The sequence below is a fragment of the Serratia sp. BNK-17 genome (genome assembly GCF_048684935.1).
GTDB classification, from domain to species: Bacteria; Pseudomonadota; Gammaproteobacteria; order Enterobacterales; family Enterobacteriaceae; genus Serratia; species Serratia nematodiphila.
On record NZ_JBLQTR010000001.1, the window covers coordinates 620230 to 675739 of the forward strand.

General features: G+C 61.2%; 56 protein-coding genes and 1 pseudogene (1 of these 57 cut by a window edge). 17 read left to right on the plus strand and 40 right to left on the minus strand.

The genetic code is table 11. The features are described 5' to 3' along the window. Positions 1–42 precede the first annotated feature (42 nt). Both ACMGF7_RS03075 and ACMGF7_RS03080 read left to right on the plus strand, forming a co-directional pair. Entirely contained in the window at positions 43–1299 is a 1257-nt protein-coding gene (locus ACMGF7_RS03075) for a mechanosensitive ion channel family protein (RefSeq protein ID WP_004940416.1), read from the plus strand. Positions 1300–1431: 132 nt separating this feature from the next. Continuing rightward, positions 1432–1695, plus strand: coding sequence for a hypothetical protein (locus ACMGF7_RS03080; protein ID WP_049242823.1), 264 nt, complete (start codon positions 1432–1434; stop codon positions 1693–1695). Between the two features lie 32 nt (positions 1696–1727). On the opposite strand, the gene proY is transcribed toward ACMGF7_RS03080, so the two are convergent. From proY to phoB, 5 genes are all read right to left on the minus strand, one after another. Next, on the minus strand, positions 1728–3134 hold the full coding sequence (proY, locus tag ACMGF7_RS03085) for a proline-specific permease ProY (RefSeq protein WP_004940425.1): 1407 nt from the start codon (positions 3132–3134) through the stop codon (positions 1728–1730). 73 nt (positions 3135–3207) lie between these two features. Then, complete coding sequence (gene brnQ / locus ACMGF7_RS03090; RefSeq protein ID WP_015376824.1) at positions 3208–4524, minus strand: branched-chain amino acid transport system II carrier protein; 1317 nt, start codon at positions 4522–4524, stop codon at positions 3208–3210. A gap of 485 nt (positions 4525–5009) precedes the next feature. Continuing rightward, on the minus strand, positions 5010–5972 hold the full coding sequence (locus ACMGF7_RS03095) for a PstS family phosphate ABC transporter substrate-binding protein (protein ID WP_197842933.1): 963 nt from the start codon (positions 5970–5972) through the stop codon (positions 5010–5012). Between the two features lie 14 nt (positions 5973–5986). Then, positions 5987–7303, minus strand: coding sequence for a phosphate regulon sensor histidine kinase PhoR (phoR, locus tag ACMGF7_RS03100; RefSeq protein WP_197842934.1), 1317 nt, complete (start codon positions 7301–7303; stop codon positions 5987–5989). 24 nt (positions 7304–7327) lie between these two features. Beyond that, entirely contained in the window at positions 7328–8017 is a 690-nt protein-coding gene (phoB, locus tag ACMGF7_RS03105) for a phosphate response regulator transcription factor PhoB (RefSeq protein ID WP_004940438.1), read from the minus strand. 215 nt (positions 8018–8232) lie between these two features. Between phoB and sbcD the strand changes: the two are divergent. The 3 genes and pseudogenes from sbcD to licT all read left to right on the plus strand — a co-directional run bounded on the left by sbcD (position 8233) and on the right by licT (position 13793). Further along, positions 8233–9464: pseudogene (gene sbcD, locus ACMGF7_RS03110) on the plus strand (exonuclease subunit SbcD). Further along, positions 9461–12712 carry an exonuclease subunit SbcC gene (sbcC, locus tag ACMGF7_RS03115; protein WP_420286351.1) on the plus strand — a complete coding sequence of 1084 codons (3252 nt, stop codon included), beginning with the start codon at positions 9461–9463 and terminating at the stop codon, positions 12710–12712. Before sbcD ends, sbcC begins: the two are co-directional and overlap by 4 nt. A gap of 232 nt (positions 12713–12944) precedes the next feature. Continuing rightward, positions 12945–13793 (plus strand): BglG family transcription antiterminator LicT, encoded by an 849-nt coding sequence (licT, locus tag ACMGF7_RS03120; RefSeq protein WP_004940446.1) that lies wholly within the window; start codon positions 12945–12947, stop codon positions 13791–13793. Here the strand turns inward: licT and ACMGF7_RS03125 are convergent. The 3 genes from ACMGF7_RS03125 to mak form a co-directional block, all read right to left on the minus strand. Next, on the minus strand, positions 13790–14176 hold the full coding sequence (locus ACMGF7_RS03125; RefSeq protein ID WP_015376820.1) for a type II toxin-antitoxin system VapC family toxin: 387 nt from the start codon (positions 14174–14176) through the stop codon (positions 13790–13792). The two genes, licT and ACMGF7_RS03125, sit on opposite strands and share 4 nt — an antisense overlap. Further along, on the minus strand, positions 14173–14406 hold the full coding sequence (locus ACMGF7_RS03130) for a type II toxin-antitoxin system Phd/YefM family antitoxin (RefSeq protein WP_004940455.1): 234 nt from the start codon (positions 14404–14406) through the stop codon (positions 14173–14175). Before ACMGF7_RS03130 ends, ACMGF7_RS03125 begins: the two co-directional genes overlap by 4 nt. A 102-nt stretch (positions 14407–14508) precedes the next feature. Then, on the minus strand, positions 14509–15423 hold the full coding sequence (mak, locus tag ACMGF7_RS03135) for a fructokinase (protein WP_049242876.1): 915 nt from the start codon (positions 15421–15423) through the stop codon (positions 14509–14511). A gap of 217 nt (positions 15424–15640) precedes the next feature. Between mak and rdgC the strand changes: the two genes are divergently transcribed. Then, the gene (gene rdgC / locus ACMGF7_RS03140) at positions 15641–16552 is read left to right on the plus strand and encodes a recombination-associated protein RdgC (RefSeq protein ID WP_004940461.1); all 912 of its coding nucleotides are present in this window, start codon (positions 15641–15643) and stop codon (positions 16550–16552) included. 65 nt (positions 16553–16617) lie between these two features. On the opposite strand, the gene ppnP is transcribed toward rdgC, so the two are convergent. The 10 genes from ppnP to ACMGF7_RS03190 form a co-directional block, all read right to left on the minus strand. Beyond that, entirely contained in the window at positions 16618–16908 is a 291-nt protein-coding gene (gene ppnP / locus ACMGF7_RS03145) for a pyrimidine/purine nucleoside phosphorylase (RefSeq protein ID WP_004940463.1), read from the minus strand. Between the two features lie 151 nt (positions 16909–17059). After that, the gene (locus tag ACMGF7_RS03150; RefSeq protein ID WP_049242830.1) at positions 17060–17851 is read right to left on the minus strand and encodes an energy transducer TonB; all 792 of its coding nucleotides are present in this window, start codon (positions 17849–17851) and stop codon (positions 17060–17062) included. Positions 17852–17853: 2 nt separating this feature from the next. Further along, positions 17854–19185, minus strand: a complete 1332-nt coding sequence (locus ACMGF7_RS03155; protein ID WP_019454230.1) for an HlyD family type I secretion periplasmic adaptor subunit — start codon at positions 19183–19185, stop codon at positions 17854–17856. Beyond that, entirely contained in the window at positions 19182–20966 is a 1785-nt protein-coding gene (locus ACMGF7_RS03160) for a type I secretion system permease/ATPase (protein WP_197800101.1), read from the minus strand. The genes ACMGF7_RS03155 and ACMGF7_RS03160 overlap by 4 nt, the downstream gene beginning before the upstream one ends. Before the next feature lie 72 nt (positions 20967–21038). Further along, complete coding sequence (locus ACMGF7_RS03165; protein ID WP_004940479.1) at positions 21039–21605, minus strand: heme acquisition protein HasA; 567 nt, start codon at positions 21603–21605, stop codon at positions 21039–21041. A 78-nt stretch (positions 21606–21683) separates the two neighbouring features. Continuing rightward, positions 21684–24371, minus strand: coding sequence for a TonB-dependent receptor (locus ACMGF7_RS03170; RefSeq protein ID WP_049242832.1), 2688 nt, complete (start codon positions 24369–24371; stop codon positions 21684–21686). A 156-nt stretch (positions 24372–24527) separates the two neighbouring features. After that, positions 24528–25481 (minus strand): FecR family protein, encoded by a 954-nt coding sequence (locus tag ACMGF7_RS03175; protein WP_197763872.1) that lies wholly within the window; start codon positions 25479–25481, stop codon positions 24528–24530. 76 nt (positions 25482–25557) lie between these two features. Further along, a complete protein-coding gene (locus ACMGF7_RS03180; protein ID WP_019454234.1) occupies positions 25558–26058 on the minus strand; it encodes an RNA polymerase sigma factor in 501 nt (166 codons plus the stop codon). Positions 26059–26202: 144 nt separating this feature from the next. Next, positions 26203–26403, minus strand: coding sequence for a YaiA family protein (locus ACMGF7_RS03185; protein WP_004940491.1), 201 nt, complete (start codon positions 26401–26403; stop codon positions 26203–26205). Positions 26404–26450: 47 nt separating this feature from the next. Continuing rightward, positions 26451–26855, minus strand: a complete 405-nt coding sequence (locus ACMGF7_RS03190; RefSeq protein ID WP_164095454.1) for a nuclear transport factor 2 family protein — start codon at positions 26853–26855, stop codon at positions 26451–26453. A gap of 98 nt (positions 26856–26953) precedes the next feature. Between ACMGF7_RS03190 and ACMGF7_RS03195 the strand changes: the two genes are divergently transcribed. Then, positions 26954–27694 carry a helix-turn-helix domain-containing protein gene (locus ACMGF7_RS03195; RefSeq protein ID WP_197763870.1) on the plus strand — a complete coding sequence of 247 codons (741 nt, stop codon included), beginning with the start codon at positions 26954–26956 and terminating at the stop codon, positions 27692–27694. Positions 27695–27730: 36 nt separating this feature from the next. On the opposite strand, the gene aroL is transcribed toward ACMGF7_RS03195, so the two are convergent. From aroL to ACMGF7_RS03215, 4 genes are all read right to left on the minus strand, one after another. Beyond that, entirely contained in the window at positions 27731–28255 is a 525-nt protein-coding gene (gene aroL / locus ACMGF7_RS03200; protein ID WP_004940499.1) for a shikimate kinase AroL, read from the minus strand. Between the two features lie 108 nt (positions 28256–28363). Next, a complete protein-coding gene (locus ACMGF7_RS03205; RefSeq protein WP_004940503.1) occupies positions 28364–28882 on the minus strand; it encodes a GNAT family N-acetyltransferase in 519 nt (172 codons plus the stop codon). A 53-nt stretch (positions 28883–28935) separates the two neighbouring features. After that, complete coding sequence (locus ACMGF7_RS03210; protein WP_049242836.1) at positions 28936–31059, minus strand: TonB-dependent siderophore receptor; 2124 nt, start codon at positions 31057–31059, stop codon at positions 28936–28938. Beyond that, on the minus strand, positions 31052–32167 hold the full coding sequence (locus tag ACMGF7_RS03215) for an ABC transporter substrate-binding protein (protein WP_049242838.1): 1116 nt from the start codon (positions 32165–32167) through the stop codon (positions 31052–31054). The genes ACMGF7_RS03210 and ACMGF7_RS03215 overlap by 8 nt, the downstream gene beginning before the upstream one ends. Positions 32168–32386: 219 nt before the next feature. Here ACMGF7_RS03215 and ACMGF7_RS03220 point away from each other — a divergent pair, with 219 nt between their 5' ends. Continuing rightward, on the plus strand, positions 32387–32848 hold the full coding sequence (locus tag ACMGF7_RS03220) for a GNAT family N-acetyltransferase (protein WP_021504707.1): 462 nt from the start codon (positions 32387–32389) through the stop codon (positions 32846–32848). On the opposite strand, the gene ACMGF7_RS03225 is transcribed toward ACMGF7_RS03220, so the two are convergent. Both ACMGF7_RS03225 and ACMGF7_RS03230 read right to left on the minus strand, forming a co-directional pair. Next, the gene (locus tag ACMGF7_RS03225) at positions 32849–33406 is read right to left on the minus strand and encodes a class I SAM-dependent methyltransferase (RefSeq protein ID WP_015376804.1); all 558 of its coding nucleotides are present in this window, start codon (positions 33404–33406) and stop codon (positions 32849–32851) included. Between the two features lie 241 nt (positions 33407–33647). Then, positions 33648–33932: a YdgH/BhsA/McbA-like domain containing protein gene (locus tag ACMGF7_RS03230; RefSeq protein WP_004940519.1), complete on the minus strand. Its 285-nt coding sequence runs from the start codon at positions 33930–33932 to the stop codon at positions 33648–33650. A 309-nt stretch (positions 33933–34241) separates the two neighbouring features. Between ACMGF7_RS03230 and ACMGF7_RS03235 the strand changes: the two genes are divergently transcribed. Continuing rightward, complete coding sequence (locus ACMGF7_RS03235) at positions 34242–35417, plus strand: low temperature requirement protein A (protein WP_033634036.1); 1176 nt, start codon at positions 34242–34244, stop codon at positions 35415–35417. Positions 35418–35615: 198 nt separating this feature from the next. Here ACMGF7_RS03235 and ACMGF7_RS03240 read toward each other — a convergent pair whose 3' ends face one another. Beyond that, entirely contained in the window at positions 35616–36977 is a 1362-nt protein-coding gene (locus tag ACMGF7_RS03240) for an esterase-like activity of phytase family protein (RefSeq protein ID WP_015376802.1), read from the minus strand. Between the two features lie 426 nt (positions 36978–37403). Between ACMGF7_RS03240 and aqpZ the strand changes: the two genes are divergently transcribed. Next, entirely contained in the window at positions 37404–38099 is a 696-nt protein-coding gene (gene aqpZ / locus ACMGF7_RS03245) for an aquaporin Z (RefSeq protein WP_004940529.1), read from the plus strand. A gap of 57 nt (positions 38100–38156) precedes the next feature. On the opposite strand, the gene ACMGF7_RS03250 is transcribed toward aqpZ, so the two are convergent. Further along, positions 38157–38927 (minus strand): class I SAM-dependent methyltransferase, encoded by a 771-nt coding sequence (locus ACMGF7_RS03250; protein WP_197763867.1) that lies wholly within the window; start codon positions 38925–38927, stop codon positions 38157–38159. A gap of 117 nt (positions 38928–39044) precedes the next feature. Here ACMGF7_RS03250 and ACMGF7_RS03255 point away from each other — a divergent pair, with 117 nt between their 5' ends. The 3 genes from ACMGF7_RS03255 (at position 39045) to ACMGF7_RS03265 (ending at position 41340) form a co-directional block, all read left to right on the plus strand. Beyond that, positions 39045–39848 (plus strand): helix-turn-helix transcriptional regulator, encoded by an 804-nt coding sequence (locus ACMGF7_RS03255; protein WP_033641179.1) that lies wholly within the window; start codon positions 39045–39047, stop codon positions 39846–39848. A 107-nt stretch (positions 39849–39955) separates the two neighbouring features. Further along, positions 39956–40696 (plus strand): DUF2076 domain-containing protein, encoded by a 741-nt coding sequence (locus ACMGF7_RS03260; RefSeq protein ID WP_049242839.1) that lies wholly within the window; start codon positions 39956–39958, stop codon positions 40694–40696. Positions 40697–40791: 95 nt separating this feature from the next. Then, on the plus strand, positions 40792–41340 hold the full coding sequence (locus ACMGF7_RS03265) for a GNAT family N-acetyltransferase (RefSeq protein WP_420286352.1): 549 nt from the start codon (positions 40792–40794) through the stop codon (positions 41338–41340). Here the strand turns inward: ACMGF7_RS03265 and ACMGF7_RS03270 are convergent. The 5 genes from ACMGF7_RS03270 to ACMGF7_RS03290 form a co-directional block, all read right to left on the minus strand. Next, positions 41331–41582 carry a hypothetical protein gene (locus ACMGF7_RS03270; protein ID WP_004928468.1) on the minus strand — a complete coding sequence of 84 codons (252 nt, stop codon included), beginning with the start codon at positions 41580–41582 and terminating at the stop codon, positions 41331–41333. The two genes, ACMGF7_RS03265 and ACMGF7_RS03270, sit on opposite strands and share 10 nt — an antisense overlap. An 86-nt stretch (positions 41583–41668) precedes the next feature. Next, on the minus strand, positions 41669–42121 hold the full coding sequence (locus tag ACMGF7_RS03275; protein ID WP_420286353.1) for a thiol-disulfide oxidoreductase DCC family protein: 453 nt from the start codon (positions 42119–42121) through the stop codon (positions 41669–41671). A gap of 75 nt (positions 42122–42196) precedes the next feature. Then, positions 42197–42526 carry a hypothetical protein gene (locus ACMGF7_RS03280; protein WP_004928474.1) on the minus strand — a complete coding sequence of 110 codons (330 nt, stop codon included), beginning with the start codon at positions 42524–42526 and terminating at the stop codon, positions 42197–42199. Between the two features lie 154 nt (positions 42527–42680). After that, positions 42681–43307 (minus strand): isochorismate family cysteine hydrolase YcaC, encoded by a 627-nt coding sequence (ycaC, locus tag ACMGF7_RS03285; protein ID WP_004928476.1) that lies wholly within the window; start codon positions 43305–43307, stop codon positions 42681–42683. 118 nt (positions 43308–43425) lie between these two features. Beyond that, complete coding sequence (locus ACMGF7_RS03290) at positions 43426–44307, minus strand: pirin family protein (protein ID WP_015376795.1); 882 nt, start codon at positions 44305–44307, stop codon at positions 43426–43428. 125 nt (positions 44308–44432) lie between these two features. Here ACMGF7_RS03290 and ACMGF7_RS03295 point away from each other — a divergent pair, with 125 nt between their 5' ends. Then, positions 44433–45341: a LysR family transcriptional regulator gene (locus ACMGF7_RS03295; RefSeq protein WP_033634044.1), complete on the plus strand. Its 909-nt coding sequence runs from the start codon at positions 44433–44435 to the stop codon at positions 45339–45341. Here the strand turns inward: ACMGF7_RS03295 and ACMGF7_RS03300 are convergent, their stop codons facing one another. Together ACMGF7_RS03300 and ACMGF7_RS03305 are read right to left on the minus strand one after the other, a co-directional pair. Beyond that, positions 45342–45725 (minus strand): VOC family protein, encoded by a 384-nt coding sequence (locus ACMGF7_RS03300; protein WP_015376793.1) that lies wholly within the window; start codon positions 45723–45725, stop codon positions 45342–45344. It abuts the gene before it with no gap. A gap of 2 nt (positions 45726–45727) precedes the next feature. After that, the gene (locus ACMGF7_RS03305; RefSeq protein WP_016928923.1) at positions 45728–46510 is read right to left on the minus strand and encodes a DeoR/GlpR family DNA-binding transcription regulator; all 783 of its coding nucleotides are present in this window, start codon (positions 46508–46510) and stop codon (positions 45728–45730) included. Positions 46511–46682: 172 nt separating this feature from the next. Between ACMGF7_RS03305 and ACMGF7_RS03310 the strand changes: the two genes are divergently transcribed. Next, positions 46683–47300 (plus strand): hypothetical protein, encoded by a 618-nt coding sequence (locus ACMGF7_RS03310; protein ID WP_015376791.1) that lies wholly within the window; start codon positions 46683–46685, stop codon positions 47298–47300. Positions 47301–47336: 36 nt separating this feature from the next. Here the strand turns inward: ACMGF7_RS03310 and ACMGF7_RS03315 are convergent, their stop codons facing one another. The 4 genes from ACMGF7_RS03315 to ACMGF7_RS03330 all read right to left on the minus strand — a co-directional run bounded on the left by ACMGF7_RS03315 (position 47337) and on the right by ACMGF7_RS03330 (position 49493). Beyond that, complete coding sequence (locus ACMGF7_RS03315; RefSeq protein WP_004940597.1) at positions 47337–47600, minus strand: DUF333 domain-containing protein; 264 nt, start codon at positions 47598–47600, stop codon at positions 47337–47339. A gap of 51 nt (positions 47601–47651) precedes the next feature. Continuing rightward, positions 47652–48140, minus strand: a complete 489-nt coding sequence (locus ACMGF7_RS03320; RefSeq protein ID WP_015376789.1) for a DUF2501 domain-containing protein — start codon at positions 48138–48140, stop codon at positions 47652–47654. 126 nt (positions 48141–48266) lie between these two features. Continuing rightward, entirely contained in the window at positions 48267–48857 is a 591-nt protein-coding gene (gene pagP / locus ACMGF7_RS03325; protein ID WP_031300033.1) for a lipid IV(A) palmitoyltransferase PagP, read from the minus strand. Between the two features lie 207 nt (positions 48858–49064). Next, positions 49065–49493 (minus strand): universal stress protein, encoded by a 429-nt coding sequence (locus ACMGF7_RS03330; protein WP_004940605.1) that lies wholly within the window; start codon positions 49491–49493, stop codon positions 49065–49067. Between the two features lie 675 nt (positions 49494–50168). On the opposite strand from ACMGF7_RS03330, the gene ACMGF7_RS03335 reads away from it, so the two are divergent. Continuing rightward, a complete protein-coding gene (locus ACMGF7_RS03335; RefSeq protein ID WP_049242844.1) occupies positions 50169–51848 on the plus strand; it encodes an alpha-keto acid decarboxylase family protein in 1680 nt (559 codons plus the stop codon). Positions 51849–51903: 55 nt separating this feature from the next. On the opposite strand, the gene ACMGF7_RS03340 is transcribed toward ACMGF7_RS03335, so the two are convergent. Next, positions 51904–53007: a DUF1615 domain-containing protein gene (locus ACMGF7_RS03340; protein WP_420286354.1), complete on the minus strand. Its 1104-nt coding sequence runs from the start codon at positions 53005–53007 to the stop codon at positions 51904–51906. A gap of 178 nt (positions 53008–53185) precedes the next feature. Between ACMGF7_RS03340 and tehB the strand changes: the two genes are divergently transcribed. Continuing rightward, positions 53186–54049: an SAM-dependent methyltransferase TehB gene (gene tehB, locus ACMGF7_RS03345; protein ID WP_049242848.1), complete on the plus strand. Its 864-nt coding sequence runs from the start codon at positions 53186–53188 to the stop codon at positions 54047–54049. Here the strand turns inward: tehB and ACMGF7_RS03350 are convergent. Together ACMGF7_RS03350 and ada are read right to left on the minus strand one after the other, a co-directional pair. Next, positions 54044–54757, minus strand: a complete 714-nt coding sequence (locus ACMGF7_RS03350) for a 2OG-Fe(II) oxygenase (protein WP_164095449.1) — start codon at positions 54755–54757, stop codon at positions 54044–54046. The genes tehB and ACMGF7_RS03350 overlap by 6 nt on opposite strands. Then, positions 54754–55510: the 3' portion of a bifunctional DNA-binding transcriptional regulator/O6-methylguanine-DNA methyltransferase Ada gene (gene ada / locus ACMGF7_RS03355; RefSeq protein ID WP_049242853.1), read on the minus strand. 299 nt of this gene lie beyond the right edge of the window; only the last 757 of its 1056 coding nucleotides appear in the window; the start codon falls outside the window, past its right edge — the gene reads right to left on this strand; its stop codon occupies positions 54754–54756. The genes ACMGF7_RS03350 and ada overlap by 4 nt, the downstream gene beginning before the upstream one ends.

The window sequence follows — 55510 nt, forward strand, 5'->3', positions numbered from 1 at the left end:
AAGTTTACAGGATATTTTTTGCGCATTTTTTAAGGAGCGGTAATGCAACAACAGATAACGCGCTGGCTGGAACAGTTTGGTTTGGAATTCGGCGGAGTGATGTCGCTGTTGATGGTATTGGGGTTGATTGTTCTGATCTCGGTAGCGATCCACCTGGTGCTGCACCGGGTGGTGTTGGCTGCTCTTCAGCGCCGTGGCCAGCAGTCGCAACGCGTTTGGCAACAGGCCATCACCCAATACAAACTGTTCCAGCGCGTGGCGCTGCTGCTGCAAGGGGTGATCATCAGCATCCAGGCGACGCTGTGGCTGCAGAGCGGCAGCCAGACCCAGGCGGTGATCGTCACCGCCGCGCAGGTATGGATCCTCGCCTTCACCCTGCTGTCGCTGTTCTCGCTGCTGGATACGCTGCTGGCGCTGCTGCGCCAAAGCCCGATTTCCAATCAGCTGCCGCTGCGCGGCATTTTCCAGGGCCTGAAACTGGTGGCGGCGATCCTGATCGGCATCATGATCGTCTCATTGCTGATGGGCAAATCGCCGCTGTTGCTGCTCAGCGGCCTGGGCGCCATGACCGCGGTCTTGATGTTGGTGTTCAAGGATCCGATCCTCGGGCTGGTGGCCGGCATTCAGCTCTCCGCCAACGATATGCTCAAGATCGGCGACTGGCTGGAAATGCCGAAATACGGCGCCGACGGCGCGGTCACCGACATCGGCCTGACCACGGTCAAAGTGCGCAACTGGGACAACACCGTCACCACCATCCCCACCTACGCGCTGATCTCCGACTCATTCAAGAACTGGCGTTCGATGTCGGAATCCGGCGGGCGCCGCATCAAGCGCAGCCTGAATATCGACACCGGCAGCGTGCACTTCCTGTCGGAAGAGGAACAGCGCCGCCTGCAGCGCAACCCGCTGCTGCACAGCTATCTGAATAACAAAACCCAGGAGCTGAGCCAGCACAACCAGGAGATCGCCGTCGATCTGGCCTCGCCGCTCAACGGCCGCCGTCTCACCAACCTCGGCACGCTGCGCGCCTATCTGGAAGCCTACCTGCGCGCTCATCCGCGTATTCACCAGAACATGACGCTGATGGTGCGCCAGCTGGCGCCGACGCCGGAGGGCCTGCCGCTGGAAATCTACGCCTTCACCAACACCACGGTCTGGGCGGAGTATGAAAGCATTCAGGCGGATATTTTCGACCATATCCTGGCGGTGATCGACGAGTTCGGCCTGCGCGTGCATCAGACGCCGACCGGCAACGACCTGCGCGGCATGCTGCGACAAAGCGCGAACGCTTCCTGACGTCGGCTGACGTAACTGTGTCTGCTGGTAATTATTCGCTTTCAATTGCCAGCAGATATCTCCATCCCCTTCTTTTCCCCGGTGAAAACGGCGTTAATGCGCCATCACCTTCACCACCGAGAGGGAAAGCTCTTGCTGAAACGGTTACGTCATCGGCTGTTCACCCTGATGGCCACGCTGCTGTTTATCGGCTGCCTGCACAGCGCATCGCTGGATGAAAGCCGCATGCCCCGCAATCTGCAACCTTCGCTGAGCGCCCTTAGCAGCAATCTGCAGGACATTCGCGAAGTGCTGGCACGCTGCGCCGGCGAGGAAGAGGAGGAACGCCTGAACGACGGCGGTATGCGCATCGAAGCGCGCGCCGCCGGGGATGAGGAAGTGGAAGATAACCCCTAAAAAAACACCGGCCTCAGCCGGTGTTTTTCCATTTAGTCTTGCTGCGTCGCCAGCAGCGCGCGTTTTTTCTGGCGGTTGACCTTGAACCAGTACCCCGCCAGCAGCAACACCACCCAGACCAGGCCGGCGTACAGCGAGACGCGCGTGGTCGGGAAATAGCCGATCAGGCCGATGATGAATACCAGGAACACGATCGCCACCACCGAGGTGAACACCCCGCCGCGCAGCGGGAACGCCAGCTGCTTCACCTGCTCTTTGCTCAGGCTGCGGCGGAAGGCGATTTGGGAGAACAGGATCATGATCCACACCCACACGGTGGCGAAGGTCGCCAGGGAGGCGATCACCAGGAACACGCTCTCTGGCATGATGTAGTTGAGGTACACCGCCAGCAACAGCGCCAGCATCATCACCACTACCGTCACCCAGGGAATGCCGCGTTTCGACACCTTGCTGAACATCTTCGGCGCGTGCCCCTGTTCGGCCATGCCGTGCAGCATGCGACCGACGCCGAACACGTCGCTGTTGATCGCCGACAGCGAAGCGGTGATCACCACGAAGTTGAGGATGCCTGCCGCCACGGTGATGCCCATATGCTGGAAGGTCAGCACGAACGGGCTGCCGTTGGTGCCCACCTGGTTCCACGGGTAGATCGACATGATGACAAACAGCGTACCGACGTAGAACACCAGAATGCGCCACGGCACCGAGTTGATGGCTTTGGGAATCGATTTTTTCGGATCTTTGGCTTCGCCGGCGGTGATGCCGATGATTTCAATGCCGCCGTAAGCGAACATCACCAGCTGCAGCGACAGGATCATGCCGATAACGCCGTTGCTGAAGAAGCCGCCGTTCGACCACAGGTTATGAATGCCGGTCGGTTGCCCGCCGTTGCCGATACCCCAGATGATGATGCCGATGCCGGCCGCGATCATGATGATGATGGTGGCGACCTTGAAGAACGAGAACCAGAACTCCAGCTCGCCGAATACCTTGACGCTCATCAGGTTGATGGCGCCGATGATCAGCACCACGCTCAGCACCCAGATCCAGTGCGGCACTTCCGGGAACCAGACGCCCATATAGATGCCGAAGGCGGTCACGTCGGCGATGGCGACAATCAGGATTTCAAAGCAGTAAGTCCAGCCGGTGATGTAACCCGCCATCGGGCCGAGGTAGTCCTGCGCGTAGCGGGAAAATGAGCTGGCCTGCGGGTTATTGACCGACATCTCTCCCAGTGCGCGCATGATGATGAAGGCCACGATGCCGCCGATCAGGTAAGCCAGCAGCACGCTCGGGCCGGCCATTTTGATGGCGTCCGCCGAGCCGTAGAACAACCCGGTGCCGATGGCCGACCCCAGCGCCATAAAGCGAATATGGCGCGTACTGAGGCCGCGTTTCAGCTTATTGTCGGAGGCGGTGGTGGGTGACTGTTGTTGCATGAAGATGACCCATAGTTTTAAACGTAAAAAAGCCACGGACATGTCCGTGGCCCTGGATTAAGCCGGGGGATTATCAGTGCGCGGTCACTTGGGAACGCGTGCACACCCGATCATAAATCGCGACCAGCACCAGCATCAGCAGCGAAGGCGGCAACCATGCCAACCCCTGCTCCGCCAGCGGCAGGTGAGTGGTCCAGGCCGGCAGCAGCTGCTGGAAGCTGGACGCTTTCACCGCGTCAAGGATACCAAACAACAGGCTGACAAGCATCACCGGCGCGATGATACGCGGCGCGCTGTGCCACCAACGCAGGGTGAAGCTCAGCACCACCAGCACGATGCACGGCGGGTAAATCGCGGTCAGCACCGGAATGGAGATCTGGATCAGGTGGCTCAGGCCGAGGTTGGACACCACCATCGAGAACAGGCCCAGAATAAACACCAGCGTCTTGTACGAGAACGGCAGGTATTGCGCGAAGAACTCGGCGCAGGCGCAGGTCAGGCCTACCGCGGTCACCATGCAGGCGATGAAGATCAGCGCCGCCAGGAAGAAGCTGCCCAGGCCGCCGAAGGTGTTCTGAACGTAAGCGTGCAGGATCACCGCGCCGTTGGTGGCGTCAGGCACCAGCGCGCCGCTGCCGGAACCCAGCTTGAACAGGCTCAGGTACACCAGCGTCAGGCCCACGCCGGCGATCAAACCGGCCAGAATGGTGTAACGGGTCAACAGGCCGGCGTCTTTCACGCCGCGCGAGCGCGCCGCGTTGACGATAACGATGCCGAACACCAGCGCGCCCAGCGTATCCATGGTCAGATAGCCGTTAACGAAGCCGGAGGAGAAAGGCACGCTCTGATAAGCCGTCGTCGCCGGAATCGGCGCGCCGGCAGGCCACAGCAGCGCGGCGATGCCCAGTACGGCCAGCGCGACGATCTTCAGCGGCGCCAGCACGTGGCCGACGGTATCGAGCAGGCGGCCCGGATACAGAGAGATGCCGATCACCAGCGCGAAATACACCAGGCTGTAGATGAACAGCGGCATGGCGCCGTCGCCGGTCAGCGGGGCGATGCCCACTTCGAAGGACACAGTGGCGGTGCGCGGCGTGGCGAACAGCGGGCCGACGGCCAGGTAGCAGACAGTCGCCAGCAGCAGGCCGGCGCCGCGGCCGATCGGCGAACTGAGGGCGTCGATGCCGCCGCCGACGCGCGCCAGCGCGATGACGGTGATGACCGGCAGGCCCACGGCGGTGATCAGGAAGCCCAGCGCCGCAGTCCAGACGTGTTCACCGGACTGCAAGCCGACCATCGGCGGGAAGATGATGTTCCCGGCCCCAACGAATAAGGCAAAGGTCATAAAGCCCAATGCCAGGATATCTTTTGACGTTAAACGATGACTCATACGATGTCGTGTTGCCTGTTCAAATGAAAAAAATTGTCCGATAGCGTGGTGGCGAAACGCCCCACCCGGTTGCCGGCATGCCCGATCGTCGCCGCGCCAAATAAGCACCCTAAACGCAGTCGATCCGGCGTTTATGTCCCTATTCGAAAGTGGCCGCTCATGAAGATGGGCAAAATTTTAGGAGTTATAAAAATGGAGGTTTAATCCGACAACGAAGGCTAAGGTAAACGTTTATAGCGCTTCAAGGCAAGACGCACGGCGAAAAGCAGAGCTATCGACCATATAAACTTTAGCCACCAGTCGATCATATTGGCTATCAATAAATATACACTACATGATTTGTATCATTTTTGAACAATGAATTCACGAAACGTGAAGCATATATCACTTTACCGCGCGAAAACGCCAATAAATGCCCGATTTTCGCGTGGCATAAGCTCCGTTTTGCCGTGAAAAAAGGCGAAAATTACGCCGCTTTTTGTCGCTTATTGCATCATGGCCGGCGCGAGCGGTGGCAACCCGAGCGCCTGGCGGGTCTTCTGCAGCGCGGCCGGCGGCAGTGGCAGATAGCCGTCGTGATTGACCAGGCTTTGCCCTGGTGTCGACAGCACGCGATCGAGAAACGCGGCGGTCAGCGGCTCCAGCGGTTGATGGGGGGCTTTATTGATATAGATATACAGATAGCGCGACAGCGGGTAGCGATCGTTGCGCACGTTGGCGGCGGTAGGCGCGACATAGTCTTCTCCCGACTCCGCCAGCGGCAGCAGCCGCACGCCGCTGGCGCGAAAACCGATGCTGGCGTAGCCGATGCCGTTGAGCGAACCGGCCACCGCCTGCACTACCGAGGCCGAACCGGGCAGCTCATTGACGCGCGGCATGAAATCGCCGCCGCACAGCGCGCGCAGTTTGAAATAGCCGTAGGTGCCGGACGCCGAGTTGCGGCCGAAGCGTTGCAGCGAGCGCGTCGCCCAGTCGCCGCGCAGCCCCAGCTCGCCCCAGCGCGTCAGCGGCTGGCTTTCGCCGCAGCGCCGGGTGGCGGAGAAAATGCGGTCGAGCTGCTGCAGGTTGAGGCCGCGCAGCGGATTGTCCTGATGCACCAACACCACCAGCGCATCCACCGCTACCGGCACCGCCAGCGGCGCATAGCCGTAACGGTGTTCGAACGCCGAAACCTCGGCCGCCTTCATCGGCCGGCTCATCGGGCCCAGCTGCGCGGCGCCCGCCGCCAACGCGGTCGGCGCGGTCGACGAACCGGCGGCCTGGATCTGCAGGTTGACGTTGGGATAATGCTGGCTGAAATCCTGCGCCCACAGCGCCATCAGATTCGCCAGCGTGTCGGAACCGACGCTGGACAGGTTGCCCGCCAACATGCCGTCAGGCTGCGCCAGCGCGCCGCGTCCGGCCAGCAGCGCCAGGCAAAGCAACAGCCCTCGGGTTATTCGGGTCATACCGGTGTCTCGCGTTAATTTTTCACCGCATTCTCTGATAAAGCGGCCGGAACAATCAACCGGTTGGGCAAGGTAAAGATAAAGCGGGTGCCGATCCCTGGTTCGCTGAGGATCTCCAGCCGCGCGTCGTGATGGCTGAGCGCGTGTTTGACGATCGCCAGCCCCAGCCCGCTGCCGCCGGTCTGGCGCGAGCGGGCCTTGTCGACGCGGTAGAAACGCTCGGTCAGGCGCGGCAGGTGCTCGGCGGCGATGCCAGGCCCGTTGTCGCTGACCTGGAACTGCGCGCCATGCGCCGTCTGCTGCCAGCTGACTTCGATATGGGTGCCCTTCGGCGTGTGGTTGACCGCGTTGTACACCAGGTTAGACACCGCGCTGCGCAACTGGTCTTCATTGCCGAACACGTTGAGCTGTTCGTTCACCCGGAAAGCGATCTCGTGATTGCCGCCGCTCAGCGATTGCGCCTCGCGCTGCAACACCCGCAGCATCAGCGGAATATCCACCCGCTCGTTCATGTCGACATTGGGCGCCGCCTCGATGCGCGACAGCGTCAGCAGTTGCTTGACCAGCCCGTCCATCCGGCGGGTCTGCTCTTGCATGGTGCTCAGCGCCTTGCTGCGCAGCGAGCCGTCCTGCTCTTCGTCGCCCATCATTTCCAGGTAGCCCTGCAGCACCGTCAACGGCGTGCGCAGCTCATGGCTGACGTTGGCGAAGAAGTTGCGCCGCGCGCCCTCCAACTGACGCATCTGGGTGACGTCGCGCGCCACCATCAGCAATTGCCCTTCGGAATAGGGCATCACGCGGAATTCGACGTAGTGTTCGTTGTTCAGCTGCAGCGTCAGCGGGCGCGAAAACTCCTGCTGTTGCAGATAGTGGCTGAATTCCGGATAACGCAGCAGGTTAAGGATGTGCTGACCGTTGTCTTCCGGCCAGCGAAAGCCGAGCAGATGCTGCGCCAGCCCGTTGCACCAGAAGATATTGCCTTCGACGGTGGTCATCACCACCGCGTCAGGCAGTGATTCGGCCCCGCTGCGAAAGCGCTTGATCAGCAGCGCCAGCTCGCGCCGGCGGCGGCGGTTGCGCTGCTGCATCTGATACAGGCCATAGAACAGCGGCTCCCAGCTCCAGCGGCCGGGCGGCGGCGTCATGCTGCGGTCGATCCACAGCCAATGGGAGAGTTTGAGCTGGTTGTAGAAATTCCACACCAGCGCAGCCAGCGCAGAGGCCAGCAGGAACCAGGGCAGATAACCGAAAATCAGCCCCAGCAGTAAGGCGGGCAGACAGAAAAGAGCCAGCTCCAAAGCCAGCCTCTTCCACGACAGACGTTCTAACACGGCATATTCTCCAGCGCGGCGCGATCAGTAGCGCGTTGAGAACCGGTAGCCGGTGCCCCGAACGGTTTGAACCATTTTATCATGCCCACTGGTTTCTAACGCCTTGCGGAGCCGACGGATATGCACGTCAACGGTACGGTCTTCCACATAAACGTTAGTGCCCCAGACGTGATTAAGCAACTGCTCGCGGCTATAAACCCGCTCCGGGTGGGTCATAAAGAAGTGCAGCAGCTTGAACTCGGTCGGCCCCATGTCCAGCGCCTGATCGTTCGCCATTACGCGGTGGGAGGACGGATCCAGGCTCAACCCTTGCATTTCAATCACTTCTTCCACCGCCATCGGCGAAATGCGGCGCATGACCGCTTTGATGCGCGCCACCAGCTCCTTGGGCGAGAACGGCTTGGTGATGTAATCATCCGCCCCCACTTCCAGGCCGCGCACCCGGTCTTCTTCTTCGCCGCGCGCGGTCAACATCATCACCGGGATATCGCGGGTCAGCGCTTCGCGCTTCATATGTTTGATAAACTGAATGCCGGAACCGCCGGGCAACATCCAGTCAAGCAACACCAAATCAGGGAACGGCTCAGACAGACGCGTCACGGCGCTGTCATAATCTTCGGCTTCCAACGGTTGGTAACCATTCTGTTCCAACACAAAGCACACCATCTCACGGATCGGCGCTTCGTCTTCCACCACCAGTATGCGTCTTGCCATCGTCAATCCTGCCAATGTGTTAGCGACTTTTCGGGCGCCATTATGCGTCAGTTTTGTGACACTTTTATGAAAAAAACCGGCTGTTATAGGCAGTAAGCATAGCGATTATTTCCCGCAGTAACGAAAAATCATCCGGTTGTCATCATCATTGCGCCGGGACAGCCGCCGCCGCCGCCTTTATAATCATCGCCATTATCTTTACATCCGGGAGTGTCATGCGCCTGATCCACACCTCTGACTGGCACCTTGGCCAGTACTTTTTCACCAAAAGCCGCGCCGCCGAGCACCAGGCTTTTCTGAACTGGCTGATCGAACAGGTAGATCAGCAGCAGGTGGATGCGCTGATCGTCGCCGGAGATCTGTTCGATACCGGCTCGCCGCCCAGCTATGCCCGCGAGCTGTACAACCGCTTCGTGGTGGAACTGCAGCGCACCGGCTGCCAGCTGGTGGTGCTGGGCGGCAACCACGATTCGGTCGCGACGCTGAACGAATCGCGTGAACTGCTTTCCTGCCTGAACACCACGGTGATCGCCAGCGCGCAGGGCGCCCCGGAACAGCAGATCGTGGTGCTTAACCAACGCGACGGCCAGCCGGGCGCGGTGCTGTGCGCCATCCCGTTCCTGCGGCCGCGCGATCTGCTCACCAGCCGCGCCGGCGAATCCGGCGCGCAGAAACAACAGGCGTTGCAGGAAGCCATCGCCGAACATTATCAAACGCTGTATCAGGCGGCCTGCGAGCGCCGCGACCAGTTGGGCCTGCCGCTGCCGATCGTCGCCACCGGCCACCTGACCACCGTCGGCGTTACCACCTCCGACTCGGTGCGCGACATCTATATCGGCACCCTCGACGCCTTCCCGGCGCAGGCCTTCCCCCCGCCGACTATATCGCGCTGGGCCACATTCACCGCGCGCAGAACGTCGCCAAATCGGAGCATATTCGCTATAGCGGCTCGCCGATCCCGCTGAGCTTCGATGAGCTGGGCAAAGCCAAAAGCGTCTTCCTGGTGGATTTCGCCGACGGCGCTTTGCAGCGGGTAGAAACGTTAACGATCCCGCAGTTTCAGCCCATGCAACTGATCAAAGGCGATCTGGCCGAGATCGAACGGCAGCTGCGGCAATTTGCCGATTATGCCGGCGAGCTGCCGGTGTGGCTGGATATCGAAGTGGCGACGCAGGACTACCTCAGCGATATCCAACGCCGCATCCAGCTGATGGCGGATGCGCTGCCGGTGGAAGTGGTGCTGCTGCGGCGCAGTAAAGAGCAGCGCCGCCAGGCGATCGCGCAGCAGGATAAGGAAACGCTCAACGAGCTGAGCGTCAACGAGGTGTTCGAACGGCGCCTGGCGCAGGAGGCCGACATGCCCGAAGCGCGCCAACGGCGGATGCACCAACTGTTCCGCCAGGTGGTCGAGGCGGTGCAACACAACGCCGAGGAGACGAATTCATGAAGATCCTCAGCCTGCGGTTAAAAAACCTCAACTCGCTGCAGGGCGAATGGAAAATTGACTTCACCGCCGAGCCGTTCGCCAGCAACGGTCTGTTCGCCATTACCGGCCCGACCGGCGCGGGCAAAACCACCCTGCTGGACGCCATTTGCCTGGCGCTGTACCACCAGACGCCGCGTCTCAACGTCACGCCAAGCCAGAATGAACTGATGACCCGCCACACCGCCGAATCGCTGGCGGAGGTCGAGTTCGAGGTCAAGGGCATCGGCTATCGCGCCTTCTGGAGCCAGCGCCGCGCCAAAAACGCGCCGGACGGCAATCTGCAGGCGCCGAAGGTCGAACTGGCGCGCCGCGAGGACGGCAAGATCCTGGCGGACAAAGTGCGCGACAAGCTGGAGATCACCGCCGCCATCACCGGGCTGGACTTCGGCCGCTTCACCAAGTCGATGATGCTGTCTCAGGGGCAGTTCGCCGCGTTCCTCAACGCCGACGCCAACGATCGCGCCGAGCTGTTGGAAGAGCTGACCGGCACCGAAATCTACGGGCGGTTGTCCGAACAGGTGTTCGAGTCGCACAAGCAGGCCAAAACCGACCTGGATGCGTTGCACCAACGCGCCAGCGGCATCGAACTGCTAAACGACGAGCTGCGCCAGTCTCTGACCGAACAGCTGGCGGCGCTGAGCGGGCAGGAAAGCGCTCTCGGCGAGCAAACCCGGCAACAGCAACAGGCGCTGAGCTGGCTGCAGCAATGGCAACGCCTCCGGCAACAGCAAAGCGAGGGGCAATTGCGGCTGGACACCGCCCAGCGCGAGCAGACGGAGGCCGCCCCGCAGCTGCAGCGGCTGGCGCTCAGCGAACCGGCCGAGAAATTGCGGCCGCTGCGCGGTGAACGCGATCGCTGCCGCGCCGAGCTGCAGACGATACAACAGCAGGCAGCCCAGCTGACGCAACAGCAGGAACAGCAGTCGGCGCAGCTGGCGCCGCTGCAGCAGGCGGTGGAGAAAACCCGCCAGGCGCAGCAAGCGCATGCCGAACACATGCGGCAACAGCAACAGTTGATCGATGACCAGGTGGCGCCGCTTGACCATCAAATAGCCCAACTGCAGTCGACACAGGCCGAACGTAGACAGGCCGGCGATGCCGCCGCGCAGCAATGCGCCCAGCAGCAGACCGCGCTGGAGCAGCTCACCGTCCAGCGCAGCCAACTGACGACGCAGACCGCACAGCATCAGCAGCAGTTGAACACGCTGACCCAAGCGCTGGCCGTTCAACAGCAACAGCAGCAAGCGCTGGAGGCGCAAACGCCGCTGGCCCCGCTGCGCCAGCGCCTGAGTGCCCTGGCAGATCTGCGCCCGACGCGCCAGCAGCTGTTTACTCTATCCTCTTTATCGCAGCAAATCGTTAAACGGCTGGAACAACAGCGGCAAGAGCTAAACAGCGGTCAACATGAACTTACCCAGTTGGAACCGCAGCTAGAACTCATCCGTCAGCGATTTAAGCAGCAGAAAGCCCACCAGGCCGATGTTGAAAAAACCTATGCGCTGGAACAACGGATCGTGGGTCTGGAGGCCGAGCGCGCCCGTTTGCAACCCGGCGCCCCCTGCCCGCTGTGCGGCTCATGCGAGCACCCGGCGGTAGAACAATACCAAGAGGTAAAACTGTCAGAAACCGCGCAACGTCTGGAGCAAATGAAAGTCCAGACCGAAGCATTGCAAAAACAAGGCGTCGAGCTGCGAGCCCGTTACGACAACCTGCAACAGCAATTGCAGCGTCAGCAGCAAACCATCGCGCAGGATGAACAACAGCTGGCCGGCCAACAGCAGCAGTGGCGGCAGCTCAGCGCGCCGCTGGCGTTCGACTTTACGCTGGCGGATGGCGAGCAACTCAGCGCCTGGCTGAACGGCTGCGACGACGAAGAACGGCGCGGGCAACAGGCGCTGCAGCAGCATGAACAGGCGGCGCAGGCGGTACAGCAGGCGAAGGATGCGCTCATCGCTCTGCAAACGCAGCAGCAGCAGACGCAGCAACAGCTGGCGTTGCTCGAAGAACGCTTTACGCTGCTGCAGAAAGCCCACGCCGACAGCCTGCAACAGCAGCAAGAGTTGCAACAACGCTGGCAAGAAGGCGAGAAGACCCTTGCCGAACGACGCGCGCAGCGGCTGGCGCTGTTCGGCGAACAACAGGTCGCCGAGGTGCGCGAACAGCTGCGCGCCAAACAAACCGCCTGTGAACAGGCCAGTTTGCAGGCCGCCGAGCAGTGGCAAAAGGCGCAGGAACTGCGCGAGCGCCTGGCCGGCCAGCAGGCCGGGCTGCAACAACAACACACCCAGATGCAGGAGCGGCTGCAGCAGGCGCAGCAGCAGTGGCAGCAGGCGCTGGCCGACAGCGAATTCGCCGATGAAACCGCCTTCGCCGCCGCGCTGCTGGACGATGTCCTGCGCCGCGAATTGCAGCAGCGCAAAGAGCAGTTGCAACAGCGGCAGGTAGAGGCCACCGCCCTGCTGACACAGGCGACGCAAACGCTGGAGCAGCACCGGCAGAACCGCCCTGAAGGGCTGGATGAAGCCAACGCGGATCTCGATGCGTTCACCCAATCGCTGGCCGAGCTGGCGCAGCAGTTGAAGGCGCTGCAGCTGCGCCAGGGCGAACTGCGCAACCAGCTGGCAAGCGACGCCGAACGCCGTCTCAATCAGCAGGCGCTGTTCGAGCAGATCGCCCGCAGCCAGCAAGACTACGACGACTGGAGCTACCTCAACCAACTGATCGGCTCAAAAGAAGGCGACAAGTTCCGCCGCTTCGCTCAGGGGCTGACGCTCGATCATCTGGTTTACCTGGCCAACAACCAGCTCGGCCGGCTGCACGGGCGCTACCTGCTGCAGCGCAAGACCAGCGACGCGCTGGAGCTGCAGGTGGTGGACACCTGGCAGGCGGACGCGCTGCGCGATACCCGCACCCTGTCCGGCGGCGAGAGTTTCCTGGTCAGCCTGGCGCTGGCGCTGGCGTTGTCCGATCTGGTCAGCCACAAAACCAGCATCGACTCGCTGTTCCTCGACGAAGGTTTCGGCACGCTGGATGCCGAAACCCTCGATACCGCGCTGGACGCGCTGGACAGTCTGAACGCCTCCGGCAAAACCATCGGCGTGATCAGTCACGTCGAGGCGATGAAAGAGCGCATTCCGGTGCAGATCAAAGTGAAAAAGGTCAACGAGCTCGGCGTCAGCCGGTTGGAGGCGCACTTCAGGCTGGAATGATCCCGCTGCGCGCGGCGCAGAAGTGTGACCGCGGCGGCACTCCGCAGTGAAAAGCGTTGAGCTGCGGCGGGCACGGGTTATTATGCCAACATAATAGGATTGTTACTGTATCCCCTCCGCCGCTCAGGGCCGCAGGGCAGAAACATAAAATACAGGCAAAACCTGACGCCCGGGATCGCTTCCGGGCGTCAGGTTTTTTCGTTTTCAGGATGCTGAAACACCGGGAAAAACCATGAAAATCGCTAAAATACTCAATAATAACGTGGTGATTACGCTGGACGACCGTCAGGAAGAGACGGTGGTGATGGGAAAAGGAATCGGCTTTAAAAAGAAGCCCGGCGATACGCTGGACGAAAGCCTGATCGAAAAGGTGTTCACCCATAACGGCGGTGAAATCGCCGAGCGCTATAAAGAGCTGCTCGCCGAGATCCCATTGGCCTGCGTCACCACTGCCGACAGGATCATCACCCTCGCCCGTGAACGCCTGCCGGGCAAGTTGCATAACATCGTCTACATCACACTCACCGATCACATCCATTTCGCCCTGCAGCGCCATGCGCAAGGGCTGGATATCAAAAATGCGCTGCTGTGGGAGATTAAAAAACTCTACCCGGCCGAATTCGCCGTCGGGCTGGAGGCGCTGGCTCTGATCGCCCAGCGGCTGGATACCGCGCTGCCGGAAGACGAAGCCGGATTTATTGCCCTGCATCTGGTCAACGCCCAGCTTAACGACGAGATGCACAACACGCTGCACATTACCCGCGTGATGCAAGAGATCCTCAACCTGGTCAAATACCATTTCCGCTTTGATTACAACGAGGAATCCCTGAGCTACCACCGGTTCGTCACCCACTTGAAATTTTTCGCCCAGCGCCTGCTGGGGAAAAACTACGTCGACAGCGACGACGACTCGCTGTATCAGGTGGTGAAAGAGAAGTACCGCGAGTCATTCGCCTGCGCCGGCAAGATCAACCGCCACATCGAAAAGCACTATCAGCACCAGCTCACCACGGAAGAGATGATGTTCCTGACCATTCATATCGAACGGGTGCGCAGCGAAAGCGAGGAAAAGCCGGTTTAACGGCGGGCGTCCGCCACCCGCACGCCGTACTGCGGAAACACCGCGTCGGCGGAAATCAGCGTCAGCCCCTCGGCCTGCGCCTGCGCGATCAGCATGCGATCGAAAGGATCCTGATGGTGTGGCGGCAGCTGCCCGGCCTGTTGGCAATGAAAGGCGTCCATCGGCAGCGACAGAAAATCTTCGGCCTCGATGATCGCAAAGATGTCTTCCGGCAGCGCCAGCTTGCCCAGCGCCTGCTTGATCGAGATCTCCCAAATGCTGGCCGCGCTGACGTACACCGCATTGCCCGGATCGGCGATCTGCCTTTTGGCGTTGGCGCCCAGGCAGGCGTCATCGATCAGCCACCACAGCAACGCGTGGGTATCCAGCAGCAGGCGCTTCATTCATCGCCCTCAAACAGCGCCGCAATGGCCGCATCCCCGGCGTTGAAATCCGCCGGCACGGTGAACCTGCCCTTGGCGGCGCCGGGGCGACGCGCTTCCCCCTTGATGGCGACCAGCTGTACGTACGGCTTCCCTGCTTTTGCAATAATCACGGTTTCTCCCTCCGCGGCTCTGTCCGCCAGTTGGCTCAGATTGGATTTGGCTTCGTGCATATTGGCCTGAATCGGCATACGCGTCCTCCTTAGCTAAGTTAGCTAAAGCATAAAGCGCCGTCCAGTTTTTGTACAGTGAAGGGTTTAAAGCGCGAGCAGCCTCGCGCTTTGTTGCAACGCTTAGCGCTGCTGTTGCGGCCACAGCCAGGCCGCACCGCGCACGCCGCTGGAATCGCCGTGAACCGCCTTGCGGATCGGCGTTTCACACTCGCCGCCGAACACCCAGCCTTTCACCAGTTGCGGCACCGTGCGATACAGACGATCCACGTTGCTCATGCCGCCGCCGAGCACTACCACGTCCGGATCCAGCATGTTGATCACGTGCGCCAGCGATTTCGCCAATCGCATTTCGTAGCGGCCAATCGCCTGCTCCGCCAACGCATCGCCCCGCTCGCTCAACGCCATGATCTCATGCCCTTGCAGCGCATTGCCGCTCAGGCGCGCATAGTCGGTGGCGAAACCGGTGCCGGAAACAAAGGTTTCGATGCAACCCGGCTTGCCGCAGTAGCACGGCACGTCGCGGGCGTAGCGCAGCTCATCGTCATCCTGCCACGGCAGCGGATTGTGGCCCCATTCGCCGGCGATGCCGTTGCCGCCGGAATGCGCCTGGCCGTTCAGCGCCACGCCGGCGCCGCAGCCGGTGCCGATGATGACCGCAAACACGGTTTTCGCGCCGGCGCCGGCGCCATCGGTGGCTTCCGACACCGCCAGGCAGTTGGCGTCGTTGGCGATGCGCACTTCGCGCGCCAGCAGCGCCGACAGATCCTTATCCAGCGGCTGGCCGTTGAGCCACACCGAGTTGGCGTTCTTTACTCGCCCGGTAAACGGCGACAGCGTGCCGGGAATGCCGATCCCGACCGATCCTCGTTCGCCGGTATGATCCTCCGCCAGTTTCACCAGCCCGGCGATCGCCGCCAGGGTTTGCCGGTAGTCATGGCGCGGCGTGGCGATGCGATGGCGAAACAGCTCCCGCCCGTCATTCGCCAACGCGATCACTTCAATTTTCGTTCCACCCAAGTCGATGCCAATGCGCACGTATTTTTTCTCCTCGATGCCGCGCAGCGTTGTCACAGCCTAATGTAAGCGCGCGAATGAATCACCTGTTTCCCATTCTCCGTCCCGTCCTTTCCCGATGCGCAAAGCGACGCAATTCGGAGAGAATGGGGCGATTTTTCAGCGTCAATTCGTTATCATGCCGCCCTGCTTTTGACGAATCAGCGTGCCGAACGCACGCCCAGCCAGGGATAACATTATGCTGTGGTTTAAGAATTTGATGGTTTACCGTTTGAGCCGCGAAGTGGCGTTAAACGCGGATGAAATGGAAAAACAACTCAGCGCGTTCGCCTTCACGCCGTGCGGCAGCCAGGACATGGCGAAGACCGGCTGGGTCTCCCCGATGGGCTCGCACAGCGATGCGCTGACGCACGCGGTCAACGGCCAGATCGTCATCTGCGCGCGCAAGGAAGAGAAAATCCTGCCGTCGCCGGTGATCAAGCAAGAGCTGCAGGCCAAGATTGAGCGCCTGGAGGCGGAGCAACACCGCAAACTGAAGAAAACCGAGAAGGACGCGCTGAAGGATGAAGTGCTGCACAGCCTGCTGCCGCGCGCGTTCAGCCGCTTCAACCAGACCTTCATGTGGATAGACACCGTCAACGATCTGATCATGGTCGACGCCGCCAGCGCCAAACGCGCCGAAGACACGCTGGCGCTGCTGCGTAAAAGCCTCGGCTCGCTGCCTGTGGTGCCGCTGACCATGGAAAGCCCGATCGAACTGACGCTGACCGAATGGGTGCGTTCCGGCGAGATGCCGGCCGGCTTCGCCATTCAGGATGAAGCGGAATTGAAAGCGATTCTGGAAGAAGGCGGCGTAATCCGCTGCAAGAAGCAGAATCTGATCAGCGACGAAATCGCGGTGCACATCGAAGCCGGCAAGCTGGTGACCAAGCTGGCGGTGGACTGGCAAGAGCGCATCCAGCTGATGCTGTCGGACGACGGCTCGCTCAAGCGCCTGAAGTTCGCCGACACGCTGCGCGAACAGAACGACGACATCGATCGCGACGACTTCGCCCAGCGCTTTGACGCCGACTTTATCCTGATGACCAGCGAGCTGGCGGCGTTGATCAAAAACACCATCGAAGCGCTCGGCGGCGAAGCCCAGCGTTAATCTCGCCTCAGAAATGACCAGGGCCCAGCATCCGCTGAGCCCTGCGTTCCCCTAGCGAACAAAATTTATTTGCTCAGGTAGCGGCACAGATAGGCGGTGGCGTCGGCCACCTGCAGGTTGAACTCGCTGTGCCCCGGCACGAAGAACTTCTCGCCCGGCGTAAACACTTGCCAGTCCGGCGCTCCCGGCAGCAGCACTTTCAGCGCCCCGGTGATCACTGTCATTTCTTCCGGCTGCGCGGTGGAGAAGGTGTATTCGCCCTCTTCCATCACACCCACGCTGGTAAGACCGATGCTGCTACTGTCAAAACCGATAGACTTCACTTTTCCGGCAAAATACTCATTCACTTTCAGCATAGACTGGCACCCGCGTAATCATCTTGATGGAAAATCCATATTGGGGGATTGCGGTTGATCTGTCACTGGTTTTTCGCGCGAAATGCGATCGCGGCGCAGAGGCAAAGGTTTCCGTGCGTCACGCTCAGGCCATCGCCATGAAACAACCGCGTCAAAAACCCGCGCCGCGCAAACTGAAATCGATCGGCAGCGTCAATTCCACCGTGCCGTTGACGTAGGCGTCCGACGGCGGCGTGGGCAGCGGCGAAGCGCGTTTGACCAGCGCCTGGATTTCGCGATCCAGCGACGGCAGCCCGGCGCTGCTGACCAGCGTCACCGCCAGCACGTGGCCCTGTCTGTCCAGCGTGAAACGCACCTGCCCGACGCCCTGGCGCTTCAGCCGCAATGCGTCTTTAGGATAACGCTTAAAACGATTCAGGCGGCCGCTGATGCGGCTGCGCCAGTTGTCTTCCCCCGCCTGAACATAGGGCGTCAGGCGAGTTTGCGGCGCGGCCGTTTTATCCGCGTGGCCCGGCGGCGGCGCGCCGGCGTTGTGATCCTGAACCCTCGGCGGCGCGATGGTTCTCTCCTGCGGCGGCGTGCGGGGCAGATTGTTTTTTTTCACCGGCTTAGGCGGTTTTTTCTGTTTCGGCGGCACGGCGATGTTCGGCTGCGCGGCGTCGGGCACTTTCACTAGCGGTAACGGCTCCGGTGGCGCCGGCGGTTCAACCTGAGGCGGCGGCGTCCTTTGTCCCGGCGGTTGTTTCGCCTCGGCCGGGGCCTGCGGTGCGGCGGCCATCAGCACCATCACCGCCGGTGGCGGTACCCACGGTGGCTCGGCCTTGTCTCGCCAGGGCCAAAACAGCGCTGCAACCAGCAGATGCAGCGCCAGCACCAACACCAGACAACGGCGCCAGGGCATGGTGGCACCGGGCGCGGCGAAAGGCAGCGGCGAAACCGACATGCTCACTCTTCCGTCAGCGCCAAATGGAGGCGATCGGTCAGCGGTTTGAACAGATAGTTCATCATCGAACGCTCACCGGTGCGGATGAAGCCTTCGACCGGCATCCCCGGGCGGATCTCCAACCCGCTCAAGCGTCGCAATCCTTCTTCGCTGACCTTGGCGCGCACGCTGTAATAAGGCGCGCCGCTTTTCTCGTCGGTCAGGCGATCGGCCCCGACCAGCGTCACTTCGCCTTCGACGCGCGGCGTGGTGCTTTGGTTGAACGCCGAGAACAACAGCTCGACCGGCAACCCCACCTGCACTTTATCGATCAACTCGACCGGGATGCGCGCTTCTACCTGCAGCCCGCGATCGCTGGGCACGATCTCCATCAGTTGCTGACCGGCGCCGATCACGCCGCCTTCGGTGAACACGCTCAACCCCACCACGGTGCCCGCCACCGGCGCTTTCACCTGCGTATGCCCCAAATCGGCCTCCGCCTTGGCCAGGCGGTTATCCAGCTCGTCCAGCTTCATCCGTACCTCGGCCAATTGGCTGCTGACCTCTTTTTGATACTCCTCCCGCCGCTGGATCGCCCGCAGTTTCAGCTCCAGGATCTGGCGCCCCAGACGGCCGATATTGCCGCTGTCCTCGGACGCCTGGCCATCGATCTGCGCATGCTGCCCCTCTAGATCCAGCAGCCGATTGCGCGCCACATACCCTTGCGCCGCCAGCTTGCGCATGCCGCCCAGTTGCTCCTGCAGCATGGCCTTTTGCCGCTGTTTGCTGGCGTAAGACTGCCGAACCCCTTCCAACATCGCCTGCGATCCGGCGATGCTTTCCGCGATCGCCGCCAGCTCGCTCTGCAGTGCCGCACGGCGGCTGGTGAACAGCTGCTGTTGCAGCAGCATCAGTGACATCACTTCCGGCTCTTCTCGCCGCGCTTGCAGCGATGGCGGGAAAGCGATCGCTTGCAGGCCGTCGCGCTCGGCTTGCAGCCGCGCCTGCTGTGCGGCATTGCTCAACTGCTGGCTGCGCAGCGCATCGCGCTGGGTGCGGCTGTCGACGGTATCCATCAACAACAGCACCTGCCCGGCGCTGACCCGGTCGCCCTCATGCACCTGAATCTGCGACACCACGCCGCCGCTCGGGTGCTGCACCGCCTTGCGATTGCCCGCCACCACCACGCTGCCGGAAACCGGCACGCCTTTGTCCAGCGGCGCCAACAGCCCCCACAGCAGGAAACCGCCAAACCCCAGCACCACCAGCCAGCCTCCCAGCCGCAGGTAGCGACCTTCGTCGAACTGCCGGGAAAGGGTGTCGATATCGCCGGGAATCACACTCTGATTGCTCATACTTTTCGTTCACCGCTGGCCGTTTTGGCGAAGTTGGCGTAATTGACGTTGAAGCCGCCGTTGCTGCGCCCGGCATTGGCCGATGCAGCGGCAGCGGCGGGCGCAAAACCAGGCAGTTTTTTCAGGATGGCGTCGCTGGGGCCGAAGTGCTGTACCTGGCCGGCGCTCAGCACCAGCAATTTGTCGGTGGCCGCCAGGATCGCCGGTTTGTGGGTCACCAACACGATGGTGGTGCCACGCGCCTTCAGCGCTTCGATCGCCTGCTGCAGCGCCCCTTCCCCTTCGCGATCGAGGTTGGCGTTCGGTTCGTCCAGCACCACCAGCGCCGGAGATCCATACAGCGCGCGCGCCAGCGCCACCCGCTGACGTTGGCCGCCGGACAGGCCGCTGCCGCCTTCACCCAGCTCGGTCTCATAGCCTTTCGGTAAATGCAGGATCAGCTGATGCACGCCGGCCAGCGCCGCCGCGGCCACCACCTTCTCGGCGTCGACCTGCCCAAAGCGAGCGATGTTGTCCGTCAGGGTGCCGGCGAACAGCTGGATATCCTGCGGCAAGTAACCGATATGCGGCCCGAGTTGTTGCTTGTCCCACTGCTGAATGTCTGCACCGTCCAGCCGCACGTCGCCGCTGAGCGGCGTCAGCGCGCCAACCAGTTGGCGCATTAGGAGGGTTTTGCCGGAGCCGGACGCGCCAATCACGCCCAGCACCTCGCCGGCCTCCAGACGAAAACTGACGCCGTGCAACACCGGCGCCGTGCCGCCTGGCGCACTGGCGGTCAGCTGATTCACGGCCAATGTACCGCCGGGCGCCGGCAGCGGCAGACTCGGCATTCGTGGCGGGTTAGCGGCCAGCATCACCTCCAGCCGCTGCAGGGACTGGCGCGCCGATGACCACTGCTTCCAGGCACCGATCAGCTGATCGATCGGCCCCAGCACCCTGCCGATCAGGATCGATCCGGCGATCATCATGCCCGGCGTAATGTCGCCGTTGACCGCCAGCAGCGCGCCGCAGCCCAACATCAGCGACTGCAGCGCCAGCCGCACGGTTTTCGACCAGGCAGTGACCGCGGCGATTTTCTCGCTGGCGCGGTTCTGCAGCAGCAGGAACTGCTGATGCTGCCGCAGCCAGCGCAGGCGCAAGTCGGTCAACATGCCCATGGCGGCGATAGCTTCGGCATTGCGCAGGTTGCCGTTGGCCTGTTGCGTGGCGCTCAGCGCGACGCGGCCGGCCTCCGCCAGCGGCGCCTGCGACACCCGCTGGTTGAGCCAGGCCAGCAGCACCAGCACGATCACCCCGGCGCTGGCCAACGCGCCAAGCCAGGGATGGAGCAGAAAAACCACCAGCAGATAAACCGGGAACCAGGGGGCATCGAAAAAGGCGAACAGCGCATTGCCGGTGGCGAACTGGCGCAGGTTGGTCAGATCGTTCAGCGCCTGCCCCGCCAGCGGGTTGCCGGTTTTCAGGTTGGTTTCGAAGGCGGCGTCGTAGACCCGCTGATTGAGGCGCATATCCATCTGGGCGCCAAGGCGGATCACCACCTGGCTGCGCACCCACTCCAGCAGGCCCATAAACAGATAAAGGCCGACCACCATCAGGGTCAGCATCGCCAGCGTCATGCGGTTGCCCGACGGCAACACGCGATCGTAGACCTGCAGCATGTACAGCGCCGGGGCCAGCATCAGCAGGTTGATCACTGCGGTAAACAGCGCAATGCCCCAAAATCCGCGCCGGTATGCGCCCAGCACGCTCATCACTTCTCCGCGCCTGACGGCGTTTTTCATGGCGTTTTCCATCGGCTAAAAACGAGAAAACGCCCGCCGGGGCACGCGGCGCCGGCGGGCAAACGGCCGCGATCAGGCCGCCAGCAATTCCGGGCTGTCGGCGTGCTGCACGCCCACCGCCGTCGCCGCCGCCACCTGATCGAAGGTGGAGTTGACGCTCAGACCGTAGTCGTCGAGGATGCCGTTCAGCGCGGTTTCCAGCGCGCCGGTATCGCCGGACATCAGGCCGTACACCACCTGGTGTACCACGCCATCGTGGCCCTGCGCCTGCAGGCTGCTGAGATTCAGGCCGCCGAAGCTGACGTCAGGCACCTGGATGTTGTACGGCGTAGAGCCGCCGCCGTTCAGGCCGTCGCCGAACGACAGGGAATCCAGTTGACCGTACAGGGTGTGCGCCGGTGCGTTGAACAGGGTGTAGGTCAGGTTGCCGCCCGCCACGAACGAGGTGATGTTATTGGCGGTGCTGGTCACGGCATATTGGCTGCCGGACAGGCTGCCGCCGTAGAAACCGCCGCTGTTGGAGTCGGTGACATTACCGTTGGTGTGGTTGATATCGCCAAACGACGACGCCCACTCGTTCAGATAGTTATGGATGCTGTAGCTGCCGAAACTGCTGTCATAATTGACTGAAAATGCCATTTCTCTATCTCCATTGATGAACGGCGCCCCTTGCGAGGCGACCTCTGTGCTCAACGATGAGCAACGCCCTTTTACTGCTTAAAAACGGTACTCCACCCCGCCCTGCACGCTGCGGCCGCGCCCCAGAGTATTGGCCAGCGTCTCGCCGTAGCTGACGACGTAGGCGCGGTTGGTCAGGTTCTCCACCGAGCCGCGCAGCGTCAGGCTGTCGGTCAGTTTGTAGCTGGCGTACAGATCGAACAGGGTGTATTTCGGCCAGTCGGCCAGATACGGGTAGTTGGACGGCACCGAGCTGTCCTGATAGCCCGGCGCGAAGCGCACGGTCACCCCGGCGTCCAGCTTGCGATCGAAAGCGCGGCCGCCCAGCGTCACCGAGCCGCGATCGCCCGGCAGGTAAGCGGCGGTGCCGAACTGCGAGCCGCCGTCGCAGGACACGGCGTCATTCGCCGTCGGATCCTGCTCCGCGTAGAAGTTGCCCGGCCGGGAGTTGGCGCCGTAACGCAGGCGATTGCCCAGCCAGGCGTTCCTGGAGCAAAACTCGTTTTTACCGATCATGTGGGTGTAGGTCAGGTCGGCGTAAAACACCCCGGCGTCATAGTTGAGCTGGTACTCCAGCCCGCGGAAACGGGTTTTCGACAGATTGTTGACGTAGGCGGCGTTGCCGATGCTCGGCTGCACCAGCCCCGGCTTGTCGCGGTTAATCGCCAGGTTGATGTAGTTATCCACTTTGGTGTCGAAATAAGCCACCTTGGCTGCCAATCGATCGCCCTCAAACCACAGATCCGGCTGCTGCACGTTGAACCCCACTTCCCAGGCGCGCGAGCGCTCGGCCTGCAGGAAGGGGTTGGGATATTGCGTAGAGGTGCTGTGAGCGCTGCCGTTGGTCAGCGTTTCGGTGATCGCCGGCGGCCGCCAGGATTTGCCGTAGGTGGTATACAGCTCCAGCCACTCCACGCCGGGACGCACCGCCAGCGCCAGCGTCGGCGACAGCTTGCCCTGATCGCGATCGACGTTCCACTCCTGCTGCGTGGTGGTCGCCAGACAGTTGCGCAGCCGCAGCTGTTTGCAGGGATTCTCCGCCGTATAAGGGAAGTCGGCGTAGCTCAGACCGGTCTGGCCGCGCAGGCGATAGCGGTCGTAACGCAGCCCGCCTTCCAGCGTCAGCCAGCCGTCGTAGTCGTAGGTCAGGTTGGCGAACAGGCTGCCGACCGAGCGGTTGCCGGCCGGTGTTACCCCTTCCATGCCCTGACGGGAAGAGTCGCTGGTGGCCTTGTCGTAATAGAACTCCAGCCCGTAGTTGGCGCGGAAGTCATGCCCCGGTGCCAGGCTGAAACGCGAGGTGTTTTGCGCCTGTGCGCCATAGGTGCGCAGGCGAGTGCGCGTCGCGTAGCCGTTGTTCAGCAGCGTGCTGGTGCTGTAGGTATCGCTGTCGTCCTGAGTATCGACGTAATACAGCTTGGCCTGAAAATCGAGCCAGTCGACGCCTTCCGGCGCCAGGCTATAGTCGAACGCCGCGTTGCGCGCCATCACGTCGCTGTAGCCGGTGCGCTTCCAGCCCAGTTCATAGGGCGGCCGGGTGCCCAGGTTGGTCAGCGTGCCGGCGATCGGCGACGCAGTTTGGGTCTGCAGATAACTCAGCTGCAGGCGCTGGTTGGCGGGCAGGTTCCAGCCCACCTTGGCCAGTCGCGAGTGCATGCGGTAATCAGTGTCGGGGATTTTGTTGTTCTTGATGCTCTCGGCGTAGCGATCGTAATTGCCGGTGTCGTTATTGATACGAATGTTGCCGATGTCGCCCTTATTGCCGGGCCAATAGTCGCCGAGGTGGCGTTCGCTGGCGGCCAGCAGGATATCGCCGGTTTCGTTGCCCAATGCCAGTATGCCGCTGCCGATGAAGTGGGTGCCGTTATCGCCGGTGCTGGCGTGCAGCTTGCCGCCCAGCTCTTTGCCCGGCGCCAGGAAATCGCTCGCGCTGACGGTATTGAACGTCGCGATGCCGCCAAGCGTGCCAGCGCTGCCCATGCCACCGGTGGTGCCCTTGTCGATGGTTACGCCGGACAGCAGCTCGGAATCGATATACATGGTGCCGTTACGCTGGCCATGACCGCTCTTTTGAAAATTCTGCCGCATGCCATCGATATTCATGTTCACCCGGCCATAGTCTTGTATGCCGCGGATGTTGACCGACAGCGCCGGATCTTGCTGGCTGACGCTGGAATAGGTGCCCGTGGTCTGTTCCAGAATATCGGCCGTGTGCCGCGCCGGGCGGTTGTCCATCTGTTCGCGGCTGATGACGCTGACCGAGCGCGGTTCGTCGTAAACCCAGTCGTTGACGCTCATGCCGCCGGCCCCCAGCACCGTCAGGCTATCCAGCGCCAGCGCGCCGCCATCGCCGTTCGCCGCCGGCAGCCGGCTCAATACGATCTGCCCCTGTGGCTGCAGGCGGAAAGCCACCGGATTGCCGCCGATCAAGCGCCGCAGGCCCTGTTCAACGCTCATGCTGCCGTTCAACGCCGCCGCCTGCATGCCGTCGAGCTTCACCTCGTCGAAAAACACCTGCATGCCGGCCTGTTCGGCGAAGCGCAGCATGGCGCTCTGCAGAGGCTGCGCTTCAATGTTGAAATTCTTTTGCTGTGCGGCCTGCGCGCCGCTCGCTTCAGCCTGCGCGGCGATCGCCACAACAGGCTGAGTCAGCACCATCGCCGCCAACGCAGCGCGTACCGCCGTGGCCAAGCGGCCGGCCGGCGTGGTTCCCTTGTGAATAAACATGCGTGTGTGTTCCACCCGAAAGAATGCCAAACCAAGTGATAATGGAAATCAATCTCGTTTAAACATAAGGACGTTCCGGAGGGTGAAAACCCGTAAAGATTTTTTACAGAAAGTGAAAATAGCGGCGAAACGGGCGTCCCGGCCCACCTGCGCCGCTCAGTAAAGCAGCGTGATGCCGGGGAGATTCAGTTGGCGGGCGGCGAGTTCCTGACGAATGGCGCTGACACCGTCGTCGAGTTTATTGAGCGCGAACACGCCGCTGACCGTGCGCGCTCTCAGCGCAGGGGTGACAGCCACGATGCGCGTCTCGCGATAGCGGTTGAGCTGCGCGAGCGCCTGCGTCAGCGGTTGGCGGTCGATCACCAGCCAGCCGCGCCGCCAGGCATCATCGCCGGCCGTTTGCCGCGTCAGCCACAGCAGGCCGCTGCGGTAATGCGCCGCCTGGCGTTGCGCGACCACCAGCGAGCGCTCGCCGCGCTCGAGCGTCACCCGCACGCTGTGCTGATGCACGCTGACGTCGACGCCCTGCCCGGTGCGCGCCACGCTGAACTCGGTGCCCAGCGCCTGGGTGACGCCGTTTTCCGCCTCTACCCTGAACGGGCGCTTTTCCGGCCCGTTCACCGGTGCGACGATAAAATAGGCGGCGCCGCTCAGCAGCCGCACCTTGCGTTCGTTGGCGGAATAGGCCAGCGCGATCGCGCTGCCGCTGTCCAGCGCCACCCGGCTGCCGTCCGGCAACGTGACTTCGCGCACCTCGCCGCGAACGGTTTGATAATCCGCCTGCATGCCGATCCATATATCCGGCCCGCGATAAACGCCGAAGGAAACGGCGATCGCCACCGCCGCCGCCATCGCCCAGCGGGCTCCTCTACGGCGAAATGGCGTTTTCAGCGCCGCTACCTGCGGCTGCAGCGCCTGTCGCTGTTCTGGCGGCAGTTGCCCCAGCGTCGCCCACAGCAAGCGAGCCTGATGCAGCGCCGCCGGATGCTGCGGATCATCGGCCAGCCAGGCCTCCAACGCTCGCCGCTGGTCGGCGGCCAGCGCCCCTTCGGCCAGGCGCACGGCCCAGGCGGCCGCCTGTTGCCGCGACTGCGCGGTTAGCGGATTCATGATGGCATAGACCCCTGTTTTTTCTGGTTATAGGTTAAGACGTCTGAAGGCGCATAAACCCGTAAAAAAATTGTCATTATTGATCGTCCATCAACGTCATCAGCCGCTCCAGCGCGCTGGCCAGATGCTTCTCCACCGTACTGAGCGATACGCTCAGCTGAGCCGCCACCTGCGCCTGGGTCAGCCCGTCGAGCCGGTTGAGCCGGAAAATCTGCTGCGTGCGCGGCGGCATGCCCGCCAGCGCCTGTTGCAACAGCTGCAGCATTTGGCTGTCAATCGCCAGCTGCTCGAGCGCCGGTTCGCCGGAGGGATACTGCGCCAGAATGTCATCCTCTACCGCATCAGTCTGTCGCCGCTGCTGTTGCCGAAGATGGTCAAGCATCAGATTCTTGGCGGTTTTATACAGGTAAGCCTCGATATCGAGAATATTGCCCTGCGGGTATTGCTCGGTGAGGCGGGTAAAACTTTCCTGCGCCAAATCCGCGGCCAGCTGAGGGTCGCGCAGTTTGGCGTTCAAGTAGGCTTGCAGCGGCCGCATATGGCGCAGAAACAGCGCCTGCAACTCGGAATTGGACATCTCTTTTCCCAGAAGTGAAACACCCAATAGGGGCGATAAAAATCACATAAATGATTATCATTATCAATATTGTTCTGGGAAATATGTGCTAAGGCGGGGATAAACAGGAAACCGGCCTGACGCCGGTTTCCGCTGGGCTGCAGGTCAGAGCTCTAACGCCTCGTCTTCATAGCGATGCTTGGCGTCGAGCGCTTCCTGCTCGGTTTCATGTTCACTGAGCAACGTATTCGGCTCAATATCGTCGGTGCGCACCTCAAAGCGGCGCAGATGCAGGTTCGGGTCGCCTCGAAACACCTCTACGACGCGGGCACTCCGTGGATAAGCAGGTTGATCATTTTCGCGCATGCCGTTCTCCCGTGTGTTTCACACAGTAGCAAGTATAGCAGCCGCCCTCATTCCGACACGCGCGAGCCAAGATCGCGATCGCCGGGAGCGCCCGCCAACAGCTCGGTCAGTTCTTCGCAGGCGCAAATGCGGCCTTCACGCACGGTGAAGTGCGCCAGCACCCGCACGCGGCTGCAGGTGCCGTCGCGCTTTTCCACCTCGACCAGATGGTGGGTCAGCACCGCCTCGCCCTGCTCCGCCGCCGCGATCACGCTCAGCGTCATGCGGCGGGTTTGCCGCTTCAGCAGCGCCATATGCTGCTCAAACTGCTCGAAGTGCAGCACCTTGCCATCCACCTGCTGGCGGTAGTCCGCGCTGAAGCGGGCGGCGAGCAGGGCCGGCCGATGCTCCGGGTTGGCGACGATCTGCCGCAGCGTATCGAGCACCAGATTCAATGGGGTAAGTTGAGTCATCACGTTTCTCCGAATAGGGTGAATGGCGATCCTATCTCGGTCGGGTGATGGCATAATAACCGCATCAGGACTTTCAATAACGTTAAACGGCCAATACGATGCAGATCCGCAGCCAACGTCTTCAGCATGAAAAAAAGCACCTGACGCCCTGGCATCAGCACCAAGGCGGCCAGATCTATCTCTTGACGCGCGGCATGCTGGCGCTGGAACTGCCCGGCCGGCAATGGGCGATCACCGGCGGCACGCTGGGCTGGCTGCCGCCGGGGTGCGCCCATCAGGCGCTGGCCTGCGGCGATGTGGCGGGCTGGAGTCTGTATCTGCCAGTGGAAAGCGCGCCGGAGATGCCGCCGCAGCCGCAGCTGTTCACGGCCTCTGCGCTGTTGCAAGCGCTGGTGGAACGCATCGCGCAGTTCCCTGCCGGCCCGCTGAGTGCGCCGCAACGGCGGCTGCTGCAGGTGCTGCTGGACGAAATGCACGCGGCGAGCGGCGCCCCTTTGCAACTGCCGCTGCCGCAGGACGCCCGGTTGCTGAACATCGCCCGCGCGCTGCTGAACGATCCCGCCAGCCTGCGCAGCCAGCGCGACTGGGCCGTCTGGGCCGGGCTCAGCCCGCGCACCCTGAGCCGCCGCTTTCAGCAGGAAACCGGCATCGGCTTCGCGCTGTGGCGCCAGCAGGCGCGGGTATTGCGTTCACTGGAGGGGTTATCACGCGGCGAAGCGGTTGGCGAGGTGGCCGACGCCTGCGGCTATGATAACGTCAGCGCCTACATCGCCGCCTTTCGCCGCCGCTTCGGCGTCACGCCCGGGGCATACTTTGCGGCCGCTCGGCAAACGGAATAGAAAAACGGGCGCACAGCGCCCGAAGAGAAGAAAAGGTTATTTCACCGTCTCACGCGGCAGCACCGCGAGGATTTGTTCCACCACCCGCTGCGGATCGGCGGCGCCGTCCATCACGTAATGTGCGGCATCCTGATACAGCGCTTCCCGCGCGGCCAGCACCTCGCGCATCTCTTCGGCGATCGGCCTGCCGGTGAGCGTCGGGCGCTGCGCATCTTCCGGGTACTCTTCCAACCGCTGCGCCAACACGCTGGCCGGCGCGCGCAGGTAGATAACGGTGCCATGCTGGCGCATAAACTGACGATTCTCTTCCGCCAGGATCGCGCCGCCGCCGGTGGCAACTATAGTTGACGGCTTAGTCACGGTTTGCAACGCGACGGTCTCACGGCGGCGGAACCCCAGCCAACCCTCGCGCTCGACCATTTCCGCCACGCTCATCTGCGCCGCCTGCTGCATAAACAGATCGGTATCGACGAATTGATAGCCCAACGCCAGCGCCAATGCGCGGCCTACCGTGGTCTTGCCGGCTCCGCGAGCGCCTATCATGAACAGGGTTTGTGTCATTACGGGTTGTCCCTTATGCGGTGACTGAGTGCATTGCATACCAAAATGCCGAGCGGGTGCGATGGCGTGGTGGCAGCATCATACCCTGCCCGCTCTGTATTTCAATATTTACGATAGTGTAAATTCCATGGCACAGCGACTGCCGACGGCAAAGCCGTGCGCCAGATCCTCATCCAGATGCCGCCGCAAGGCGGCCGTGAGCTGCGCGCCCTCAAGAGGCCGGAATCCCAGCCGCCGGTAGTAAGGCGCATTCCACGGCACCTCAATGAAGGTGGTGAGCGTCAGGCGGCCGGCCCCCTGCCGTTTGGCTTCTTCCGCCACCGCGCCGATCAGGCGGCGGCCGACGCCCTGCCGCTGCCAGGTGCCGGCGACCGACAATTCGGCAATGTGCCAATCTTCCCCCTGAGCCAGCACGGCGATGAAACCGGCGCACTCGCCGTTGTCGCTTTCCGCCAGCCATTCACGGCGCTCGGCGATAAACGCGGCATGCTGCTGCGGGGCCATCACCTCGCCTTCGGCAATAAAGCGCCATTCCGGCTGTTGGCGAAACAACTGCGCCGCCGAGCGTTCAACCGCCATCAGATGCGCGATATCCCGCTGCTGCGCCAAACGAATCTGCAGGCTCATGGGTTCTCCTTAACGTTGGGGCGGTTATTTAAGCAAATTTCACCGCCCGTGGCTTAGAAATCGACACTGCCGCGCAGCACCACCTCACGCGGTTCCCCCACCGCCACGCGCAAATTGCCGCCGCTGGACGGGTAGTAGGTTTTATCGAACAGGTTCTTCACGTTCAGCTGCCATTTCACCCGATAGCCGTTGATCGGCATGGTGTAAGCGGCGAACGCATCGGCAACTGTGTAGTTATCCAGGTAGAAACTGTTGGCAGCGTCACCCGGGCGGCGCCCTACGTAGCGCGCACCGGCGCCAATGCGCACCTCATCGCCGCTGTAGAGACCCGGGCTGCCCAGGTTCTGGGTCAGGAACAGCGAGGCGGTGTGGCGCGCCACGTTGGTCATCTCTTTGCCCTTGTTGTCCGGATCGTCCACCACCCGTGCGTCGGTATACGCATAGGAACCGATCAGGCTCAGCGAGTCGGTGAGATTACCGGCCACGTCCAGCTCCACGCCCTGCGAACGCACGCGTCCGGCGGTGCGCGTCACGGTTTCGCCCGCCACCAGCTCACTGACCATCACGTTGCGCTTGGTGATGTCGAACAGCGCCAACGTGCCGGTAACACCGTTCGGCAGCGCCAGCTTGCCGCCGACTTCCCACGACTTGCCCTGCTCCGGCGGCAGCGAATCAATCTGAGTGGCGATGGAAGAGTTCGGCTTGAACGACTCGGTATAGCTGCTGTACAGCGACACGTAAGGCGTCAGCTTGTAGACCACCCCGGCGCGCGGCACCAGCTTGCCGTCCGAGCTGTCGGTATTGGTCTGGAACGGCCGCCCCTTGCCGGCATAGACGTCGAAAGCGTCGTAGCGCAGCCCGCCCATCACCAGCCATTTATCGGTTAGCTGGATGGAATCCTGCATAAACCAGCCGTAGCTGGTGAGATTTTCCCGCTGGTCGCTGTCTTTGGCGCTGACCGCCGTCGACGGCGGCATCAGGCCGTATACCGGATGATAAATATTGAAATCGCTGTTCTTTTTACCGCGGATCATGTCGCCGCGGTAGGTACGGTTATCTTCAAAATCAAAGCCGAACAGCATCTGGTGGTTGATGCTGCCCCAGTCCACGTCACCATTGAACGTCAGCTGCACCGCGTTGGCGTGGCTGACGGCATGGGCGGTCGAGTCGGCCTGGCGGCTCAATGCGCCGCTCTCCGGGTCCAGCGCCGTGGCGCGCGCCTGGTTGTCGCTGTAGCTGTTGCGGCTGTAGGCGTAGGTCAGCGAGCTTTTCCAGCGCTCATTGAGCGTTTGATCGATCTGCAGGGTGACGCTGTCCTGATCGCCGCGGGTGGCGTTATAAGCCTCGTCGAAACGGCGATCGCGCGGCGTATTCACCGGTTTGCCGGTGCGCGAATCGATAATGGTGCCGCGATCGAACGGCACCAGATATTCCATATGTTCATAGGCCAACCGCACGGTGGTGTTCTCGCCGTACCACATCAGCGAGGGCGCGATCACCGTCTGGCGATTGCGGCCAAAGTTGCGCCAGTAATCGGTTTCATCGTGATCGACGATCATCCGATAGGCAAACCCCGACGTGCCGAGCGGCCCGGTAACGTCGAGCTGGCCACCGCCGCCGTTGAAACTGCTGCCCCAGCCCTCCACGTGGGTATGCTGCTGCAGCTGGGGCTTTTTGGTGATCATGTTGATCATCCCGCCCGGCTCGCCCATGCCGTACAGCATCGAGGCCGGCCCCTTGAGCACCTCCACCCGCTCGGTGGTCGGCGTAAAGTTGCGCGCCTGCACCGAGCGCACGCCGTCGCGCAGAATGGAGCCGTCGCGGTTGTCGCCGAAGCCGCGTTTCATTACCGCGTCCTGGGTGCCCCCCAGCGTGTTGGCCTGGGTTATGCCGCTGACGTTGTACAGCGCTTCGTCCAGGCTGCTGACCGCCTGATCGGTAATCACCTGTTGCGGCACCACGTCGATCGCCTGCGGCACGTTCAGCAGGTTGGTTTCGCTGCGGGTACCGGTAACGCTGGTCAACGGCTGATAGCTCTGCACGCCGTCGGCGTCTTTGCGGCCGACCACCACCAGGCTCTCTTCCTGCGGCGCGGCTTTTTCCGCCGCCCACGCCGGCGATGTCGCGCAGGCAGCCAAAGGCAATGCGCACCACCAGCCGCGCTTGTTGTTATTCATTATCTAACTGACTCCAATAGGTCCCTGAAAAAGGTAACGGCAAAAACTGCTGATACAGCTGTTGGAAGGTCTGCTGCGGGTTGATGTCGGCGAACAGATCCGGGTAAAACGCTTTGGCGAACATCTCGACCAACACGACATGGTACGGGCTGAGGTAAAAGTTGTGCCAGACGCTCCAGGCGCGGTGGTTTTTCACCGCCTGCAGGCTGGCCAGCATCGGCTGTTTGGCGATCAGTTGGCGGAAGCTGTCGGCGGCCTCCTGTGGGCTGACCTGCGGCCCGAGGCGCAGATCGGACAGCCGTTTGCCCTGCGGCCCAGCCATGCCGGTGGCGAGGTACACGTCGGGATTGGCGCTCAGAATGGTTTCCGGGTTCAGCTCGCCATACACCCCTTTGACGCTGGCGTTGGCGATGTTGTCGCCGCCGGCGAAGGTCAGCAGATCGCCGAGGTTGCCGTGCGCGGCGGTGGTGCAACAGGTGTCGCGCCGCCCCAGATGCAGGTGCAGCATCACCTTGGGCTTCGGCCCCTGATAGCCCGCCAGCCGTTGCCGGATCACCGTCATATGCTGCTGATAAAACGCGATGAACTGCTCGGCGCGTTGCTGGCGATTGAGCACTTCGCCCAGCAGCCGCACGCTCGACACGGTGTTGTTCAGCAGATCGATGCGCAGATCGACGTAGATCACCGCCACGCCGGCCTTGCTCAGTGCGGAAACCAGCAAATCGTTGTCGCCGTCTTCACGCGCGTAGCGCGCCAGGATCACCAGATCCGGCTTCAGCTGCAGCAGGCTTTCGATGTTGACCTGGCGAAAGTTATTGCCGCTGATGACGGGGATCTGGGCTATCTGTGGAAACTTCTGCGCATACAGCTGCCAGCTTTGCGCATCAAAGCGCGCCAGATCCGCCGGCCAGCCGACGATGCGCTGCGCCGGGTTGCCCGGCTCCAGCAGCGCCAGCGTATACAGCATGCGGCTCTCCCCCACCACGATGCGCTGCGGGTTGTCCGGCACCGCGACCTGGCGGCCGGTGATGTCGGTTACCGTCTTCGCCTGGGCGGAGAACATGCCGAACCACAGGGAAAGCAGCAGTAAAATGAGGGAATTGCGCATGATTGAGCCGAAACGGGGGAAATAGTGTGCGCATGATAATCACTCTCATTAGCACTTGCAATCCCACGCCGCAATTGCCAAAAGAAATCCGGGAAACGGTGCCGGGCATGCGGTGAAACACCGTGAAACCGCTAAAATAGCGGCTTTAAAAAGTTAAAAAAATGGCGGAAAAATCGGTTAAATAGGAGGGGGAAACAGCAAAAAAACCGGGAGACCTCCATGACTCAACGCATCATTCCGCTGTCGGAGTGCCCGCAGTTTGCCGATGTGTGCGCCGCCTGGGCTTTCGGCCAATGGGGGTCACAGCGCGGCGGTTCGCTGGCGCGCACCCAGCTGCGTTTCGCCCAATGCAGCCGGCCAAGCGACGATCACCTGACGCTGATGATGATCGACGGCGATCGTCCGGTCGGCATGGCCAGCCTGTGGCCCAGCGACGATCACCAGCGTCAGGATCTCACTCCGTGGCTGGCCGGCGTCTTCGTGCATCCCGATCACCGCCGCAAGGGCATCGCCCACCGTCTTGAAATGGCCATCGTCGAGGCGGCGCGGCAACGCCATCACTCGGTTCTGCATCTCATTACCGACAAGTCGGAAGCGCTGTACGCCGGCTGGGGTTGGCAACCTCTGGAGCGCCGGCGGCAGCATGACGAAGAGGTGGTGGTGATGGAGAAAAAACTGTAGCTAACGCGGCGTACAGACATACACCAGCGCCGGCGGGAAGTTGCGCACCACCCGCAGGCGCTTCCAGTGAAAATAGCGCGACAGCAATTTTTCCGACAGGTGGCTGTATTGGAACAACACCAGCGTGCCGTTGCGCGCCAGCAGCCGCTGCCGGGCCTGCTGAAGAATGCGCACGCTGATCCTGACCGGGATCGACAGCAGCGGCAGGCAGGAAAACACCACGTCGTAATCCGTGGCCATCCGGGTCGCAGAGTGGCCCATCACCTTCAGCCGCCGATCGTCTATCCCGCGCAGGCGATGCACGAAATGGGGTTGGATCTCGAAGGCCTCCAGCGCCGCATCGGCGCGCATCCGCCCCAGAATACGTTTGGTCAACACCCCGTCGGCCGCGCCCAGTTCCGCGATCGACAGCGCCCGGGTCCATTCAACCTGATTCAGCATCGCCTGACACAGCCACGGGGAAGAAGGCGCCAGCGTACCGACGGTGCGCGGTGAAGCCATAAATTGCTGCAGGTAAGCGAAGTGATTCATCAGTTGCAGCCGGGTCGCATTTAACATTGAGGCCTCCTTGGGTTAAGCCCTCAATGTGAGCCGAATTTCTTAAGTAATCATTAACATGATTCCGAAAGCGGCAGACACAGTTGTAATAAAATGCAACCTCATCAACGGCACGCAAAGAAAAACGGCCGTAATAATGACCTGAGAATAAATCGTTTATACACCGACTATTCAGATAATTATTGCGACCGTTTATTTTATTGGCCGCGTTGCCGCGGCCAGAGCGTAAAAAAACCAATGCTTAGCGATAAATTTCCGCATTGCCGCGCCAGTTGCTGGAATCCCCGGGGGTGTCCAGACCGATAATGCGATAATGGCTGGCGCCGTCCGCCGCGGCTTTTTCTTTAAGGGCGGTGATGGCATCATGCGGTGAGCCGCTAATGCCGGAAACCGACACGACGCCGATGCTTTGCAGATTGGCGGCCTGCTCGCTGTTGACCTGTTTCACCGACGACAGCGGCGCGGCGAAAGTGGAGAAAGAAGCGGCGGCGATCAATACGGCTGCGATGCTTGGGATGAGTTTCATGATTGACTCCAGGTGTTCTTGTTTATTAGCTCGTGGTCAGTGATGTTAATTATCCGCTAGCCAATGAAAACGGACGTCATGCAACGTAAAGAACATCAATCATTGTGAGGAGAATAAGGAGGAAGTAAGAGCGGGTGTGTATTTTCAGGCGGGAATGACTTTATAGACCTCACCTTACCCCTATTTGATGAACAATTAAAGACGGTGCGAGATAAAGCATGCGCGCCGCGTCTATTTAAGATTTTTTACCCGCCGGAGCGCGCTGAGCTACGCTGATTTTGTGGCTTACCCTTTTAAGGAAGAACGCTTATGTCGCAAAACCTGCTGCGCGTGCGTGACGGTCAGGGCGCTTCGGTCTCATTTTCCGAGCTGCTGTTCGATCTGATCTACGTTTTCGCCGTGACCCAACTTTCCCACTATCTGTTGCATCACCTGACGCTGACCGGCGCGCTGGAAACCCTGCTGCTGTGGTTTGCCGTCTGGCTGGCCTGGCAATACACCGCCTGGGTCACCAACTGGTTCAATCCGGATACCCGCCAGATCCGCCTGCTGCTGTTCGCGATCATGCTGCTGGGGCTGTTCGCCGCCGCCGCGCTGCCGCAGGCGTTTGGCGAGCGCGGCCTGATCTTCGCGCTGTTTTATGTCGCTATTCAGGTCGGCCGCTCCGCCACGGTATTGCGCCTGCTGGCGCCTGGCCACCCATTGAAACAAAACTTTCGCCGCATCCTCGGCTGGCTGTGCATCTCCGCCGTCTTCTGGATCGCCGGCGGGCTGGCGGAAGGCCATACTCGCCTGGCGCTGTGGGCGATCGCCGTCTTGTGCGAATACGTCTCGCCGATGTTCGGTTTTCGCCTGCCGGTGCTGGGGCGCTCGGACAGCAGCAGCGAATGGACCATCGAAGGCCACCATCTGGCGGAGCGCTGCCAGCTGTTCGTGATCGTGGCGCTGGGGGAAACCATTCTGATCACCGGCGCCACCCTGAGCGAAATGGAAAGCTGGAGCCTGCCGGTGCTCATCGCTTCGCTGGTGGCCTTTCTCGGCAGCCTGGCGATGTGGTGGGTTTACTTCGACACCAGCAGCAAAGCCGGCAGCCACGCCATCAGCCAGGCGGAAAACCCCGGCCAGCTGGGCGCTTATTTCCACTACGTGCACGTCGCGCTGGTGGGTGCCATCATCGTCTGCGCCGTGGCCAACGAGCTGGTGATCGCCCATCCTGACGGCCGCATCCAACACGCCACGGCGGCGGTGCTGCTGCTCGGCCCGGCGATTTACCTGTTCGCCAACGCGCTGTATAAACGGTTGGTGTATCGCCGCTTCCCGCTGTCGCACCTGGTTGGGCTGCTGGCGCTGGCGGTATTGGCCCCCGCCGCCTATTTAACCGATCTGCTGATGGTCAATGGCCTGACGACGCTGATCATGGTGGTGGTGGCGGTGTGGGAGAGCATCTCGCGCGGCAGAGCGCCGCAGCGGCACGCGGAGACCTGAAGCAAACGGGGGCGTCACCGCCCCCGCTGTGAGATTGATGACAAACCTCATGCCATTGCCGGGTTTGCAGAGAGCAGCGGATAAAAAAACAAGGAAAATCAATTTATTGATTTTCGGCTGATGGCCACAAAGGAGGAAAAACCACGTTTTTTCCTCCTTTTTCAACGGTCTGACGGGGGCGCTGTCGCCCCTTCTCGATCACTTCAAGGGTTGCGGCAAGGTGAGCACCCAGAGCTCACTCAGCGACTCCGGCTGCTCCAGAGGGCGCAATTCGATACGGGCATCGGTCTTGTCGCCGTCGAGGCTCAACCGCCCTCCTTTCTCCAGCTGGTAGTCACCGATTTTTTTGCTCTTTGGCGACGCATCCACCAGCTTCGCCTGCAAGCCGAAATCGTTGTCATTGATCACCGCCAGCGTGCGATCGTCGATCAGCGCCAACCCTTCCGCTTTCTCCTGGCGCCAGCCCAACTGGCGCAGATCCGCCACTTCCCGTTTCTGCGCCAGCTTCACGCCGCGTTTAGCCAGCTCTTGCGCATCGTCGAACTCCAGCGCTTTACCCTGGCCGTCAAACGTACTCAGATCGCTGGCCTGCGCGAGATCCACCAGATAGATCTTGTTGATCATCGTCTTATCTTTATCGGTTCCCTGTTCAATCAACAGGATGCGCTGGTTGTCCAACGCCACGATATCGCCAATCTTGGCGTCTTTGGCTTTTTTATAGCGGTCGATATCGATGGGATAGCCATACATCGCAGTTTTGCCACTGCGCGGATCGAAGCTCACCAGCCGGGTAAACTGCGCCTTGTTTTTGCTTTTACCATCAACATCCAGCGTGCTCTGCACCGCCGCCAGAATGCGTCCATCCGGCATCCGGGTCAGCCCCTCAAAACCGCGGTTAGGCTGGCGCCACTTCAGGATGTTCGGCAAACCGCTCGCCACCGCCTGCTCGCCGGCCTGCGGCGTTGGGCCATATTTGGCGAGAATTTTGCCTTTGTCGTCGACATGGATCAGAAACGGGCCATACTCGTCACACAGCCAATATCCGCCGTTGCCGTCACCGATGATACCTTCGGTATCCAACCCACGGCGATCACCGGACAGCGGTTGCAGCGCGTCGTTCAACGCCACTTCGTTCGTGGAACCAATCAGCTCGCTCGGCAGCGGCAGCCCGCTAATCGGCCCTTTTTCGTCATGCAAGGGCCGCGCATTCTCGGCCACGGCCTTGCCGCCGCCGATACGAATGTCCATCAACAGAGGCGTGAATTGCGGATTGGCGAAAATCTTGGCTTCTTGCTTGCCCACCGCAGGAGCATCAGCATTCGGGCCGCGATCGGTCAGCGTCGTCAGCACCAGATCGTCGCCCTGCTTGCGATTGAACGACAGCCCTGAGCCGATCCCCACCGGCAACCCCTGCGGGAAATGCTTGGCAAACGCCCCCTGATAGGCGACGCGTTCCCCGCCGGGGAAGCCGACCACATAACGCGCCACCTCAATATCTGCAGCGTAGGTGAATACCGGAAACAGCGAAGCCAACAGCAGGGAGAGCGATTTTATTCTCATGTTTTTTACCCGAGGTTGAATGAAGCGTTATCAGGCAGAAGAAGATATTAATTTAGCATGACACTTAGATGACAACAGGCGCTTCGTCAAATGTAAAACAAGCAATAAGGTTGGCTGGCAAATAGAAATTAGCAATTAACCTGAGCGTATTGAATGGATAAAACCGCTGGAAAAAACCACCCGAAAATAGCCCGCCATTTTGCTTAGGGTAAATTCTTATAGCAAAGATAAAAAAATCGGCAAACGCGCGTCGGCACGTGGAAAAACGGTGTTTTTCTCATAGACAAAATAAAATACCGGGGATTTAATACCGCCGTTATTCAAGGTGCATTAAGAAAATTCTATAGAATATCTGCATGAACTCAAAAAGCTGTTCTATAGTTTTTAGTGCTAACGCCCGTTAGTCTATTCCGCAGGATGGAATCTATGTCAAAGCGACTTTTTGCTGAATTTTTTGGCACATTTTGGTTGGTGTTTGGTGGTTGTGGTAGCGCAGTATTGGCAGCGGCATTCCCACAGCTGGGTATTGGTTTCCTCGGCGTCGCGCTCGCTTTCGGTCTGACCGTGGTGACGATGGCCTATGCCGTCGGCCATATTTCCGGCGGGCATTTTAACCCGGCCGTCACCGTCGGCTTATTCGCCGGCGGCCGTTTCGCGGCGAAAGACGTTATTCCTTACGTTATCGCTCAGGTCATCGGCGGTATCGCCGCAGCGGCGGTGCTGTATTTGATCGCCAGCGGCAAAGCCGGTTTCGACGCCACCGCAGGCGGCTTCGCCTCCAACGGTTACGGCGAACACTCACCGGGCGGTTATTCTCTGCAAGCCGCGATCGTGATTGAGCTGGTACTGACCGCCTTCTTCCTGATCGTTATTCACGGCGTGACCGACAAGCGCGCGCCGGCAGGCTTTGCCCCGCTGGCGATCGGCCTGACGCTGACGCTGATCCACCTGATCAGCATCCCGGTGACCAATACCTCCGTCAACCCGGCGCGCAGCACCGGCGTAGCGATCTTCCAGGGCACCTGGGCGCTGCAGCAGCTGTGGGTCTTCTGGCTGGTGCCGCTGGTCGGCGGCATTATCGGCGGCCTGATCTACCGCTGCCTGCTGGAAGACAAAAAATAAGCGTATCGCAGTCAATCGCGTTTCACGGGGCAGCCTTCATCGGCTGCCCCGTTGCTTTCAGCCCTTCGTCACTTCAAACATCATGATGTCGCTGGTAAAGGAGCCGTCCGGCTGAATGGCGAAATGCGCCGCCACCTCTTCCGACACGCTTTGCTGCAGCGCGCGGATCGCGGTGACGAAATGCGCCGGCGTGCGCATACGCGCCACCCAACTGCCGAACTCCAGCATCAATCGATCCGCCGTCACTTCGCGTACCATCAGCCCGGCCTCGGTCAGTAACGTCAGCCACTCGCCCGGCGCATAGTTGCGCACGTGCGAGGTGTCGCGCAGCACTTCCACGGTTTGCAGGTAGATATCCAGCAGCGGATACCCCGGCGAGACCACGTCCATAAAGATCGCGCTGCCGCCCGGTTTGAGTACCCGCCTGACCTCGCGCAGCGCCTGGCCGACGTCGTGCCAGTGGTGCGCCGAATAGCGGCTGATGACCAGATCGAAGCTGGCGTCTTCAAACGGTAAAGACTCCGCCACGCCCTGCTGCTGCTGAATGTTATTCAGGCCTTTTTCCGCCGCCGCCTGCTTCACCACCGCCAACATTTGCGCCGACAGATCGTAGGCCACCACCTGCGCTACCCTGGCAGCCGCCGTGAAGCTGGCATGCCCGGCGCCGCAGCCCAGATCGAGCAGGCGCGCGCCGGCGTGCGGTTCCAGTAACTGTGCAAGGCGTTGCAAATCCTTGCCCTGCGCGTGTACCGCGCTGGTTAAGTAGGCGTTGGCCTGCTCGCCGAACTGCCGGTCTACCGCGTTTTTATGGCTGTTGCTGATGCTCATGTTTGCTCCCGTTATTATCCGGCTTGCGCCTGTGCCTGAAGGCTTTCGGCTACTATAATCAGGCTACTATACGGGTACAATATGAGCAGTTATCCTGGTATAAATAGGTACCACGCTATGTCATCAGAAGCCTTATCCGGGCCAAAGGCCCTCGGCGCGTTCCTGCGGGCGCACCGCGAACGCATCACGCCGGAAATGCTCGGCCTGCCCAGCTCCTCGCGCCGTCGCACCAGCGGCCTGCGGCGCGAAGAGCTGGCGCAAATCAGCGGCATCAGCGCCACCTGGTATACCTGGATCGAACAGGGCCGCGAGGTATCCATTTCCCCCTATACGCTGGCACGCATCGCCAAGGCGCTGCGGCTCGGCCCGGCCGAACGCCATTACCTGTTTACCCTGGCGCGCGTCGCCGACCCCGAGCAGGAAACACACCGCGAAACCGCCAACGACGCGGTGCTGCAAAGCGTGCACCAGATGACGGTGCCCTGCTACCTGCTGGACGTGACCTGGAATGTCGTCGCCTGGAACCCGCAGGCGGCGGCGCTGTTCAGCGGCTGGCTGGATGTGGCCAACAGCCCCAACCTGCTGCACTTCATGTTCTTCCACCCGTTGGCGAAAACGCTGGTCAGCGATTGGGAAGAGCGCGCGCGCCGCGTGGTGGCCGAGTTTCGCGCCGAGACCAGCCATCATCAAAATACCGAAGAGATGCGCGCCTTCGTGCGCAACATGACGCACAACAGCGCAGACTTTAATCACTGGTGGAAGCAACATGACGTCATGGCGCGCGAAGGCGGCGAACGCGCGTTCGAGCATTCTCGGCAAGGCGCACTGCGCTATCGCCAACTGACCTTCCACCCGGCAGAGCACGCCGGTCTGAAGCTGGTGATGCTGATCCCGCTGCCGCAATTGGTAACAAATTCATAGGCAAGTTTACCCGCCATTTATTTATAGGTTCATGTAAACGCGCTAGGGTGATTGATACCGATGATAATTATCATCCAGCACCGTTATTTATCTCCTGAGGTACTCCTATGCAATCCGAAGAACAACGCCTTATCGATGGTCTGTTTGGCCGCCTGAAAGAAGCCGAGACCAAGACGGGCCCACGGGATCTCCAGGCAGAGCAGCAAATCAACCAGCATATTCGCGAGCAGCCTTCCGCCCCTTATTACATGGCGCAGGCGATGATCATTCAGGAAGCGGCGCTCAAGCAGATGGATCAGCGGGTCAAAGAGCTGGAGGCCCAGGTGGCGCAGCTGCAGCAAACCGCCAACGGCCAGCAGAGCAGCGGCGGCTTCCTGGCCGGTCTGTTCGGCGGCGGCAGCCGCACGCCAAGCCCGCGTGAACAGTATCAGGCGCAGCAGCAAAATACGGCGGCCTGGAACAACGCGCAGCAGGGGGGCTACGCGCAGCAGCAGCCTGCCTATGCCCCACCGCAGCAGGCGGCGCCCTCACGCGCCGGCGGCTTCCTGGGAGGCGCCTTGCAAACGGCGGCGGGCGTCGCCGGCGGCGTGGTGTTGGCCGACATGCTGACCGGCATGTTCCGCCATTCGCAGCCACAGGAAATCGTAAATATTATCGAGGAAACCCCGGCGCCGCTGGACGACAGCGCAATGCGCAATTTCGACGCCTCCAACAACCTTGATACCTTCAACAACGGCGATGGTGGCAGCTTCCTGAACCAGGACAACGGCTTCCAGAACGCCAGCTATCAGGACGACACGGATTACGCCGACGACGATTACAGCGACGACGACGACTCCTTCCTGTAATTCCCTTCGCCCCCTCTCACCCGCAGAGGGGGATTCCCCGTTTCACCAATCTGGTCTACAGTGAACACTGTTCATTTATCCAGCCGGGAGAAACGATGATGAGCCTTACTCCTTCAGACCCTTTTTTCAGCGAACGTCTGCAGATGCGCCCGCCGGTGATGGCGGATCTCGAACGCTTCTACGCCATCTTCGGCGATCCGCAAACCCAGCGTTTCAATCCCGCCGGCCCGCTCACCAGCAAAGCGCAGGCTATCTCGGCGCTGCAAGAGAGAATTTCCGGGTGGCAACAACACGGTTACGGTTCCTGGGCGATCGCCCTGCGCGAACGGCCGGATTGGATCATCGGCTTTGGCGGATTGTCCTGGAAACCGCTCGGCGCACAGCGCACCGTGAACCTCGGCTATCGATTCGATACTCGCGTCTGGGGCATGGGGTTGGCCACCGAGATGGCGCGGGCTTCGCTGCAATATGGTTTTGTCGGATTGGCGATGGAGGAAATTTCCGCCATTGTGCGCGCGGAGAATCAGGCGTCGTGGCGAGTGCTGGAAAAGATCGGCATGCGGCGGGTGGATACGCTGGATGACGTGCCCGGCGCAGCGCCGAGCCTGGTGTATACACTAAAGCGCGGCGACTATCAGGGCTGATCGTCGCTGATTCTGGCCAATGCCATGCGATAAGATTTGACCTTCTTACGCTTTTTCAGCCAGGTGGTGGTCGACACTATGAACACCGCGCCCGACATCGCCAACACGCCGGTCGGGTGGCCGTAAAACACCATCAAGGCAAAGTACACGGCGGAAACGATCGCCACCCATTTCGCCGTATTGCCCATGTCGTTTTTCTCCTGGGTCAAACGGCGAATGCGCTCTTCTTCACTGATTCCCATACGCGCTCCTTGTTGGTTGAATGTTCCATTATATGGAGCTGGAGTGCTGATATTTCAAGCGGTTGGATGGTAAAGAAGCGTAAAGCTCAGGCCGGCGGCTCCCGCCGCCGAGACAGATAGCGCCCGGGCTGATCGGCACCCGGCAGGCCGCTGCTGTCGTTGCGGCCAAACAGCCGGTAGCGATTGCCGGCAACCGCATCATAGACCTTGTCCGCCAGCCGCGGTGGCAGGCAACGCCCCAGCGCCAGCGCGCGGTATGGCCAAGCCAATTGGCGCAGCGCCTGAAACAACGCCGCCGAGCGCAGCCAATAGCGCCCCTGCTCAACATAGACCACGGAATCGAAACGATCGGTCGGCAACCCCAACGCCAGCAGGATCGCCTGCCCTTCGACGGATTGCACCGTTGCCAACAGAATACGCCGCTGCCGATCGGCGCGAATAAGGTATCTCACCAGCCCGTGACACAGATTGCATTCGCCGTCGAACAACAGCACGCGATCGCCGGGCTGGAGATAAGGCAGCTGTGATAAAGGGGTCATCCCGCCTCCCGAAAAACGCTCTCCTTAGCCTAACGCGCCTGGCGCGCCCAGGCCAGAGCGGGATGACAGGGCCCGTTAAGGCGCAGGCGGTGCGTCAGGCACGGCCACCACCGCGATGCGCACTTCATAGTGTTTGGCGCTGCCCGCCGGGATCACCGCCGTCAGTTTGTTGATGGTTTCCACCGGATTGTCGCTGGCCGAGGTGGCGCAGAACAGCTCGCCGCCGTGGCAGAACCCCGGCTTGGGCGGGTGCCCGCCCGGGAAAGGCGGCATGCGCATCGGCGCATCCATCAAAGGCGGCAACGCGTTGGCCGCAGGCTTCTCAGGCGCCGACATCGCGCTCGCGCTGAACAATAGCGCCATGCCCATGCAGGGCAGCGCCAGGATCTTGATTGCTTGTTTCATTGAATTAGCCTCATTTGCCGGGTTCGGGATTACGCTACCCCGCCCCCGGCCAATGAGAAAGCCGCTTTTCGCTACCTTTTCGCCCCGCTGCGCTTTGCTTACATCCCGCGTCTAACGTGATGAAAGGCGAAAGGTTGAGTAAAGGGCCGTCGCGTTACTTACCGTTGGTCAGCGTGTTGTAGCTGGTCATCAGATTGCGGTAGTCCGGAATATGGTTGGAGAACAGCGTGCCCAGGCCTTCGATGTCGTTGCGCCAGTCGCGGTGCAGTTCGCAGGCGACGCCGAACCAGGTCATCAACTGTGCGCCGGCGGCTTCCATGCGGCTCCAGGCCGACTGACGGGTCAGTTCATTGAAGGTGCCGGAGGCGTCGGTCACCACAAACACTTCGAACCCTTCATTGAGCGCAGACAGCGCCGGGAATGCCACGCACACTTCGGTCACCACGCCGGCAATGATCAGCTGCTTGCGGCCGGTGGCTTTTACCGCTTTGACGAAGTCGTCGTTGTCCCAGGCGTTGATCTGGCCAGGACGCGGAATGAAGGGGGCATCGGGGAATTGGGCTTTCAGTTCCGGCACCAGCGGGCCGTTGGGGCCGTTTTCAAAACTGGTGGTCAGAATGGTCGGCAGGTTGAAATACTTCGCTAAATCACCCAGCGCCAGCACGTTGTTTTTAAACCGATCGGGATCGATGTCGCGCACCAGCGAAAGCAGCCCTGCCTGATGATCCACCAGCAATACGGCGGCCTGATCTTTGTCGAGGCGTTTGTAATTTGCAGTCATGGTTTTACTCCTGTGGGGTTTGATGTTGCGGATGAAATGCCCCGCCGGTGTGGCGGGGCGTTGAGGTTTAAGTGTGGCATCTGGAACCGAGAACACTTCCCGCCCCAGATGCCAAGGTTCAACCGGCGCTCGCTTCGGCGTTCATGCTGCCGAACTTGCCGCTGTTGAAATCGCGGAACGCCTGCTGGATTTCCGCTTCGCTGTTCATGACGAACGGGCCGTAGCCGACGATAGGCTCATCGATCGGTTCGCCGCTCAGCACCAACAGCGCGACGTCGTTGTTGGCTTCGATAGTGATCGAATCCCCCGCCCGGTCGAAACGCACCATCTGGGTTTCACGCACCACATCTTCGCCGTTAACCAGGATCGCGCCGTGCAGCATCACCAGCGCCAGCGTATGGCCTTCTTTCACCGTCAGCGTGGTGGTATGGCCGGCATTCAGCTTCATATCCCACACGTTGAGCGGGCTGAAAGTGCGCGCCGGGCCGGCATGGCCGCCGAAGTCACCGGCGATCACCCGCACCTGCCCTGCGCCGTCCGCCAGCGGGACCACCGGAATATCGGCGTTCAGCAGCGTCTGGTAACCCGGCTCGGCCATTTTGTCCTTGGCCGGCAGGTTGACCCACAACTGCACCATTTCCATGGTGCCGCCGTTGCGCGAGAAGTCCCGCGAATGGAACTCTTCGTGCAGGATGCCGGAGGCGGCGGTCATCCACTGGACGTCGCCGGGGCCAATCACCCCGCCGCTGCCGGTCGAGTCGCGGTGTTCCACTTCGCCCTGATAGACGATGGTCACCGTTTCAAACCCGCGATGCGGGTGCTGACCCACGCCACGGGTGCCGGAGGCGGAACGGAATTTGGTCGGCGCCGCGTGATCCAGCAGCAGGAACGGGCTCATTTCCGCCCCCAAATCGTTATAAGAGAACAGCGAATTCACCAGGAAACCGTTACCGACCCAGTGTGCTTCCGGGCTGTTGTGAATACCGAGGATTTTTTTCATCTTGAACTCCCGTTTCAGACCTCACGGCCTTAAGTTGATGTCAGAAGTTTAATCCGCCGGGGTTTGCTGCAGTAGTAGGCAAGATGTACACTCAGCGTTCTACTGATAGAACGATAAGGGATACGATGCTGACCGATCTGAACGATCTGTTTTTCTTCGCCAGCGTGGTCGATCACCAGGGATTCGCCCCCGCCGGCCGGGCGCTGGGCATTCCCAAATCCAAACTCAGCCGCCGCGTGGCGCTGCTGGAGGAGCGGTTGGGCGTGCGCCTGATCCAGCGCTCGACGCGGCGCTTCTCGGTGACCGAGGTCGGCCAAACCTATTACGCGCACTGCAAGGCGATGCTGGTGGAAGCGGAAGCGGCGCAGCAGGCGATCGAGCAGACGCGCGCCGAGCCCTGCGGCACGGTGCGCATGTCCTGCCCGGTGGCGATCCTGCACACCCGCGTCGGCAGCATGGTGGCGGCCTTTATGGCCGATTATCCCAAGGTGACGGTGCATCTGGAGGCCACCAATCGCCGGGTGGACGTGGTGGGGGAAGGCTTGGATCTAGCGATCCGGGTGCGGCCGCCGCCGCTGGAGGACAGCGATCTGGTGCTGAAGATCCTGGCGCAGCGCACCTGGTGCGTCGCCGCCAGCCCGGCGCTGGTGCGCACCCTCGGGCCGGCGCACACGCCGGAAGACTTGCGTAAATACCCGACGCTCGATCTCGGCCCGGCGCGCGGTCAGCACCAATGGCGGCTGACCGGCCCACAGGGTGAACGGGTGGAGTGGGAGCACACGCCGCGGCTGGTCACCGACGACATGCTGATGCTGCGCACCGCCGCCATCGCCGGCGCCGGCATCGTACAACTGCCGGCGATGATGATGCGCGACGACATGCTGCGCGGCGAGCTGGTGCAACTGTTGCCGGGCTGGCAGCCGCAGGGCGGCGTGGTGCATGCGGTTTACCCGTCGCGCCGCGGCCTGCTACCGGCGGTGCGGCTGCTGCTCGACTATCTGGGCGAGCAGTTCGCCAGCATTGAAGAAGAGTGATCAGGCGGTGATTTCGATCGCGTTGCCGTCTGGATCGCGAATGACGGCCTCGTAGAAGCCGTCGCCGGTCCAGCGCGGCGCGGACAGCAAAATGCCCTCCTGCTGCGCGCGCTGCGCCAACCGATCGACCTGCCGCTCATCCCCCAGCGACAGCGCGATGTGCGCCCAACCGACCCGCTCCTCCTGTTCCTGCGCCGGCAGCAACGTCGGCACGCGCATGATCTCCAGCGACGGCCCGGCCGCCAGGCTGACGAAGCGGGAAACGAACCCCGGCCGGTTGCGGCTGACATACTCCTCCCCCGCGGCACCATTGAAATAACGCTGCCAAAATGCCAGCTGCGCGTCGATGTCACGGGTCCACAGAGCAACATGGGCTATTTTCATCATCATTCTCCGGTCGGTAAATCGCTGTGCCAAACCTGGCCGCCGCCCTGCGCCACCTGCAGCTCAAGCTGCGGGTGCGCGCCGCGCGCCGTCACCAGATGATCCACCCGCCCGGCGGGCAGGAAGGGGTAAGGGGCGTAGGTATTGAGCTTGTCGCGGGTGCACAGCACCGCCACGCTGCCGGCGCGCGTCAACAGCCGCTTTTTGAAGGTGGCGTCCTGGTAGCTCAGCGCGGAGAAGCCGCCGGCCGGGTCGTAGGCGCAGATGCCGGTAAACACCAAATCGAAATGGAAACCGTCGATCTCTTCCGCGGCCTTGGCGTCCACGCAGCCGCCGACCTGCGCATCCAACTCGCCGCCGATCAGGATGGTGCGGATCCCCGGCCGCTCCAGCATTTTGCCGGCGATGCTCAATGCATTGGTCACCACCGTCAAACGCCGGTCGCGCGGCAACAGATCCGCCAGATACAGGTGGGTGCTGCCGGCGTCGAGGAAGATCAGCTGTTCTTCACCGATCACCCCCAGCGCGGTCTGCGCCAGCGCCAGCTTCTCGTCACCGCTGAGCGCAATGCGCGTCGCAACGGGGCCTTCGGCCGGCGTCGGCGCTAACGCGCCGCCATAGATGCGTTTACACAGGTTCTGCGCCGCCAGCTGGCGCAGATCGCGGCGGATGGTCGCTTCGGTGGTGTTCAGCCGCTGCGCCATCTCCAGGGCCAGCACCCGCCCCTGTTGGCGGAGCGTGTCAAGAATGGCCTGGTGACGCTCATTCGGTAACAGTTTGGACATCATTTCAATCCGGTGACGCTAAAGTGATCACAAATGTACACAAACAAACACAAACGTACAATGCAGAGCGGAAGAAAAATCGCCGGGCAGGATTTTCGCCTGCGGGATGTTGGCTATACTGAGGCAAGCGAAGTTACCGCAGACGTAACGGCTTGGACGCTAAGGGAAAACGATGTTATTGACGATCGCAAGGTGGCTGTTTCAACTCCCCGGGAAGCTGTTCGGGCTGATTTTCAAAAATCGCCTGAGGATATTTTTGTTCTTCATGCTGGTCGCCGTTGGGGTGCTCGGCGCCAAGCGCTATCTGCGCGCCCACCAATATGACGACGAGTTCAGTCTCGCCGCCCCCGCCGATTACAATCGCGCCATCAAGCGCGAAATGCCGCTGCGGGAGGCGCGCGAACAGTGCGGCGGGCCGCTGCATGACAATGCCGGGCAGCCGTGGCCCGCTTCAGCGGGTTATCTGCATCAGCCAACGCGGCTGCCCGCATCCGGCCTGCATCGGCTGACGTTGGATAATCAGGGCAACGATTTCGCGGTGCTGGTCAAGCTGGAAACGCCAGCGGCGCCGCAACAGCTGGCGGAAGTCTTTATTCCGCCCGCCGGCAGCTTCGAGGTGAAAATCAATGCGAACGCGGAACACGTGATGAAAATCAAGAATATCAAGACCGGCTGCATGTTCCGCTCCCGGCCGTTCAACCTGGATAAACAGCGTGATTGGCGCATGCCGCTGACGCTGCAGAAGGACGGCAGCCTGCAGCTGCAGCCGATAGGCGATCGCCAATTCTGATCGAGCGCCGGGCAGCAGAGCCGGCGCCGCATAGGGTTACTTTTTCACCGGATGATCGCGGCGGAACAGTTCCCAGCTTTCAATTTCCTGCCCACTCGGCAAGGTACAGGTAGAATACTGGCCTGCCGCATTCTCTTTGGCGTTCAGCTTGCCGCCGATTTGGGTGCAGTACACGTCGGCCGGGTTCGCCATGCCGATCGGTTTCACCTGCGGCGGTGGCGGCGCATCGTTGGATTTCACGGAACACCCCTGCAACATCGTCATCCCTGCCAGCAGGGAAAGCATCAACGTTTTTTTCATTTTTCCAGCTTATGCAAAATACCCACGGCGGAACGCTCCGCCGTGGGTTGATCATGAAATAAAGGATTTGCCCTGTTTCAGCACCAGATCGCAGGCTTTCTGTTTCACCTTCTCGGTGATCTGCGAGGTGCCCAGGCTGTTCAGATCCAGGCTCTTGCCTTCACCGGTCTGCAGCAAGCCGCCCAGGCCCTGCTGATAATCCTGGCTCTTGGCGTTTTCGGTGCTGGTGATGCCCAGCTTGCTGAGCAGCTGATCTTTCACCCCTTCGGCACCGTTAGCCGACAGCACGTTGTTTTTCACGCAGTACTGCAGGATACCGGCGGCATTGGTCATGCTGCTGGAGCTCAACGCCTTGTCGCCGCCGTTCAGCAGGCCGGTCAACGAGGAGAGCGACATGCCGCCGCTGCTGTCGCCGCCCGACTTGCTCAGTTCGCCCGCCGCGCTGCTGAGGGAATCCATCAGCCCGGCGGCCTGGGTGGCGCCGCTGGCCAGGGTCGCGGACAGCGCCAAAGCCAGCAATAAACGATGTTTGGTGATCATAGTGGTGAAACTCCTGTCATAACGGCATGCAATCGGCGCAGCGCGCCGGGATACCTCTCCGACGCCGCCTGCGGCGACAAGTTCCTTTTATCTCGCCACCGCGCCGTTTTTCGGAATTCAGGAAGTTTAGAACTGCCAGCGCAGCCAGGCGAAGAACACGTTGCCGTTGTTATAGGTGCCGGGAATGTAGGTCGCCTGGAACGTCAGCCGCTGATAGCCGATAGAGGCCAGCGGCAGCGGCGCCGGGATAGGGATGTAATTCCAGTTGTCGCGCGCGGTGACGCTGGCGGTGAAGCCCAGCCCCAGGCGGAAATCCTTGTCATCCAGCGGGCGCCAGATCTTCTCGTAGGCATAGCCGCCGATCGGCTCCCATTTGTTGAAGGAATCCTTGAACGCCATGATGTAGATGCCGTGCCAGTCACCGTCGCTGTCGTAGCGGGAGATGCCGTAACCGGCGCCCCACGGGCGTTCGTTGTACTTATCGATATGCTCATCATCATAAGTCCAACGGTTGTGCCAGGTGATGGCCGGGATATAGAGATCGTGGTTAGGCGAGTTGTTCCAGGTCTCCGCCACGTTATCGGTAAAACGCTGCCATAGACCCGGTTTTTCAGCCTGCGCGGTATTGCCACTTTCTGTACCAACCTCAGCGTAAGAAGGCAGTGCAGGAAATATCAACGCCAGAGAACACGCCAAAAGGGTCCGTTTTAGAAACATCGTAAAGCTCCTGTAAAAATACGGCCGCAGATTTTTACCGATAGCCCAGGCAAGATCAAGCTGTATCTAATTTATCCAACGCCCGTTGTGCTTTGGTTAAGTTTAGCACCGGAAAATTCCCGATAACTTTTAACAGGCTGCACCGGCCTGCGTATGCTATCGCCTTTCGGGCGGCAAAGCCGTGGGAAAAATCCACTTTGTCGCACGCTACTCGCGAGCAAGATGCTTGACCAACACATCGACATCGAGACGGTTCACAAACTCCAGGGAATACGAGGAATAGAGGCCGAACAGGCGGTTTTGGTGCCCGACCACCACCAGATCGATGCCGGCCTGGTGAATAAAATCGCTGACGTCCTTAAAGCGCCGGATAGTGACGATTTCCTTGACCGCAACCGGCACATCGACGGCGCTCACCAACCGGCTCAGCATCGCCTTGGCGGCGATCACCTCCTGCGCCTGGCGATCCTTGATTAACGCATCGCTGCCGTACTCCAGCTCCGCGTAGTCGGCGTTAAGATGGCCGACGGTGAGGGCGATGGGCTTACCGCGCACCATCGCCGCCGTTTGACGCAGCAACGGCAACCCATCACGCTCGTTATGAATCAGCACCAGAATATGTCGATAGCCTTTCATCACACGCCCCCCTCTCAGGCCAGCACCGCTGGGACATGAGCCCCTCTGGTAGGTATACGCCATCCGTGCGCACGTAGAGAAAAGTTTACGTATCACTTCCCACAGAATGTGATGACCGCCACGTTATATTCGCGCCCGTGACGGCGTATTTTAACGCCGGCCCGACGTGGCGCGCATCGCCGCCCCCGTAAAGCAAAGCTGACGGAAACCGACGAATAAAAAACGATCGTTGTTAATTTTTTGTTTTTAATTGGTTGCAGGATAGTTTCTTGAAATAAGCGTGCGGCGGATCACCAAAATCCCCCTTTACGTCAGCGTCGGTTTTTCTTTCTCAGACTCACAGCCGGGTGCCGCCAGGTAGGATTTAACGCGGCATCAAAAGTACCGGGTAACTCCCCCTGCGTCATGATAAATGCCAACGCGGCGCCGTTTTTCTGCCGATATGCCGTCAACGAAAAATACCGCCCCGCCCTAATGCACAATAGCCACACTATTTATGGACAAACCCATCGCGTAAAGCGCCGAATACAAACCGCCTCTTCCTCGGCCGCTCCTCCTATCTTGAACAAGCCGACACTTTAAATAACTGTTAATGCTAACGACACAACATCGCCAGCAATTTATTTTTGCTGATTTTCGCCTGACAAAATAAAGATAAATAATCCGGAGCAATCAATGAAAATAACTATCGGGTCATTCATTCTGCAACAGCTTCACGCCCTGAACGTCGATCGTATTTACGGCGTGCCCGGCGACTATAACCTCAGCCTGCTGGAGCTGTTGGAAAGCGACGAACGGCTGGCGTTTGTCGGCAACTGCAATGAATTGAACGCCTCCTACGCCGCCGACGGCTACGCACGGATGAAAGGCGCCGGCGCGCTGATCGTCACCTACGGCGTCGGCGATCTGGCCGCGCTGTCCGGCATCGCCGGCGCCTATGCCGAATCTTCGCCGGTGGTCTGCATCGCCGGCACGCCGCCGCTGCACGCGATGAAGAATCATCAGCTATTGCACCATACCCTGGGCGACGGCAATTTCGACAACGTCATGAACTGCTTTAAACAATTCACCGTCGCTCAGGCTCTTATCACGCCGGAAAATGCCGCGCAGGAAATTCCACGCGTTATTTCTCGCGCCTGGATAGAGAAGAAACCGGTGTATTTACAGCTGCCATCTGATATTTGCGACGTCGAAATTGAAATCACCGCAGCCGCAGCAGCGCCGCAATTGCCGGCGAGCGATAAATACAATGTGCAATTGGCGGCAATGGCGCTGTTAACCAAAATAAAACGCGCGCAGCGCCCGATCATATTGGTCGACCAAATGGTGGATCGCTATCAGCTGCAGCAGCAGGTTATCGAGGTCGCTCACCGCTTCGCCATACCGCTGACCAATATGCCAACCGCCAAATGCATTATCCCGGAAAACACTGCCGGCTGGATGGGCGGCTACAGCGGCAACCTGTCGCGCCCCGAATTGTATGAACGCATGGCCCACTCAGACTGCGTGCTGAGTTTCGGCGTGCGTCTGGTGGACTCCACCACCGGCTATTTCTCGCAGCAAATTCCCGCCGCCGCTCAGGTGGATATTCAGCCGTTCTCGATGACGTTGGACAACACCTCCTACCCGGCGGTAGCGACGGCGGATCTGCTGCAGGCGCTGCTGGATCTGAGCGAAGACGCGCCGGCGCAGCTTTTATCACCGCTGGCCGATCCGCGTGACAAGCTGGCGACGCCGAGCGACGCGCCTATCGACCAGGCCTATCTGTGGCGGCGGATCCAACGCTTCATCCAGGCGGAGGATGTGGTGGTGGTGGAAAACGGCACCTCGGGCGCGGCCATCGGCGGCATGCGCATGCCGGGCGGCGTCAAGGTGGTCAACCAACCGATTTGGGGCTCGATCGGTTATACCCTGCCGGCGCTGCTCGGCACCCTGATGGCGGCCCCTGAGCGCCGTCACCTGCTGTTCATCGGCGACGGCTCCTTCCAGCTTACCGCGCAGGAAGTGTCCACCCTGCTGCGCTGCGAACAAAAGCCGATCATCTTCCTGATCAACAACGACGGTTACACTATCGAACGCTATATCCTCGGCGAAAACTCGTCCTACAATGACATCAGCCCGTGGGACTACGCCAAACTGCCGGCGGTATTGAATACCCAGGCGCAGCCGTTCAGCGTAGCGGTGGAAACCACACAACAGCTGGAAATGGCCCTGGAACACGCCTCACGGCAGGATCGGCTGGCGTTTATCGAGGTGAAAGTGCCGATGATGGACACGCCGCCGGTGATGAAAGAGTTCTGTAACCGCTGCAACAGCTTTAACTTCGGCCTGACCAACCCGCGCCGCAGTGCCTGAGGCGCGATGATCGCGCCGCCGGTGGTTCAGGCCACCGGCGGCGTTTTTCATACCGTTACCCGCCGGCGCGCGCCATGCAGCGCTGCCGGCGTTCATCCACCCGCTTGGCGAACCAGGCGGTGGTCAGCTTGCGGGTGATTTTCGGGCTTTCCAGCTGAATACCCGGCAGCATCTCACGCGGCAGCTTGCCGCCCGCCAACGCATAGACCTTCTTATACAGGTCGGTATCGGCAAAGTCAGCCGTATCGCCTTTCTCAAGCGCCCGGCGAATGGCGCTGTCGCTCATGTTCAGGCGCTTGCCGAGCGTACGCACCGCCAGCTCGGTCGAGCCGGGCTTGTCGCTGCTGAAATCGATCAGATCGCCGTCCAGCGCCAGCGGAATGGCGCTCGCCCGGCTGACCGCGTTTTGGAACGCCGCGTTGCGGCTGGCGTACCAGCCGGCGTTGAAGTCGGCAAAGCGGTAAATCGGCCGGCTGTAATCGGCCGGGTACCCCAGCAAATGCATAATGCCGAAGTACATGCCGCCGCGCCGGCTGAAAACTTCGCGGCGAATCGAGCCGTCGACCGGATAAGGATAGCCTTTGGCGTGCGCCTCGGCGAAGGCGATGCTCACCTGCATCGGGCCGCCGGTATGTACCGGGTTCAAATGGCCGAACAGCTTCTGTCCCATCGGCACGCGGTCGATCATGTCATCGAAGATATCGCTCAGATCCTTCTCCGTGCGCACCTTATCCAGACGCTCACTGTAGCTCTGGCCGTTCGACGACGAGATCTTCAACGCGGTATGCACCAAAAAGTTCGGGATGTGCATCTGATCGGCACGGCGGTCGATCTCTTTCCAGGCGATCTTCGGCAGCCCCGGCACCTGCGGGTTAGCCTGGAACGTCGACTCTTGTTCGGTCACCGCCAGCACCGAACACAGGTTCTCATCGCTCGGTTCAATACCCTGCGCGGCGAAGGCGGCGGTAATATCGGTGGCCCAGCCCTGGCGATCGCCGGCGTTGGCCGGGATCAGCGTCATCAGTCGGGCTTTGACGTCGGCGGGGCGCGCCGCCGGCGCCGTGGTGGTGGTTTTGCTGGTACAGCCCGCCAGCGCCAGCAGCGCGGCCAGGCTCAGCAAACGGGAGGGCATCGGGTGGAATAAACGAGATATCGGCATCTTTTCCCTGAACGTGATGACATGAACAGCACTGAAATTAGCCCAGCCGCCGCGCACAATCCAGTATAAAGATTTCGCCGCGCCTTTCCGTCAGGCCGCTATGTTCAAACGATCGATAAAGATGTATTTTATATGCATCATATAAATCACTTTGTTTGCCCAGCCAGAGGAGCCCCCTATGGAGCAACAGCTGCTTTGCTATAAAACCCTGCCGGAATGGAACAGCGACACACTGCCGGAAGCCTTTCGCCAGCGCCACAACACCCAGAGCGGCACCTGGGCGAAGCTCACCGTGCTGAGCGGCAACCTGACGTTCGCCATGATGACCGAAGACGGCGCTACCACCGAGACCTGGCAGTTTAGCCCCGAAAGCCAGCCGCCGTTTATCGAACCGCAGCAGTGGCATCGCATCGTTTCCTTCTCGGACGACATGACCTGCCGGCTGGCGTTCTACTGCACGCCGGAAGATTACTACCACAAGAAATACGAACTGACGCGCACCCACTCCGAAGTGATCGAGGCGGCGGCGCGCATCGCACCGGGCAAGGCGCTGGATCTGGGCTGCGGCGGCGGCCGCAATTCGCTCTATCTCAATCTGAAAGGTTTCGACGTCACCGCCTGGGACAAGCACGCGCCGTCGATAGCTCGCCTCAATCAGATCATCGACGCCGAGCAGCTGACCCGCCTGAGCGCCGGGGTGCAGGATCTCAATACTCACCGCTTCAGCGGCGAGTACGACTTCATCCTGTCCACCGTGGTGTTGATGTTCCTCGAGCGCCAGCAGATCCCGTATATCGTGCAAAACATGCAGGACAGCACCGTGCCCGGCGGCCATAATCTGATCGTGGCGGCGATGGATACCGAAGATTATCCCTGCCCGCTGCCGTTCCCGTTCACCTTCAAGCCGGGCGAGCTGAAGCACTATTACCGCGACTGGCAGATCCTCAAATACAACGAGGACGTCGGGCAACTGCACAAGACCGACGCCGCCGGCAACCGCATCTCGCTGCGCTTCGCCACCCTGCTGGCGCGCAAGCTATAACGCGTCGTGAAAGATCACCCCTAGCGTGTGGCGTTGGCCGGTGCGTATCCGGCTGACGCCGTGGCGCAGATTGACCCGATAGTAGCCTCTCGCCCCCGCCACCGGCCGATGATGCACCGCGAACACCACCGCGTCGCCCTGCTGCAAGGGCACCACCTCCGGCCGGCTCTGCATCCGCGGCCGCTGCTCGGTCAGCACAAACTCGCCGCCGGTGAAATCCCGTTCAGGGGCGGAGAGCAAAAACGCTACCTGCAGCGGAAACACCCGTTCGCCGTACAGATCCTGATGCAGGCAGTTGTAATCCCCCTCCGTGTAACGCAACAGCAGCGGCGTTGGCCGCCGCTGGCCGGCCTGATGGCATTCAGTCAGGTAGGCCTCGTGTTCGGCGGGATAACGCGCCGCCAGACCCAGCATGGCGTTCCAGCGATTGGCCAACGGCGCCAACCGCGCGTACAGCAGGCCGCGCGCTTCGGCCACCGGGGGCGGTAACGGATACGCAAAATACTGGTACTCGCCGCGACCAAAACCGTGCCGCGCCATGACAATGCGGCTGCGGAAGTGCTCGCCATGCGGATAAAGCGCCGCCAATTGCCGGCACAGCTCGGCGCTGAGCACGCCCGGCAGGCGCGCGCCCCCCTGCGCATCAAGTTCGCGTTCGATCGCCGCCCAGTCCAATTCGGCCAACCGCGCCGCCAGCGCGCCGCTCATCGCTGCGCCTCCTTTTCCAGCAAGGCTTTCTTGCGCTCGACGCCCCAGCGATAACCGGACAAGGCGCCGTCGTTGCGCACCACCCGGTGACAGGGGATTGCCACCGCCAGCACGTTGGCGGCGCAGGCGCCGGCCACCGCGCGCACCGCTTTCGGCGCGCCGATGCGCCGGGCGATATCGGCATAGCTGACGGTTTCGCCGACCGGTATCGCCTGCAGCGCCCGCCAGACCCGCTGTTGAAACGCAGTGCCGCGAATATCCAGCGGCAGCGCCAGCCCGCTCTCCGGCGCTTCGATCAGGCCCACCACCTGCGCCATCAGCGCTTCATACTGCGCGTCACCGCCGATCAGCTCGGCGTTGGGGAATTTATCCTGCAGATCCTGCACCAGCTGCTGCGCATCGTCCCCCAGCAGAATGGCGCAAATGCCCACCTCGCTCTGCGCCGCCAGGATCTCGCCCAACGAACAGCGCCCGACGGCGAAATGGATGCGCATGCCTTTGCCACCCGCCCGGTAGGCCTTCGGCGTCATGCCCAGCGCGGCGTTGGCTTGCTGGTAGAAGCGGCCGTTGGCGCCATAGCCGGCGTCGAAGATCGCGTCGGTCACCGTCTCCTGCTGCGAAAGACCGGTGCGCAAGCGCTGGCTACGCTGCGCGTCGGCGTAGCCTTTCGGCGTCAGGCCGGTGATCGCTTTGAACAGCCGGTGGAAATGGTATTGGCTCAACCCGACGTGGCGCGCCAGCGTCTGCAGCGAC

Excerpts from the sequence above, each read along its gene's own strand:
- ACMGF7_RS03075 (WP_004940416.1), top strand. The coding sequence starts at position 43 with ATGCAACAACAGATAACGCGCTGGCTGGAACAGTTTGGTTTGGAATTC.
- proY (WP_004940425.1), bottom strand. The coding sequence starts at position 3,134 with ATGCAACAACAGTCACCCACCACCGCCTCCGACAATAAGCTGAAACGC.
- brnQ (WP_015376824.1), bottom strand. The coding sequence starts at position 4,524 with ATGAGTCATCGTTTAACGTCAAAAGATATCCTGGCATTGGGCTTTATG.
- ACMGF7_RS03095 (WP_197842933.1), bottom strand. The coding sequence starts at position 5,972 with ATGACCCGAATAACCCGAGGGCTGTTGCTTTGCCTGGCGCTGCTGGCC.
- phoB (WP_004940438.1), bottom strand. The coding sequence starts at position 8,017 with ATGGCAAGACGCATACTGGTGGTGGAAGACGAAGCGCCGATCCGTGAG.
- sbcC (WP_420286351.1), top strand. The coding sequence starts at position 9,461 with ATGAAGATCCTCAGCCTGCGGTTAAAAAACCTCAACTCGCTGCAGGGC.
- licT (WP_004940446.1), top strand. The coding sequence starts at position 12,945 with ATGAAAATCGCTAAAATACTCAATAATAACGTGGTGATTACGCTGGAC.
- ACMGF7_RS03125 (WP_015376820.1), bottom strand. The coding sequence starts at position 14,176 with ATGAAGCGCCTGCTGCTGGATACCCACGCGTTGCTGTGGTGGCTGATC.
- ACMGF7_RS03130 (WP_004940455.1), bottom strand. The coding sequence starts at position 14,406 with ATGCCGATTCAGGCCAATATGCACGAAGCCAAATCCAATCTGAGCCAA.
- rdgC (WP_004940461.1), top strand. The coding sequence starts at position 15,641 with ATGCTGTGGTTTAAGAATTTGATGGTTTACCGTTTGAGCCGCGAAGTG.
- ppnP (WP_004940463.1), bottom strand. The coding sequence starts at position 16,908 with ATGCTGAAAGTGAATGAGTATTTTGCCGGAAAAGTGAAGTCTATCGGT.
- ACMGF7_RS03150 (WP_049242830.1), bottom strand. The coding sequence starts at position 17,851 with ATGTCGGTTTCGCCGCTGCCTTTCGCCGCGCCCGGTGCCACCATGCCC.
- ACMGF7_RS03155 (WP_019454230.1), bottom strand. The coding sequence starts at position 19,185 with ATGAGCAATCAGAGTGTGATTCCCGGCGATATCGACACCCTTTCCCGG.
- ACMGF7_RS03160 (WP_197800101.1), bottom strand. The coding sequence starts at position 20,966 with ATGAAAAACGCCGTCAGGCGCGGAGAAGTGATGAGCGTGCTGGGCGCA.
- ACMGF7_RS03165 (WP_004940479.1), bottom strand. The coding sequence starts at position 21,605 with ATGGCATTTTCAGTCAATTATGACAGCAGTTTCGGCAGCTACAGCATC.
- ACMGF7_RS03170 (WP_049242832.1), bottom strand. The coding sequence starts at position 24,371 with ATGTTTATTCACAAGGGAACCACGCCGGCCGGCCGCTTGGCCACGGCG.
- ACMGF7_RS03175 (WP_197763872.1), bottom strand. The coding sequence starts at position 25,481 with ATGAATCCGCTAACCGCGCAGTCGCGGCAACAGGCGGCCGCCTGGGCC.
- ACMGF7_RS03180 (WP_019454234.1), bottom strand. The coding sequence starts at position 26,058 with ATGTCCAATTCCGAGTTGCAGGCGCTGTTTCTGCGCCATATGCGGCCG.
- ACMGF7_RS03185 (WP_004940491.1), bottom strand. The coding sequence starts at position 26,403 with ATGCGCGAAAATGATCAACCTGCTTATCCACGGAGTGCCCGCGTCGTA.
- ACMGF7_RS03190 (WP_164095454.1), bottom strand. The coding sequence starts at position 26,855 with ATGACTCAACTTACCCCATTGAATCTGGTGCTCGATACGCTGCGGCAG.
- ACMGF7_RS03195 (WP_197763870.1), top strand. The coding sequence starts at position 26,954 with ATGCAGATCCGCAGCCAACGTCTTCAGCATGAAAAAAAGCACCTGACG.
- aroL (WP_004940499.1), bottom strand. The coding sequence starts at position 28,255 with ATGACACAAACCCTGTTCATGATAGGCGCTCGCGGAGCCGGCAAGACC.
- ACMGF7_RS03205 (WP_004940503.1), bottom strand. The coding sequence starts at position 28,882 with ATGAGCCTGCAGATTCGTTTGGCGCAGCAGCGGGATATCGCGCATCTG.
- ACMGF7_RS03210 (WP_049242836.1), bottom strand. The coding sequence starts at position 31,059 with ATGAATAACAACAAGCGCGGCTGGTGGTGCGCATTGCCTTTGGCTGCC.
- ACMGF7_RS03215 (WP_049242838.1), bottom strand. The coding sequence starts at position 32,167 with ATGCGCAATTCCCTCATTTTACTGCTGCTTTCCCTGTGGTTCGGCATG.
- ACMGF7_RS03220 (WP_021504707.1), top strand. The coding sequence starts at position 32,387 with ATGACTCAACGCATCATTCCGCTGTCGGAGTGCCCGCAGTTTGCCGAT.
- ACMGF7_RS03225 (WP_015376804.1), bottom strand. The coding sequence starts at position 33,406 with ATGTTAAATGCGACCCGGCTGCAACTGATGAATCACTTCGCTTACCTG.
- ACMGF7_RS03230 (WP_004940519.1), bottom strand. The coding sequence starts at position 33,932 with ATGAAACTCATCCCAAGCATCGCAGCCGTATTGATCGCCGCCGCTTCT.
- ACMGF7_RS03235 (WP_033634036.1), top strand. The coding sequence starts at position 34,242 with ATGTCGCAAAACCTGCTGCGCGTGCGTGACGGTCAGGGCGCTTCGGTC.
- ACMGF7_RS03240 (WP_015376802.1), bottom strand. The coding sequence starts at position 36,977 with ATGAGAATAAAATCGCTCTCCCTGCTGTTGGCTTCGCTGTTTCCGGTA.
- aqpZ (WP_004940529.1), top strand. The coding sequence starts at position 37,404 with ATGTCAAAGCGACTTTTTGCTGAATTTTTTGGCACATTTTGGTTGGTG.
- ACMGF7_RS03250 (WP_197763867.1), bottom strand. The coding sequence starts at position 38,927 with ATGAGCATCAGCAACAGCCATAAAAACGCGGTAGACCGGCAGTTCGGC.
- ACMGF7_RS03255 (WP_033641179.1), top strand. The coding sequence starts at position 39,045 with ATGTCATCAGAAGCCTTATCCGGGCCAAAGGCCCTCGGCGCGTTCCTG.
- ACMGF7_RS03260 (WP_049242839.1), top strand. The coding sequence starts at position 39,956 with ATGCAATCCGAAGAACAACGCCTTATCGATGGTCTGTTTGGCCGCCTG.
- ACMGF7_RS03265 (WP_420286352.1), top strand. The coding sequence starts at position 40,792 with ATGATGAGCCTTACTCCTTCAGACCCTTTTTTCAGCGAACGTCTGCAG.
- ACMGF7_RS03270 (WP_004928468.1), bottom strand. The coding sequence starts at position 41,582 with ATGGGAATCAGTGAAGAAGAGCGCATTCGCCGTTTGACCCAGGAGAAA.
- ACMGF7_RS03275 (WP_420286353.1), bottom strand. The coding sequence starts at position 42,121 with ATGACCCCTTTATCACAGCTGCCTTATCTCCAGCCCGGCGATCGCGTG.
- ACMGF7_RS03280 (WP_004928474.1), bottom strand. The coding sequence starts at position 42,526 with ATGAAACAAGCAATCAAGATCCTGGCGCTGCCCTGCATGGGCATGGCG.
- ycaC (WP_004928476.1), bottom strand. The coding sequence starts at position 43,307 with ATGACTGCAAATTACAAACGCCTCGACAAAGATCAGGCCGCCGTATTG.
- ACMGF7_RS03290 (WP_015376795.1), bottom strand. The coding sequence starts at position 44,307 with ATGAAAAAAATCCTCGGTATTCACAACAGCCCGGAAGCACACTGGGTC.
- ACMGF7_RS03295 (WP_033634044.1), top strand. The coding sequence starts at position 44,433 with ATGCTGACCGATCTGAACGATCTGTTTTTCTTCGCCAGCGTGGTCGAT.
- ACMGF7_RS03300 (WP_015376793.1), bottom strand. The coding sequence starts at position 45,725 with ATGAAAATAGCCCATGTTGCTCTGTGGACCCGTGACATCGACGCGCAG.
- ACMGF7_RS03305 (WP_016928923.1), bottom strand. The coding sequence starts at position 46,510 with ATGTCCAAACTGTTACCGAATGAGCGTCACCAGGCCATTCTTGACACG.
- ACMGF7_RS03310 (WP_015376791.1), top strand. The coding sequence starts at position 46,683 with ATGTTATTGACGATCGCAAGGTGGCTGTTTCAACTCCCCGGGAAGCTG.
- ACMGF7_RS03315 (WP_004940597.1), bottom strand. The coding sequence starts at position 47,600 with ATGAAAAAAACGTTGATGCTTTCCCTGCTGGCAGGGATGACGATGTTG.
- ACMGF7_RS03320 (WP_015376789.1), bottom strand. The coding sequence starts at position 48,140 with ATGATCACCAAACATCGTTTATTGCTGGCTTTGGCGCTGTCCGCGACC.
- pagP (WP_031300033.1), bottom strand. The coding sequence starts at position 48,857 with ATGTTTCTAAAACGGACCCTTTTGGCGTGTTCTCTGGCGTTGATATTT.
- ACMGF7_RS03330 (WP_004940605.1), bottom strand. The coding sequence starts at position 49,493 with ATGAAAGGCTATCGACATATTCTGGTGCTGATTCATAACGAGCGTGAT.
- ACMGF7_RS03335 (WP_049242844.1), top strand. The coding sequence starts at position 50,169 with ATGAAAATAACTATCGGGTCATTCATTCTGCAACAGCTTCACGCCCTG.
- ACMGF7_RS03340 (WP_420286354.1), bottom strand. The coding sequence starts at position 53,007 with ATGCCGATATCTCGTTTATTCCACCCGATGCCCTCCCGTTTGCTGAGC.
- tehB (WP_049242848.1), top strand. The coding sequence starts at position 53,186 with ATGGAGCAACAGCTGCTTTGCTATAAAACCCTGCCGGAATGGAACAGC.
- ACMGF7_RS03350 (WP_164095449.1), bottom strand. The coding sequence starts at position 54,757 with ATGAGCGGCGCGCTGGCGGCGCGGTTGGCCGAATTGGACTGGGCGGCG.